This is a genomic window from Candidatus Eisenbacteria bacterium (genome assembly GCA_005893275.1).
Taxonomy (GTDB): domain Bacteria; phylum Eisenbacteria; class RBG-16-71-46; order SZUA-252; family SZUA-252; genus WS-7.
Map to the genome: position 1 here is coordinate 1 of VBOW01000038.1, position 41,645 is coordinate 41,645.

Consider the following 41,645-nt stretch of genomic DNA (forward strand, 5'->3'; position numbering starts at 1 on the left):
CTGGCGAGGCTCGCGCCATCGCTCGACTTGCCGTTCCAGCGAACTTCATTCACCCCTGGCGTGACGTTCTTCGAAATCGTCTGCACGAGGCGGCCAGCGACATTGAAGATCCGTACGTCAACCCGTCCGGCCGTCGCCGAGGAGAAGCGAATAGCCGTTTCAGGATTGAAGGGGTTCGGGAAGTTCCTGTCTAGCCGGTTCGCAACCGGAGGAGCACCCGACCCCGGACCCACGCCCGACAGGACCTTCGTATTGTCCTGGAGCGCATAGAGCGGACCGTAGGTGCCGATCTGGAAGCCGGCCAGGGTAGCCCAGTTGCCGTACTTGTTCGCGTCCGTCGGGCACGGCCAGCAGGAAGCCGTATCCGTGGCCGCACGCGCCCCGCGGCAGCTCGTCAGGAACTTGTAGAGCACCTGCGCGCGGGTGTCGACCAAGTTCTCGCCACCTTGGCGAATGAATTGGATCGAGAAGCCATAGCCCAGAGCCTTGTTCCTATCATGATCGCTGATTCCGTCCTTCTCGGTCATGTAGGAAACCGCGGCCACGTTCGTCACTGATGCGAACGTCGGATACGTCGCCGAGTTCTGAGCGCTGGGGCTCCCAATCTTGGTCAACGCGTCGAAACGGTTCGGCGCCGGGCAACCACCGTCCGCAACATAGGTGAAGGTGCCGGTACCGAGAGCAGGACCCGCGGCAGGATCCGCGAACAGGTCCTTGATGACCGGGAACTGGTTCACGTTCCCACCGTTCCACTGGTTCGCCGCCGCGGCGACGCCGAAGACGTCCGCCGCCAAGGCACCCTCGTTCGGATGCGGCACGCCACCCACCGCCAACAACGCGGTGAAGTAATCGTCGCCCGAAGCAAAGATGCAGCGGTCACCGCCACTGCTTGGCGTTTCCGTCACCCACCATTGATTGATCAGCCTCGAATCGGACTCCTCATCCACGACCGAGGTCGCGGTGTGCGAGGATTCGATCATGATCCGGTAGGAGTTGGTCAGCAGGTCCTTGATGTTGTACTCATCCATATTCGGAAAGTAATTGCTCAACCGGCCGGCGCGGGTTCCTGCGAACTCGTGCCCACCGATGTGACCGCCCTCTTCCAAGCCCTGCAGCGTACGGTAGCGGTCGGCCCGGACACCCAGCGCCCGCAGAGCCTGCACGGTCGCGTGGCTGCCGAAATTCCACCGCGTGTAGCTGCCGTCCAGATCGAGGAGCGGCGTATTGTTGCTGCTTGCCAACTGCGACCCCGGTGCCCCGAGTGCGTAGGTGCTCGGAAGCACGTCGAACTCGATGATGTCCGGAGCCACAATGGAGCCTCCGGGAAGGGTCGGGAGATTCTCGACCTCGCGGGCCAACGCGTCCGACGAGAACTGATACGAGGTTCCCCCGTTGAGATCGACGCCCTTCCAGTAGTACTGGATCCGCGATCCGCGCGGCATGAAGTTCAGCTGGCTATAGAGCGTCTTTCCATTCACGCTGAACCCGCCCGGAAGCGAGGTGCCGACCTTGTCGCGCGGCGGCCAGTTCATTCGGTACTCCTGGTCGACGACGGTCGTGTCGTTCCCCGCCACGGAGAGGTTGTTCACATCCAGCTCGCTGGAATCGAACGGGCTCCAGGTCTTCGTGGTCGGATCGAACAAGCGGTAGATGATTCGGGGCTTGTCAAAGGCCGCCACGAAGTTCGGGTTGGTGTGCGCGATGGTCAGACCAAAGTTCACACCCTTGTCGAACGCATGGTGCCAGTTGACGCCCATACCGTTCTTCCGCAGTCCCGTGACGACCCCGAGCGTGATCGAGTCGCCCAGCGGGCTGTTGAAGTTGTCGTGCACGGCTGCGGCCGTGCCGATGTCGCTGCCGCGAACGCCCGGCCAGCACTGACCCGCAGTCACTGTGGCCGCTGTGCAGCTCCCCGGGGAGGCGATTGTGCCGTCGATGAACATCGACTGCGCGACCGCCCCGACGAATACGCCGAAGATCGGCGCCGGGACGCCCGTCGTCAGCTCCAGACGGAAATTGTCGTAGAGAATCCCGTAGAGCACGTCGCCGCAGTTATTGTGATCGGCGGCGAAGAACGGGATGCACTGAATGTTGTAGCGGATCTGGACCGAGTCGGCCTGCGTCGCCGCCGCCAGCTCGTCCCCATCCGTCCCCCAGGACTGCCTCGCCCCGGTTACGACACCGCCGCCGGGTGAAGTGTTGTCCCAGTTGCCCCAGGATCCGCCCTTGAAAATGCGGAACTCGGAGTACTGGACGTAGCCCTGGAACCGCGGGAGGTCGAGGTACTCATCCCATAGCGCCAGAACCGAAGCAACACCCGCCGGGATTGGGAACGTACAGACCACGATCGAGTTGAACTGGTTCGGGACCGTGTGGAAGGTCGAAGCGTTGCCACCCTCGAAAATCAGGTCGCCGAAGGTGTTCTTCGGCGTGCAGAGATCGGGAGTCGGCAGGTTGTTGCCCGCCACGAGCTGCCAGAGCGTGCCCTGGCCGGGTCCAACGCGGGCCGAGATCACCGGAGCAGCCCCTGTACCCTTGATCACGACGCCGCCGCCCGGCGGCACGGTCGTATCGGGCACGTTCACCGAGGCCTCGTCCGTATACAGGGCGCCGTTGTCGCTTACCGAAACGTTGTCCACCATCTGCCCATGACCGTTCTTCCAGCTTCCGTCCTCGGTCGAGAAGAGACAGTCGGACTTGAATACGAGGTAAAGGGCGCGATGCTGAGCCTCGATCACGTACGAGGCACCCACCACCGGCGTCTCGGGCTGATCCCCGGCGCCGGTCACCACTACGGTCCCGCCGGTCGTGTTCCCGCCGGTCGCGTTGGTGACACCCGGGCTCTCCGAGCCCGTCCACGCAATCAGGAGCTTCACATTCCCGGCCGCCCCGTCCGCGATGACGTGGTCCAGGGTCGGCCGTGCGTTCCCCACCGGATCGCGAAGCCCATCGCCGCCGCCGATCAAATACGTGAAGTCGTAGTTCTTCTCGCAGTTGATGTCGTAGGTGAGGACAACGTTGTAATTCGCGGCGTGCGTGCCGGTGTCAAAGTAGATGAACTGGAAGGTCAAGTTCGGGTAGCCGAACTTGGAGGATATATAGTTCGCGTCGAACTTCCCGCACCAGAGCATCCTGGATCCGGCGAGAGCGGCCGGGCAGTTGGTGCCGGGGGTGCAGGTCCCGTTGTCCGAGACGTGCCACAGAATCTCGCTCAGCGACTGGTCGGCGGTGCCGTAGGGCCCCGTCGTGCCTGCCACGTAGCCATTCAGCGAGTCTGCCTGCGGGGTCGTACGCGGCGACCACGTTCCCAGCGTGCCAGGAACTCCGTTCTGACGGTCCGCGCACGCGCCCGGATAAAGGAACCACGTGGTCGTTGCCTGGGACTGCTTGATCAGGGTCCCGCTCAGCGTCCCCTGATAGTTCCCGCCGAGCCGCTGCTGAAAGATCCCGGCACGATTTTCGAGCGGAATCGGTTCAGACACCTTAGGCGGATTCTTCAGCGGGTCTACTGAAACCGCGGCCAGCGCGGGCAGCGCCCACAGGCCGAGTGCCACGAGACCCAGCATGGCAAATAGGGTTTTCCGCATTTTCACATCCTCCTTAGCGTTTCCTAACTAGGAGTCCAATATCGGGAGGACAGTTGCTGGAACTTCAGAACACGGGATTCGGTACAACGAGTTGAGCTCGGAGTTGAGTACTGAGGACACCCGCTCGATGGGACAGTGCTCGAGCATTTCGGAGCGTCCTCTTACCAACATTCACCTACCTCCTTTCCTCGTGTATTTGTATTAGGTGACCTGATTTATAGCTCTTAAAGCGAGTACGCGCTGTATCCTTACGGAGCCTTCTCACCCCCTTCGTGGCGTATTCGTTTGAGCAGGGTATGCCGTCTTAATCTCTTTTCAGACACAAACAAAGCTGGCCGCCCCCGTCAGGCAATCGATGAGGCGCATTCGATGTGGTTTCAGGTGCTTCAGACGGTAGCGGCCGTGTGAGAGCAAGTTATTTTGCTCCCGAGTACCCGCCTAGTATACCAAAAAACCCGCTAATGTCAAACGGATTTTTGACCTGGAGCGCTTGGAAGGGCCGAGAATTCGGCTATTCTGATGAAGGTCTGGCGCACGCCCTCTAGGATCCCGAGCCGCCGTTTCCGTGTCACGGGGTCCTCGGCCATGACCATCACGGCCTCGAAGAACCTGTCGATCGCTGGCCTTAGGCCGAGCAGGTGCCGGAGCACCGCGGGGTAGTCCGGCTCCGGGCCTTGCAGGTAGGTTTCCACGGCCTGACGTGCCATTTTGGTCTCTAGGTGTAGGTCTGCCTCTGCCTTATCGCTGAAGGCCTCCGCCCGCTCGGCGAGGGGTTGCCCGGAAACGGCGATTTCCTCCGGCGGGGCTGTGCGGAGGATGTTGGCCGCACGCCGGTATCCAATCATCAGTCCCTCGAAATCGTCCGTTTCCCGGATGGCCTCGATCGCCCTCGCGCGTTCCCAGACATCGAGCGCGTCTCCCGGCCGCACCGCGAGCACCGCGGCGGCCGTGTCGTGCGGGATTCCCCGCTCCTCGAGGGCGCTCGCGACCCGCTGGACCCAGAACTCGCTGAAATCCGCCTGGCCGGGCGGAATCCCGGCCCTGTCGTATACCCTGCCGAGCCACGCGGCCAGGGCGGCAACATCGAGCCTGATTCGCTTTTCGAAGAGGATTCGTACGATCCCGTTCCCGGCGCGACGGAGCCCGTAGGGATCCTGCGACCCGGAGACCAGGAGCCCGGCCCGAAAACCCCCGACGATCACGTCGAGACGGTCGGCGATCGCGACAATCGTGCCTTCGCTCGAGGAGGGGAGAGGGTCCGTGGGCCCCCGAGGCAGGATGTGCTCCCGGATGGCCCGGACAACCTCGGCGGGCTCCCCCTGGGCGGCCGCATACTCGGCTCCGACGATTCCCTCCAGGGTCGCAAACTCCTTCCCCGAGCGAATCATGTCGCTGGCGAGGTCCGCCTTGCAGAGGTAGGCGGCCCGGCCCACGGCCCCCCTGGCTTCCGGGGCGAGCTGACGGGCCAGCTCCTCCGCGAGCTGGACCAAGCGCTGGGCCCGGTCGAAGACCGAGCCGAGCTTCTCGTGCCACACGATCTGCTTCAGCTCTTGAACCTTGGCCTCGAGCCCGGCCTTACGGTCCTTCTGCCAGTAGAACCGCGCGTCCTCGAGGCGCGCCCTGAGAACGGTTTCGTTGCCGCGCCGGATCGATTCGGCTCCCTCGCCCCGGCCGTTCCGGATCGCGACAAAATGGGGGAGGAGCTTCCCGGATTCTCCCTCGACCGGGAAGTACCTCTGATGGGCCCGCATCGACGCGACGACGACCGGGGAGGGAAGCTCGAGGTAGCTCTCGTCGAAATGACCCAGGACCGCGTCCGGCCACTCGATCAGGTTCGTCACCTCCTCGATCAGCTCGGGATCGGTCATCGCTTTTCCTTGCTTCGCCGCGCTCGCCTTCGAGACGAGCGCTTCGACCTGCTCCCGACGCTCGCGGGGGTCCGCGATCACGCCGCGATCCCGGAGCGTTGCCAGGAAGCGATCCGCGCTCTTGATCTCGAACCAATCGGGAGCGAGGGTGCGGTGGCCCCGCGATCGGCGACCCGATTCGACCCCGAAGCATTGAAACGGGACGACCTCTCCGTCCCACAACGAAACGATCCAGCGAACCGGCCTCGCGAAGCGGCCGCTGCCGTTCCACTGCATGGTCCTTGGAAAGGTGAGACCGGAGATCCAGGCCTTGAGGAGCTCGGGCAGGACCTCGCGCGCCGACCTTCCGGCATCGTGCACCCGGGCGAGCAGGTACTCACCCTTCGCCGTCGACACCCGCTCGAGCGCTTCCACCGGGATGCCGGCGCTCTTCGCGAAGCCGCGCGCCGCGTTCGTGGGGTGCCCCGCGGCGTCGAAGGCGACGCGGACGGCGGGCCCGGTCAGCTCGCGGGTCTCCGCCTCCTGCCGCTCGCCGACCCCCTCGGCCAGGAGGGCGAGCCGGCGGGGCGTGCCGACCGCCTTCACGGACGCGAATCCGATCCTCGCCCCCTTGAGCCCATCGCGCGCGAGCGACTCGAGCTGCCGGAGCGCCGGCGTAATGAACCCGGCCGGAAGCTCCTCGCAGCCGATCTCGAGCAAGAGGGTCTTAGCCACGCGCCGCACCCGCGAGCTCGGCCGGCGCCGGCCGGTCGCGCAGGAGCGGATACCCCATTTCCTCCCGCTGTTTCAGAAATGCTCCCGCCGCGCGCCGCGCGAGCTTTCGGACCCGGGCGATCGTGCCCACCCGCTCGGTGACGGAGATGGCGCCCCGCGCCTCGAGGAGATTGAAAAGATGGGAGCATTTGATGACGTAGTCGTAGCCGGGGAGGACGAGCCCGGCCTCGAGGAGCCGCTCCGCCTCCCGTTCCATCTTCTCGAACTGCTCGAAAAGGAGCTCCGGGTTCGACTGCTCAAAGTTGAAGGTGGACCACTCCACCTCCCCTCTCAAGAAAAGCTCATCCCAACGGATATCCCTCGACCAGCGAAGGTCCATGATCCGGTCCACGCCCTGGAGGTAGCAGGCGATACGCTCGATGCCGTAGGTGATTTCCGCGGAGATCGGATCCAGGTCGTATCCTCCCGACTGCTGAAAGTAGGTGAACTGCGTTATCTCCTGGCCGTCGAGCCAGACCTCCCACCCTAACCCCCACGCGCCGAGCGTCGGCGACTCCCAGTCGTCTTCCACCAACCGGACATCGTGCCGCTCGAGGTCGATCCCGATATGGCGCAGGCTCTCGAGGTAGACGTCGAGCACGTCCGGCGGCGAAGGCTTCAGCACGACCTGGTACTGGTAAAACATCTGGAGCCGGTTGGGATTTTGGCCGTAGCGGCCGTCCTTGGGGCGCCGCGAGGGCTCGACGTAGGCCGCTTTCCAGGGCTCGGGGCCCAGCACACGGAAGAATGTCGCCGGGTTGAACGTGCCCGCGCCCACCTCGCTGCTGTAGGGCTGGACCAGCGCGCAGCCGTAGCCCGACCAGAATTGCTCGAGCCGGAGGAGCATTTCCTGAAACGAGGCGGGGGGTTCGATCTTTTGCTTTGGATTCATCACCGTATCGCGACCATGGCGCTCAGCCCCTGTATTGCCCGAGCGATTCCGCGACCCGGCTGGCGCGCAACCCGTCGAAGCGCTCGAGATGAGCCGAGAGGAACCGCTCCACGGCCTTCGCCACCTCGATCCCGGGGTAGCGTTCGGCGGCCCACCCCGCGAGGGCCGCGATCGGCTGCGCGCTGAGGCCGACCATCACCCGCCGCGCCCGTTCGGAGAGGCGGAAGCTGCCCTCGCCCCCCCCGCACGCGCCGCAGAGGAGCCCTCCGCGAATCGGGTGGAAGAGGCCCCCCTCCTCGAGGGGACGCCGGCACTCGAGGCATGCCGCAAGCTCGGGAGCGTACCCCAAGCGCTCGCAGGCCTGAATCTCAAACCCGCGCACGATCAGCTCGAGGCAGGCGGTCGGGGCCCAGCTCATGGTCCGCAGCGTCTCGCAGGCCAGGTCGAGAAGCTCCGGGTCCCCCGATTCGCCGTAGGCCGCGCGCTCCAGGAACTCGAGCACCTGAGTCGCGGCGGCGAAACGGTCCGGATCCTCCCAGAGCGCGGGGAGCACCTCGACGATGTCGGTCTTCGAGAGAAGCTGGAGATCGCGGGAGAGCTTCCGGTAGAGGACCGCGTTCACCCGCACGCCGGGCTCGAGCGAGGCGCCGAAGCGACTCCTCGACCCGCGCGCCCCCTTCGCCACGCACCGGAGGAGGCCGAACTCGCGCGTGAAGAGGGAGACGATGAGGCTCGTCTCCCCGAGCCGGAAGGAGCGCAGCACGAGCGCTTCCGATTGGACGATCGCCATGGCTAGTCCGCCGCCGGGCTCACGACGCCCCCGGAGACCACCATCTTGAGAGCCTGCTCCACCTTGAGCGTCGTCGGGATCAAGCTCTCTTGAGGATAGAAGAGAAGGAATCCCGACGTCGGATTGGGCGCGTGGGGCAGAAAGACGCCGACGAGCGGCTTTCCGTCCGGGTGGGTCACCCCGCTCGCGGGGGACGCGGTCACGAAGGCGATCGCGTAGCGGCCGGGCGTCGGGTACTCGATCAGCACGACGCGCTGGAAGGTGTCCCGCTTTTCTCCGAGAAGCGCTTCCCCCACCTGTTTCACCGTCGTATAGAAGCCGCGGAAGACCGGCAGGCGCATGACCATCGCTTCCAAGATGCTTCCGATCTGCCGCCCCAGGAAATTGCTCGCGAGGAACCCGACGATGAGGATGATCACCAGCACGGTGAGGAATCCGAGCCCCGGGACCCCGCCCGGCCGGATGTACCCGCCGCGCAAGGTCGTGCCGAGGAGGTGATCGACGAAGATGAAGAGCCTCCACACCACGTAGACCGTGATGACCGCCGGCGCGAGCACGAGGAGGCCCGTGAAGAAGGCATTGCGGACGCGGTCCCACATGGAAGGCTTGGTGCGCGATGAGCTCATGGGTTGGGAGGTTCGGGTCAAGGTTCGCCGCGTGCCGGTCCGGCCATCATAGCATCGGTCCGGCCTCGCGCAAGAGGCGCGACTCGACCGCGGTCATGCGGCGACGCGCCGCGGCGCCAGCGTGATCGTACCCGAGGAGGTGAAGGAGCCCATGAATCGCGAGGTGCGCGACCTCCCGCCTATAGGGTCTCCGGGCGGCCCTCGCCTGCGCGCGGGCGGTGTCGACCGAGATGTAGATCTCGCCCAGGAAGAGGGGGCGATCGCGATCTTCGAGGTCGCCGGGATCGGCGAGCGGAAAGGAAAGGACGTCGGTGGGACGGTCGGTTTCGAGGAAGTCGCGGTTCAAGGCTCGAATCCGGTCGTCGCCGGTCAGAACCAGCGAGACCGAGGCACGCGGAAAACCCAGGATCCGGAGCGCGCGCCGGAGGAGCGCTCTAAGAGTGGTCGATCTTAAGCCGTGATTTTTCTCCGTAGACGCGACGCTCGTCGCCGGAACGTCCCCGCTCCTCGGCGGGACGCCGCCGCTCCTCGGACGCGGGCGCGCCGGGGTAGTGGACCCGCGCGTGGAAGAGCGCGGTGAGGATCGGGATGAAGCCCTCGCGGATCTTCGCGAGGTCCTCGAACGTGATCGGGCTTTCATCGAGCTGGCCGTCCTCCACGCGGGCGTCGAGAATACGAGTCACCACGCCCCGGATGCGGCTCGGCGTCGGCTCGGTCAGGGAACGGGCCGCTGCTTCCACCGCGTCCGCGAGCATGAGCACCGCCGTCTCCTTCGAGCGCGGCTTGGGGCCAGGATAGCGGAAATCCCGCTCCTCCGCGTCGGGGTCGGCTTGCTTGGCCTTGTGGTAGAAGAAGCTCATCAGCGTCGTGCCGTGATGTTGCAGGATTGCGTTCTGGATCGCCGTCGGAAGCTTCTCCCGACGGGCGATCTCGGCTCCCTCGCGCACGTGCGCCTCGATGATGAGGCAGCTCATCGTGGGGGAGAGCTTCTCGTGCCGGCTCCGCGCGCTCGATTGGTTCTCCACGTAGTACTCGGCCTTGTCGATCTTGCCGATGTCGTGATAGTAGGCCGACACGCGCGCCAAGAGCGGGTTCCCGCCCACGGCCTCCGCGCCCGCCTCCGCCAAGCTTCCCACGACCAGGCTGTGGTGGTAGGTGCCGGGCGCCTCGAGCATGAGCTTTCTCAAGATGGGACGGTTCAGGTCCGCCAGCTCGAGCAGCGTGATGTCGGTCGTGACCGAGAAGACGGATTCCAGGAGCGGCAGGAGGAGCGTCACGAGGAGAACCGAACCGAACCCCGCCACCACCCCCCACGCCGCGCGGCGGAGGAGCACGTCCCACCGCGCGCCGTCGACGAGCCCCATCGCGCCGATGGCGAACGCGTAGGCAACCGCCACCACCAGCATCGGGAGGTAGAAATCGCGGCGACGCCGCACGCCGGCCGCGGTCGCGATCGCGGCGATCCCGGCGAGCGCGCTCCCAGTGAGGAACGGCAGGCCCAGGCCGTAGACCACCGCGACCAGGAGCGAGGCGACCAGGGTCGCCACGAAGGCAAGCTCCTGCCCGAAGAGGACCGCCACCGTGAGCGAGAGCACGGTGACCGGGATCAGCATCTCGTACCCGCGAATCTGGTTCACGACGACCCACCCGACCCCCATCACCGCCGCGGTGAGGATCGCGATCAGAAGGAGCGTCGCCGTGTCGTCGTAGACCGGTCGGTGATGGAGCTTCAGGTAGCCGAGGAATCCAAAGAGCAGGAAGGCGATCAGCGCCACGCGCCCCAGGAGCCCCGGAATCTCGCCCCTCCAGTCCACGATTCCCTGGACGCGCGCGCTCCACGCGCGGAGCGATTCGAGCTTCCGGATGTGATCGCGGGTCGCGATCTCGTGGCTCCCGATGATCTTCTCGTCCTTGCGCACCAGCCCGTCGTACTGATTCACCGCCTCCCGCGCCTCCGCCCGAAGCGCTTCCGTGGTCGAGGCCTCGTAGCGGAGATCCGGCTTGATGGCCGCGGACGCGAGCTCCTGGAGCGCCTGCGCGGCCTCGGGACGGCTCGGGAACGCGCGCTGGCCTTCGTTCCACGCCATGTCGCGGATCGAAGGGAGGTCGTAGAGGAGCACCCACGGCGCCGCCACGCGCACGCCCTTCCGGTCGATGCGCGCGACCGGGGAATCGGTCTCGGCGCGCGCGGGGTCGCGTTCGGACAGGAGCCCCGCCGCGTAGGCCAGATCGGCAATCCGGAGCGCCAGGGTCGCGATCCGCCCCCCGTCGGGCCCCGAGAGGACTCGCACCGCTTCGCGGGAAATGCCCATCGCGCGGAGCCGCTCGGCGAGGCGAGCGGAGGCTCCCCGGACGTCCGGGTTCGCGGTCCGAAGCGAATCGAGCAGGGTCTTGGCCCGCGTTTCTACGCTCCCGTCGGAGGAGAAAACGGGAGCGACCCCGCGGGCCGCCGCGATCTGCTCCTGGCGGAGCGCCTCCCTGGATTTGAGAAGGTAGAACTGGAACGGCGCGATGAGATCCCGCTTCGCCGGGAAGCCCTCGCGAAGGGTCATCACCTCGAACGAGGGCTCCCTGGGAAAAAGAAGGCACGCGAAGAGGAGAAAGCCCGCGAAGAGCGAGGTGCGCCGAAAACGCCGGCTGATGCGGCGGACCCGTTCGAGGAAACCCGGCGGCTCGCGCCGGTGCGGCTCGAGCACGCGGAGCTGGTCAGCGCCCACCGTTCCCCCGCTTGTTTTCGTTGCTCTTCTCGTGCTCGTCGAACGCGCGGATGATCTCGCGGACCAGGTGATGGCGGACGACGTCGCGCTCCGTCAAATAGATGAACTCGATGCCCGGCACCTCGTGGAGAATGGACTGGATCTCCACGAGGCCGGAGGCGTGCTCCACGCCGAGATCGATCTGGGTCACATCCCCGGTGATCACCGCCTTCGAGCCGTAGCCGAGGCGCGTCAGGAACATCTTCATCTGCCCGACGGTCGTGTTCTGGGCCTCGTCCAGGATCACGAACGCATTGTTGAGCGTGCGGCCGCGCATGTAGGCCAGCGGCGCCACCTCGATCACGCCGAGGTCCAGGAAGCGGCGAATCTTCTCGAAGGACAGGAGATCGTTCAGGGCGTCGTAGAGCGGCCGAAGATAGGGATCCACCTTCTCCTTCATGTCTCCCGGAAGGAATCCAAGGCTCTCCCCCGCCTCGACCGCGGGACGCACGAGGAGAATCCGCTCAACCTGCCGCGCCTTGAGCGCGTGCACCGCGGCGGCCACCGCGAGGTAGGTTTTCCCCGTGCCGGCCGGCCCGATCGCGAACACGATGTCGTGCTTCTGCAACGCCGCGACGTAACGCGCCTGCCCCAGCGTCTTCACCCGGAGCGTGCGCTTGTCGAACGAGAAGAGCACCGGGCGCTCGTAGATCTGGAGCGACTCCTTTCGCTCGAGAGCGTCGGAGACGCCGATGAAGTTGTGGACGTCGTGCTCCTCCAGGACGGCGCCCTTCCGAACCAGGTCCGCGAGCGCGCTCAGAATCGCGCTGACCTCGTCGACCGTCGCGGGCTCGCCGCGCACGGCCAGGGAGCCGTCGCGGTAGGTGAGCCGCACCGGATAGCTCCGTTCGACCAAGCGCAGGTTCGAGTCGTTTTTCCCGAAGAGGGCGAGCGGGTCCAGGTCCTGAATTCCCACCAACCGCGTCGTCTCTTTCACGTCGTCCTTCTCGTCCTTCTTCTTATCGTTCATCGTGGGATCGATAGCTCCTGTCCAGGATAGATGAGGTTGGGGTCGCGGATCCGCCCGCGATTCGCTTCGTAGAGATCGGGCCACCGCGCGCCGGATCCGTATACTTGGGGAGATGCGCTGATCCGCCAGAGCGACTCCCCGGGCCGGACGACGTGGGTTGCCGCGCCCGCTCGGCCCGGCGCCCTGCGTCCGGGCTTTCCGGGGGATGCGCCGCCCGGCGCCCCTCGCATCCGCGACTCGACCGCCGTGCCGAGGGCGAACAGCGAATCTCCCTCCTGGCGCAGCCTGAGCGAGCGCGACCGGGTCCCGTCCAGCTCCCCGCGAAGCTCGACCAGCTCTGCCTTGTAGATCGAGTCCTGCCGCGCCAGCTCCGCGCAGTACTCACGCCTTTGCTCGTCGTTCAATTTCTTGAATTCTTTCTCCGTGTAATAGTCCCCGAGGGAAGCGTCCGCCACCCGGAGAACGGGCTTTCCGCACCCCATCATCGATGCCGCCAGCGCCACGACCCATGCCGCCGCCGGGAGCCCCCGGAGCTTCAACGACGGCGCCCCGCCTTCAGCGAATCGAGCCGGGCTTGCGCCGCCTCGGCGCGCTCCGCGGCGGCTTCCCTCCGGGCGGCGAAGGCCTCCTCCTCCGCCCGCGCGCGGTCCGCATCCTCATGCAGGCGCTCGGTCTCGCCCCGCAAGCGATCGAGCTGATCGGTGGGCGTCGGGCACGGCACGGTCGCGTGGCCGCACCCCGCAAGCCCGAGACAGGTTGTGAACAGGAGAAAGATCGCCGCCACGGGTCGGCCCGGCCAAATCCGAGCCGTTGTGGAAACGGCCACGGAAGTGTGGGCCGCAGCGCCCGTGCGCCCGATCAGATCGCGGCCAAAGCGAGCTAAGTTATTGATATTTATCAAGTTTTATTGATCCGGACCGGGCGGACGCCCGGCTCCTCCCTCTTAACGTAGGAGCGTGCCCCGGGGAAGTCAAGCCCGGTGGATCTCCCTTTCCATATGGAAAAGCAGAAAGGGTACCAGGTCAGGATTCGATGCGGATTTTCAGCTCGCGGAGCTCCGCGGGGTCGATCGGGGCCGGCGCGCCGTCCATGAGCGAGGTGGCGCTCGCGGTTTTCGGGAACGCGATCGCGTCACGGATGGAATCTCCGCCGTGGAACAGGATGACGAGCCGGTCCAGCCCGAGCGCGATTCCACCGTGGGGCGGGGCGCCGTACTCGAACGCCTCGAGCAGGAAGCCGAACTTGAGGTGCGCCTCCTCGGATTTCATGCCGATCACCCGCATGACCGTCTCCTGGATGTCCTTGCGATGAATCCGCACGCTCCCGCTCGCGAGCTCGTTTCCGTTCGCGGCCAGATCGTAGAGCTGTGCGCGCACGCGCCCGGGATCGGATCCGAGATAGGCCAGGTCCTCCTCCAGCGGCATGGTGAAGATGTGGTGCGCGGGTCCCCACGAGGACCGGTTTTCGTCCCATTCGAACAGCGGGAACCGGTGCACCCACACGAACCGGAAATCCTGGCTGTCGAGCTTGTACGCGGCGTTTCCGATCTGCGTGCGGAGGAGCCCCAGGACGCGCTGCACGAGCGGACGCCGGCCCGACGCGATGAGAATGAGATCGCCGTCTTTGCCTCCGACCGCTTCGACGAGCTTCGAGGCGAGCGCCCCCCCGAAATGCTTCGCGACCCCCCCGTCGAGCGAGGCGCCTTTGACGCGCGCCCAGGCGAGCCCCGAGGCGCCCGCCTGCTTCGCGACCGCCTCGTAGCCGTCGATCTCGCGCCGGGACGCGCTCCCCCGTCCCGGCGGCACGAGCGCGAGGGTCGCGGTTTTCGGCGCGCCCTCCTTCGCGGAGCGGAAAACCTCGAAGGCGCTCGTTCCCGCGATCTCGGTGATGTCCTGGATCTCAAACGGAATGCGGAGATCCGGCTTGTCGCTCCCGAACCGCGACATGGCTTCCTCGTAGGTCATCCGGGGGAAGGGAGTCGGAAGCTCGCGGCCGAGATCGCGGGTGAAAATGGAGCGCAGCGTGCCCTCCACGACCTCGAACACGTCCTCCTCCGTCACGAAGCTCATCTCGAGATCGATCTGGGTAAACTCGGGCTGGCGATCGGCGCGAAGGTCTTCGTCGCGGAGGCAGCGCGCGATCTGGAAGTAGCGGTCGAAGCCGGCCACCATGAGGATCTGCTTGTAGAGCTGGGGCGATTGAGGGAGCGCGTAAAACTTGCCCGGGTGGAGCCGCGCCGGAACGACGTAGTCGCGCGCTCCCTCCGGCGTCGGTTTCACGAGGAGCGGCGTCTCGATTTCCAGAAAACCCTGGTCCGAGAGGTACTCCCGGACGCTCCGCACCATGTTGTGCCGGAAGACCATGTTGCCCTTGAGCGACTCCCGCCGCAGATCGAGGTAGCGGTACCGAAGCCTCAAGTCCTCCGACGCCGTCGCCGTTTCGTCGAGCGGAAAGGGCGGCGTGCGGCTCACGTTCAGGATCGCGACCTGGTCCGCCTCGACCTCCATCGCGCCGGTCGCAAGGTCCAGGTTCTCGCTCCCGGGGGGACGCCGCTCGGCCCTTCCCTCGACGAGGACGACGAACTCGCTCCCGATGGCCCGCGCCTTCTCGAGCATCGGCGGCTCGAGCTTCTCGGGACGGAACACCACCTGCGTGACGCCGTAGCGGTCCCTCAGGTCGAGGAAGAGGACGCCGCCGTGATCGCGCACGCGATCGGCCCACCCCATGAGCCGCACGCGCTGGCCGGCATGCTCGGGGCGCAGATCGCCGCAGCGATGCGTCCGCTTCCTCCCGCGCAGAGGCTCGATCATCGAGGGGACTCCACGAGGTCCTGCCGCCCGAGGAGCCAGCGTCGGAGATCCTCGACCGTGCGCTGTGTCCCCTCGTCCCTGCCCGCCGCCATGTTCCTCACCGCGTATCCGTCCGCCCCTTTCGGCACGAACACCGCCCAGCGCGCGCCGGTCTTCGAGGCCCATTTCATCTGCGAGTTGGCGCTCCGCCCCGTGACGTCCACCACCACGCGGAGCCCCTTCCGGGTTTCCGGCTCCTCGAGCTGCCCGCGGAGCGATCGCGCGAGCGCCTGGGCCTCGACCTGGGCTCCGGGCTCGAGCGCGATCACGCAGACATCCGGGCTCTGCGACGGAGGCGCAGCCCCTTCCCCGGCCGCGAGGAGGAGCCGCTCCATCCCGATCGAGAATCCGATCGCGGGCGTGTCGGGTCCGCCGAAATCCTTCACGAGCTGGTCATAGCGGCCGCCGCCACCGACCGCGTTTTGTGCGCCCAGGCCCGCCGCGTGGATCTCGAACACCGTCCGCGTGTAGTAGTCCAGCCCGCGTACGAGCCGCGGCTCGACCTCGTAGGGAATGCCGAGCCCCGTGAGCGCGCGCTTCACCGCTTCGAAGTGCTCCGCGCACTCCGCGCAAAGCGAATCGAGCACGCTCGGCGCGCCCGCGATGACGGGCGCGCAGGAGGGCACCTTGCAGTCCAGGATGCGCAGAGGATTCGTGTCGAGCCGCTCCTTGCAGTCGCCGCACAGACGATCGGCGTGCTTCTTGAAATACTGGCGGATCGCCTCGCGGTATCGCGGCCGGCAGACCGAATCGCCGAGCGAGTTCAGGAGCACCGTGGCCTTCTTGAGCCCCACGTCCCCCATGATCGCCCGGAAGAGATCGATCATCTCGGCGTCCGCTTCCGGCCGCGCCGAGCCCAGGAGCTCGGCGCCGATCTGCCAGAACTGGCGGTAGCGGCCCGCCTGGGGTCGCTCGTACCGGAACATCGGGCCCATGTAGTAGAGCCTCGCCGGAGATTCGGCGCGGAGCGCCGGGTTTTCGAGGTAGGCGCGCACGAGCGGGGCGGTGCCTTCCGGTCTCAGCGTGAGGGAGCGGCCCTTGCGGTCCTGGAAGGTGTAGAGCTCCTTCCGCACGATATCGGTGGATTCACCGACGCTCCGGACGAAGAGCTCGGTCGCCTCGAAGAGCGGTGTGCGGACCTCGCGGTAGCCGTAGAGCGCCATGGCCGCGCGCGTGCGCTCCTCGAGCCAGTGCCAGCGCTCGATCTCCCCTGGCAGGATATCGCGGGTGCCCCGCGGCACCTGAAACTTCATCGGTTCTCCCCTTCGGGCGCCGCGCCCGGCGCCGCCTCGCGCCGCTTGCGGATCGGATGGATCCGCACGTACTGCGTGAAGAGCACGGCGAGCGTCACCGCCGCGAAGTCGACCGCCCAATCTCGGATATCGCTGCTGCGGCCGGGCGTGAGCCTCTGATACAGCTCGTCCATCCCGCCCACGAGCCCGCCGAGGACGACCGTGCCCAGGGCCCAGAGCATTCCCCGCTGCCCGCCGACCGTGAAACGAAACGCCCGCCCGAGAAGAAGCCCGAAGAGAGAATACTCGGTCAGGTGCTCGAGCTTGTCCATGTACGGAAAGAACACCGGGATGTCGCGTCCGGGAATGGAGGACGCGCCGAAGATGAGCGCCATGTAGAGCAAGACGGGGAGCCAGTAGTAGAAAAAGAGCGACGCGCGCGTTCGCGTCGCCATGTCGCCCCCTTCGGCTCGGATCATGAGGAATCGCGGGAGACCCGCCCTTGCGGCGGACCCCCCGCGTGGAATCTACGGCCGGTCAAACCGGCTCACGCTCCAGATATTCGTGCCGCGCCGCTCGGTATCGTAGAAGCCGTTCGTGCCGTATCCGTCGATTCGATTGGACACGAAGAAAATCTTGATGCCGTCGCTGGAAAACCTCGGGTGGAATTCGTCGGCGATCCCTCGGGTGACGGGCCGCGCCGACGCGGGATCCGAAGCGTTGGCGTTGATGATCCAAAGGTCCCGATCCGTGCGACCGGGCGCCCGTTTGGCGAACACGATGTGTTGCCCGTCGGGCGACCAATCGGGCTCGGCCGCAGCGGAGTCCGGAAGCCATTGTGGGAAAGACGAGCTGCTGCTGTTGCCGGAAACGCTCAGCTTGTAGAGACCCAGGGATTTCCGCGCGTTGAGGGATTGATAGTTGGTGTACGACTCAACCACGATGGAATCTCCCGATCCTTTCCACCCTCCGTTCACATAAGCGGTCAAGACCTCCGTCTGGTTCGAATCGGCAAGCGGGAACGGCGGAAACGCGAAGTTGGAGACATCGCGCACCCAGGGCTTCGGCCTTCCGAAATTGAACGAGAGGCTGTCGGTGTGATAGAGGAGCATCGGGCCGCTCGGCGCGAATCTCGGTCCCCCCGGGAAGGCGTTCGTGTTCGAGTTCCAGCTCACGACCGGGAGCGCCGTCGTGGTGTCGCCCCCCGTAGGAGGGACCATCCAGATCGAGGGCCCGCCGTCGCTGCCGCGCCTGCGCGCCGAGAATACGACCCGCGATCCGTCCGACTGGGCCGTCGGCGAGGTCACCTGCCAGAAATCCTGCGTGATCTGCTCCGGCGCGCCCAGCGGCATGGCGAGCGCCCAGACATCCGACTCGCCGGTCGAAGAGTTGCGAACCTCCGCGTAATAGATCCTTCCCCCCGCCGGAGGCGCCACGTCGAACTTGACCGCGACCGAGCGCGTCCAGCGCTCGAACTCGTTGTCGACGTATACCTGGAACGTGCGCGTTTTGAAGAAATCCACGTTGTTCAGATCGTCGTGCGCCTGGATCGAGACGGTCACCGGATAGACGCCGATCGAATCAGGCGGCGTCCAGTGAACGGTCTGACTCGTGGAGTCGGCCAGGATGCCCGCGGCCGCGGTCCAGTGATACCGCACGGCGTAGCCGCGCGGATTCGTCACGATGGCGGTGAGCGCGTTCAAAATCCCCCGAACGGCCGGCTCGTGATCGGTGCTCAGGTTCGCGATCACGGGCGTGAAGGCGCCCTCGACGTTGAGGGTCTTGTCTTTGGAGCAGCCGGTGAGGATCAGAAGGACAAGGATCCCCACCCGGAGCCCACGATTGCGATTCATGGAAGGGAAATGCTCCTTTCTGGGGGACACGGCGGTAGCGCGAAACCCTATCAGGTACCGGTGGCTTCCGTCAACCCGGCGGCTGTGGGGAGTAGGGCTCGGCGCGAAGGAAATGAGCCTCCGCGTCGCGCAACATCGCGAGAAACTCCTCCGGAGTTTCGCTCCGCCGGAGCGAGTCCCGGACCGTTTCTTCCTTGAGGAGGCGGGAGACGTTGGCCAGCGCCTTCACGTGGGGACCCCGAAGGCTCTCGGGAGAGACGAGGAGAATGAACAGGGTCGCCGGCTCGCCGTCCATCGAATCGAAATCGACCCCGAGCCGGGACACGCCGCACGCGGCGACGAGCTGATCCAAGAGCCGCGTCTTTCCGTGCGGGATCGCGACGCCGTTTCCGATCCCGGTCGACATCATGGACTCTCGCTGGAGCACCTTGCTCAGGATCTCACCCTTCGTGTCCACGCGGTGCGCGGACTCAAGGAGCTGCACCAGCTCCTTGATGCACGATTCCTTGTCGCGGGCCTTGAGCGAGAGCGAGATCGCGTCTTCGTTCAGCAATTCGGACAGATGCATTCGGCTCTCCGGCTGGTCCGAGACTCGGCTCGGAGACGAAACGGGCGGGCGGCTCACATGCTCCAGGGAGCCGCCACGTTATCCGCCGTGCTCCGGAAGCGTCAAGCGGAAAACGCCTTGGCGAGCCTCTCGAACCGGAGCTCCTCACCGCGCCCCTTCACGCTGATGTGAACGGCGTCGCCCGGATGAAACTCGCCCTTCAGCAATCCCGCGGCGAGCGGGTTCTGAATGCGGCGCTCGATCAAGCGACGGAGCGGACGCGCGCCGAAAACCGGGTCGTATCCTTCGCGCGCCAGGAAATCGAGCACCTCGTCGTCCGCCTCGAGGGAAATCTCTTTCTCCTTGAGGCGCCGCTCCACCTTGCCCAGCTCGAGCTTGACGATCTGCCGGAGCGACTCTCTCGAGAGCGGCTCGAAGATCAGGATCTCGTCGATTCGGTTCAGGAGCTCCGGACGGAAATGTCCCCGGAGGGCCGCCATGAGGCGGTTCCGCATGGCCTCGCCCGACTCCCCGCCCGACTCGAGGATGAGATCGCTTCCGATATTGCTCGTCATCGCGATCAGCGTGTTCCTGAAATCGACGGTCCTTCCCTGCCCGTCCGTGAGCCGCCCGTCCTCCAGGATCTGAAGCAGGATCTGGGCGACATCGGGATGCGCCTTCTCGATTTCATCGAGGAGGACCACCGAATAGGGGCGCCGGCGCACCGCTTCCGTGAGCTGACCCCCTTCCTCGAAGCCGACGTACCCCGGCGGGGAGCCGATGAGGCGGGCGACGGAGTGCTTCTCCATGTATTCCGACATGTCGATCCGAACCATCGCGCGCTCGTCGTCGAAGAGAAATTCCGCCAGCGCGCGCACCAGCTCCGTTTTTCCCACACCGGTCGGGCCGAGGAAGAGAAACGAGCCGAGCGGGCGGTTGGGGTCCTGGAGCCCCGCCCGGGCGCGCCGGACCGCGTCCGACACGGCTCGAACCGCCTCGTCTTGGCCCACGACCCGCTGCGTGAGGCGCTCCTCCATGTGCAGCAGCTTCGCCAGCTCCCCCTCGAGGAGCCGTTGCACCGGAATGCCGCTCCACCGCGCGACCACCTCGGCGATGTCCTCCGCGTCCACCTCCTCTTTCAGGATCTTGAGGTCCTTCTGGAGGGTGGCGAGATCGGTGCTCAGCTTCTGAAGCTCCTTCTCGAGGCCGGCGATCGATCCGTAACGGATTTCCGCGACGCGTCCGAGATCCCCCGCGCGCTCCGCCCGCTGCTCCTCGATCTTCAGGCTCTCGATCCGCTCCTTCGTTTGCCGGATCTTCCCGATCAGGTCGCGCTCCTTCTCCCAGTGCGCGCGGAGCCGCCCCAGCTCCTTCTCGGACCGGGCGATCTCCTCCTCGATCTCGCGCCGGCGCTCCTTCGAGACCGGGTCGCGCTCCCGCTCGAGCGCTCGGAGCTCGATCTCGAGCTGGCGTTTCCTCCGCTCGAGGACGTCGATCTCGGCCGGCATGCTGTCGATCTCGATCCGGAGCCGCGAGGCCGCTTCGTCGATCAGATCGATCGCCTTGTCGGGAAGCTGGCGCTCGGTCAGATACCGGTGCGAGAGCGTCGCCGCGGCTATGAGCGCGGCGTCCTGGATTTTCACGCCGTGGTGGACTTCGTAGCGCTCCTTCAGGCCCCGGAGGATCGCGATCGTGTCCTCGACCGAGGGCTCGCCGACGAGGATCGGCTGGAAACGCCTCTCGAGCGCGGCGTCCTTCTCGATCCGCTTCCGATACTCGTCGATCGTGGTCGCGCCGATGCAGTGAAGCTCCCCGCGGGCGAGCGCGGGCTTCAGGAGGTTCGAGGCGTCCAGCGCGCCCTCCGCGGCCCCCGCGCCCACCAGCGTGTGCAGCTCGTCGATGAAGAGGATCACCTGGCCCTCGGCGCGCGTGACCTCCTTCAAGACCGCTTTGAGCCGCTCCTCGAACTGCCCGCGGTACTGCGCGCCGGCGAGGAGAGCCCCCAGATCGAGCGCGACCACGCGGCGGTCCTTGAGCCCCTCCGGCACGTCGCCGCTCACGATCCTCTGCGCGAGCCCCTCGACGATCGCGGTCTTTCCCACGCCGGGCTCGCCGATCAGCACGGGATTGTTCTTCGTGCGCCTCGAGAGCACCTGGATCACGCGCCGGATCTCCTCGTCGCGCCCGATCACCGGATCGAGCTTTCCCTTGCGCGCGAGATCGGTCAGATCGCGGGCGTACTTCGCGAGCGCCTGGTATTTCTCCTCGGGATTGGGATCGACGACCTGTTCTCCGCCGCGGACGCTCAGGAGCGCGTGGTAGATCGCCTCGCGCGTGGCTCCGGCTTCGCGGAGGATGCGCCCCGCCTCCTGGGACACGGCGGGATCGACCATCGCGAGGAGGAGATGCTCGGTGCTGACGTACTGGTCCTGGAGCCGCTCCGCTTCGGTCTCGGCGTTCTCGATGATTTGCCGGAGCGCCGCGGAGACGACGACCTGCCTTGCCCCCGACACCTTGGGGAGCTGCTTGAATCGTGCCTCGAGCGCCCGCTGAAGGCGGTCGAGCGGAATCTTGGCGGTCTCGAGGATCGGACGGACCGCGCCGTCTTTCTGTTCGAGCAGCTCGGCCAGGAGGTGCTCGGGCTCGATCTCGGGATGGCCCGCTCGGTCGGCGCGCTCTTGCGCCGCGGCGAGAGCTTCCTGGCTCTTGGTTGTTAGACGGTCGAAGCGCATGGCTCACCTTTCCGTTGGCTCCCCACCCGCGGCGTCGCGCGACCGCGCGGCGCCCTCCCGAGTATACAGCCACGGCAGCCTTGATCGGACCGCCCTCCCCGCATACAGTCGGAAACGCGATGCCCCAGGCTCCTTCCTACCAGCAGCCCGATCTTGTCACGGTCTGGGACAAGGTTTCGGAGCGCTACCGGAACATCGATCTCGCGGCGCCGGACCACCGGGCCAACATGGAACGGTTCCTCGAACGCGTCGGCCCGCCCGCGGGTCGCTCCTTCTGCGAAGTCGGCTCCGGCTCCGGTACGACGAGCGCGGCTCTCGCCCAGAGGGGCGCGCGGGTCACGCTGGTCGACATCTCGCCGAGATCGCTCGCGTTCGCGCGGGGGCATTTCCAAGGGCTGGGGCTTCGGGGGCACTACGCGATCCAAGACGGGCTTCACCTCGGATTTCGCGACGGCGCCTTCGACGTCGTCTGGAACGGGGGCGTGATCGAGCACTTCACCGACGAGGGGAAGGTGGCGCTGATCCGCGAGATGTATCGGATCACGCGGCCCGGCGGCCTTCTTCTCATCGTGGTTCCGAACGCGCGTGATCTGCCGTTTCGCCTCGGGAAATGGATCGCGGAACGGCGCGGGAAGTGGATCTTCGGCTACGAGGACGACCTCTCGGAGGCGCGCTTCAGGAGGCTGGCGGAGCGCGCCGGGCTCCCGCGGGTCGAATTCTCCGCGCACAACCCCATTGTCGGGTGGTGGTTTTTACCCTACGGGCGCTGGCTCACGGATCGGCTGGGGCTCAACACGACGCGGTGGCATGCCAAGCAGACGAGGTTTGGCCACGCGCTCTCCCTGGCGGCGAGGAAACCGTAGGCCGCCGCCCGCGCCCTCGGACGCAAGGCGTCCCTCAGCCCTTCTGCGCGAGGCGCTCGCGCGCCAGCCGGGCCTCGTCGCTCCTCGGATACCTCTGGATCACCATCCCGTAGTAGCGCTTCGCCTGATCCATATCCTTGAGTCGGGCGTAGGCGATCCCGGTCTTGAGCAGCGCCGCGGGGACCTTGTCCCCCCGGGGATATTTCTCGGCGATTTTCTTGAACGCCTCGATCGCGCCCTGGAAATCTCCGAGGGCGTACGCGCACTCCCCGATCCAGTACTGCGCGTTGTCGGAAACTTCCGTGTCGGGATAGCGGCGCAGGTATTCCGTGAAGGCCTCCTTCGCGAGGCCGTAGCGCCCCGAAGCGAGGTCCGAGTACGCGGCCTGGTACGCCTCCTCCGGGTCCATGCCCCCCGCCGTGGAATCGCGCGTGGAGCGCCCGCCGGTGGCGACGCGTACGCTGTCCGATGAGGAAATCCTCTGTTTCACGTTCTCGACCTTCTGCGCGAGCTGCGTGAAGCGCACTCCGGATTCCTCGAGCTTTCCCTGGAGCATGTCCATTCTCTGGTTCAGCTCGGAGAGGCGCGTGTCGGAGCTCGCCCGGGTCGCCTGAACCCCCTCGCGCGTGCTCTCCACCTTTTGTTCGAGCGCGGCGAGGCGGCGCTGCATCTGCGCCTGGGTCGTGAGAAGGCTGTCGAGCGAGCTGGAGGTCGAGCGATAGTAGCCCGAGGGCGCGCAGCCGGCCGCCGCGATCGCCGCAGCCACCGCGCCCGCGATTAGGTATCGAGGGCGCACCGTCATTTGGGAACGATATGAGCGCGGCGATTCTTGGCCCAGGCCGACTCCTCATGGCCGGGGTCGAAGGGGCGCTCCTTTCCGTACGAGATCGTCGTGAGCCGGTTGCCCGATACGCCGTAGCTCATGAGGTACTCCTTGGCGGCGCGGGCCCGTTTCTCCCCGAGCGCCAGGTTGTACTCGACCGAGCCGCGCTCGTCGCAATGCCCTTCGATCACGACGTTCGTCCTGGAGTTCTTCTCGAGGTACTTGCCGTCTCGCTCGAGCGCCGACTTGGCGTCCTGACGGAGCGAGTAGTCGTCGAAATCGAAAAAAGCATCCTCGATCGAGAGCCTTTCGCCCGTTTCGCCCGAAGGGGGAGGCGGTGGGGTCGTCTCGGAAGGAGGCGGAGGGGTCGTTTCGGTGGGCGGGGGCTCGATCTGCCCCTGCGAGCTGACTTTCTTCCTTGAGGCGCAGCCCGGTGCCAGGGCGAGCACGATCAGGAGCCCAAGCGACGTAGCGGAGGCGATCCGTGGCGTTAGGCGCATAAAGTGTCTCCCATCCGGTTCAGGTGGTTGGACGGCAACGACTTCCGGAACTTTTTCGAACCTAGCACAGCCCCCCGGGGAGCGTCAACCCGAACCGCCCCGGGCGGACGCCCCGGCCTCCCCGACACCCTAGCTCCGGGTCGCGATCCGGGCTTTCGGCCTCGGACCCCAGGAAGGATTGAAGCTTTCCCCCTCGTTCGTAAGCCGCAGGATGTCGCTCCCGTCGGCGTTCATCATGAATATCTGCCGTTTTCCCTCCCGGCTTGAGCTGAAAACGATCTTTCGGCCGTCGGGGGACCAGTGCGGGTTTTCGTTATGCCCGGCGTTCGAGGTGACCTGGATCGGATTCGCGCCGTTCGCGTCCATGACGATGACGTCGAAGATGCCGTCGTGGCGCGCGGCGTAGCAGATCTTGTCCCCCTTGGGGGACCATTGGGGCGAGTCGTTGTAGCTCCCCTCGATCGTGACGAGCCTTTGGTTCAATCCGTCCACGTCCATCACGAAGACTTGCGGCGAGCCGGTGCGGTTGGAGGTGAAGACGATCTCGCGTCCCGTGGGGCTGAAGGAGGGGGAGGTGTCGATCACGGCGTTTCGCGTGAGACGCTTCGCGGTCTGCGCATCGCGGCTGATGAGATAGATTTCCGCGTTGCCGTCCCGCGAGAGCGTGCAGGCGATCCACTTCCCGTCCGGGGAATAGCTCGGAGCGGTGTTGAGGCCGGGGCGCGTCGAGAACGGGTAGGACGCGCCCTTGGTCAAATCGAACAGGTAGAGATCCGGGTTGCCGCGGCGGAACGTGGTGAACGCGAGCTCGCTCCCCCACGGCGCCCACACGGGGGAGAGCGCCAGGCTGTTGTCGTGCGTCACCTGCCGGCGATTCTCGCCGTCATAGTCCATCACCCAGATTTCCTTCACGCGTCCATCCTGTTTCACGTACGCGATCTTCGTTTCGGCGATCCCACGCTCTCCGGTCAGCGCCTCGAGCACGTCGTCCGCGAATACGTGCATCGTCTGGCGGAGGGTCCCCTCCGTGAACGGGTAGGTCCGATCCAGGGCCACGTCGCCGGTGCCCACGTCGATCGCCTGCCCGTGGAACTGGAGGAACCCGCCTCCGCCTCCGACGTCCACACCGCCCTCGACCCGGACCGTTCCGGCCAGGGAGGGATCGGCGGCGGGCTTGCCCTCCATCGGTTCGACGTCGGCGACCGTGAAGACCCCAGAGAGCTCGAAGTCATTCCTCGCGACCGCGCGTCCCTGGTTGGGCGCCTGGCCCACGGGGCCGTAGCCGCGGAATCGGGCGAGGAGAAGAGGCGATTTCATCGTGCCCCTCGCCTGGACGCCGATTCTCACCTGGGTCTGGGCGCGCAGGAGTCGGGCCGAGAGCAGGGTTCCCGTGAGCAGAAACGCCGCGACACCCAGAACAAGAACGGCTCGCGGGCGGAGCGCGGCGGTTCGGGTCGGGGCCCCGCGCGGCCTACTGGGCGAATTCGAATCCAAAGTGGACTCCTAGGTATTGGTCCATGTACCCCGCCGGCAGGGGCGGGAGCGGTGTCGCGCTCAGGAGCGCGCGCAGAGCCGTTTGGTCGAAGAAGGCGTATCCGGACGAATTTTCGATTTGGGTGAGCGAGACCTGGCCGTCACGCCCGATCCGAAAATAGACGACGGTGCGGACCGGCCGCCCGGCGTCCATGCCTTGAGGCGGTACCCAGCGCGAGCCGATCTTGTTCCGGAGGGCGGCGAGGTAGTAGGCGAAGCGAAAGTCCCCCTCGGTCTGGACGCTGGTGGCGCGCGAGGAATCGGGGGAGTACCACCGCGGCACGAGATCCACCGCCGGCGAGGGCGTGACCTCGCGCGGCGAGGGTTTTGGCTCCTCCTTGGGTCCCTTCTTCGGGGGTATGCGCTCCTGCTTGATCACGACCTGCGCCCCGGGCTGGTAGCGCTTCATGAGGGCGGGCTTGGGGCGCGCCTTGGGCGCCTCCTCGGCGGACGCCTCGGGCGCCGGGAAGCTCCGGAGCGGGGTGATGCGGATCAAGCGCGACCGGGATTGGGGCCCGGTCGTGCCCGCGATCGCGTACTCCTTCCCGGGAGCGATCTTGATCCAGAGGAGGCTCAGGAGCGCGAGGTGAATCCCGCAGCCGAACGCGAGAAACCAAAAGCAGGCTCTCCCGCCCGGCGGCGCGGCGCCCCGCCTGAGGACCGACGGCCGATCACGGAACCGCATCGATAGGGCATCCTCGCGTTATGGCTCCTGCTCCAGCTCGAGTGCTTCGTGCAGCGACCGGACCGCCCGCTCGGCATCGGCCTGGCGGACCACACAGGTGATCGTGATCGACGAGGTGCTGATCACGTCGATGTTCACGCCGGCCGCGGCGAGCGCGGCGAAGACCCGCCCCGCGGTGCCCGGGGAGGTCGCGAGCCCTTCGCCCACGACCGACAGCATCGCCACGTCGGGGTCGTAGAGGAAGGAGCGAGCGCCGATCTTCTTCCGGACCTCTTCGAGCACGGGACGCACGGCGTTCACATCATGGGAGCCCACGGTGAAGGTCACGTCGTTTCGTCCGTCCGATCCGCTGGCCTGCACGATCATCCGGACGTTGACGCCCTGGCCGCCGACCGCCTGGAAGATTTCGGACGCGATGCCGGGCCGGTCGGGAACGCCGACCAAAACGATCTTCGCCACATCGGCATCGTGCGCGATGCCACGGATCACAACGTGTTCCATCGAATCCCCCCTCACGACTCGGGATCCTTCGTTCCAGTTGAAGCTCGACCGGACGTGAAGCGGCACGTCGAACCGGCGCGCGATCTCGACCGAGCGGTTGTGCAGCACCTTGGCGCCAAGGGAGGCCAGCTCCAGCATCTCGTCATAGGAGAGCCGGGCGATCTTGCGCGCCCCGGGAACGACCCGCGGGTCTGCCGTATATACCCCGTCCACGTCGGTATAGATCTCGCATTCCGAGGCTTGGAGGGCCGCGGCGAGCGCGACCGCGGTCGTATCCGACCCACCTCGCCCGAGGGTGGTGACCTCGCGGTCCTTGCTCACACCCTGGAACCCCGCCACGATCACCACCCTGCCGCGTTTCAGCTCCTCGCGAATCCGGTCCGCCCGGACCTCGAGAATTTTCGCGCGCGTGTGGGACGTGTCGGTCACGATGCCGCTCTGGGAGCCGGTGAACGAGACCGCCTCCTGGCCGCGGTCGTTCACAGCCATGGACACGAGCGCCATCGAGATCCGCTCCCCCGCGGTCAGGAGCATGTCCATCTCGCGGGGATGGGAGCGGGCCGAGACCTTGCGCGAGAGATCGATCAGATCGTCGGTGGCATCCCCCATCGCGGATACGACCACGACCAATTCCGCGCCTCCGCGGCGCGTCCGCACGATGCGCTCCGCAACGTGGTGGATCCGCTCCGGCGACCCGACGGAGGTCCCACCGTACTTTTGAACCAGCAGCGGCATGAATTTCGGAGATTCGCCCCTAGAGATGGGTCCGAGCAACGGCGCCCTTCGTCGCGATGCGCCCCGGAGCCGCGCGCGCCTTCACGCGGTGGCGGGCGAAGGCGCGAACCATCGCCCGGCCGATGCGCGCACCGAGCCGCGGCGCGTGAAACGCCAGGAGGGTCGGACCGCTTCCGCTGATCGTGACGCCGTATGCCCCGGCGCGGCACCCCGCCTCCACCACTCGATCAAACCCGGGAATCAGCCGCGCGCGGTAGGGCACATGGTACACGTCCCGGAGCGCTTCGGCCAAGAGTTCGAAGCGGCGGGTCGAGAGGGCGTGCGTCAGGGCCATCGCGCGGGCCGTGTTGCCCGCGGCGAAGGGCAGCGGCAACGAGGAGGGAAGGAGCGCGCGGGCCTTCTCGGTGCTCACATGGAGCGCGGGGATGACGAGCGTGAGCGCGAGGTCGCGGGGGACGCGAAGGTGGAGCGCCTCCACGCTCCCGTCGAGACGGGGCATGGAGAGCGTGAGCCCGCCGAAAATCGCCGGGGCCACGTTGTCGGGGTGCCCCTCGAGGCGGATCGCCTCGCGGAAAATCTCGTCGCGCGCGTAGGGCCCGCCCAGCCAGTGATTCGCCAGGGTCAACCCGGCGACGATCGCCGCGGCGCTCGAGCCCAGGCCGCGCGCGAGCGGGATCTCGGAGCGGATCGTGAGGGCGACCGTCGGGACCGGCTCCCGCGCGATCCGAAAGAGGTGCCGGAACGCGCCGAGCACCTTGTCGTGCTGCGGATCGATCGCGAGATCGCTGCCTTCTCCCAGGCGGCGGATCGAGAACCCGGAGGGGATCCTCGCGGCCGAGACCCTCATGGGGAGCCTGAGCGCCAAGCCAAGGCAGTCGAACCCGGGCCCTAGGTTCGAGGTCGAGGCCGGCGCCACGGCGCTCCAGCGCGTCGGCCGGGCCGGCGCGCGCTTCTTCTTGCGCGGACGATCGCCCTCCTGCGTCGCGAGCGTCGGGATCACTCGAGGATGATCCTCCGAAGCACGCCGGGGTCGTCCTCGACTTTCTCGACCGCCCTCGAAACCGAGACCGCCCGCTCCGGATCCTTGAGCCCATGCCCGGTGACGGTGCACACGATCGTGCGGAGCCCCCGGAGCCGTCCCTGCGCGCCCAGCTTCAGGACCCCCGCGACGCTCGCGGCCGAGGCGGGCTCGACGAAGATCCCCTCCACCTCGGCGAGGGCCCTGTACGCGCCCAGGATCTCGTCGTCGGTCACCATCTCGATAAGGCCCCCCGAGCGGTCGCGCGCGTCCAGCGCGCCCTTCCACGAGGCGGGGTTTCCGATCTTGATCGCGGTCGCGATCGTCTCAGGCGCCTCCACCCGGGCGCCGCGCACGATCGGGGCCGCGCCCTCAGCCTGAAATCCGAGCATCTTGGGCCGCTCCCCGGCCGAGGCCGGGCCGCCGGACGCCCCCGACGCGGCCGCCTGCTCCTCGTACCCCCTCCAGGTGGCGGTGATGTTCCCCGCGTTTCCGACCGGAAGGGCGTGGGCGTCGGGCACGCGGCCTCCGAGCGCCTGCACCACCTCGTAGGCCACGGTTTTCTGTCCCTGGATGCGGTCCGGGTTGATGGAGTTGACCACCACCACGCTGCCCTCCTCGGACATGGCGCGCACCAGCTCCAGCGCGCGGTCGAAATTCCCGCGGATCGCGAGCACGCGCGCCCCGTAGATCATTGCCTGCGCCAGCTTCCCCAGCGCGATCTGCCCCTCCGGGATCACGACCACGCAGCGAAGCCCGCCGCGCGCGGCGTACGCCGCCGCCGACGCGGAGGTGTTGCCGGTCGAGGCGCAGAGCACCGCGCGGGCGCCCCGCGCCTTCGCGCGCGAGACCGCGACCGTCATTCCGCGGTCCTTGAAGGAGCCCGTCGGATTCTGCCCCTCGATCTTCACGTGAAGATCGACGTCCGCGCCGGCCCGGCGCGAAAGCCCCGGCGCGGGGACGAGCGGCGTCCCCCCTTCGAGGAGCGTGATCACCGCGTCCTCGGGGATCTCCGGCAGAATGCCGCGGAATTCCCGCACGACCCCGCGCCACGGCGCCGCCGGTTCCCGGGTCCCCCCCCGTCCTGCGCTCATAGGTCGAAAATCCGCACGGCGCGGGGGGTCTTCCGCATGGACGGAAGGTTTGCGATCCCCCTCACCGCCTCGCGCACGTCGCGATCCCCCGCCTCGTGCGTGAGCATCGTGATCGAAGCCTCGCCCCGGAATCCCTCCGCCTGAAACATCTGCGCCACGCTGACGTTCGATCCTCCGAGGCACGCGGCCACCTGGGCCAGCACGCCGGGTCGATCCTCCACGATCAGGCGGAGGTAGTACTTCGTTCGGACGGCATCGAGCGGGACCCGCTCCCCAGGCTCGGGCTTCGCCGCGCCCGCGAGGAACCTCACCCCGGCCACGAACTCGCGCGCGGCGACCAAGACGTCTCCAAGCACCGCCTGCGCGGTCGGGAGAGCGCCCGCGCCCTTTCCATAGAAAAGCATCGACCCGGTGGCCTCACCCTGCAGGTAGATCCCGTTGAACTCATCGCGCACGTCGGCGAGGAGATACCGCTTGGGGATGAAGGCGGGGTGCACGCGGAGATCGAGCCCTTCGGAGTCTCGGAGCGCGATCCCGAGAAGCTTCACCGTGTAGCCGAAGCGATCCGCCTGGCGAAGATCCTCCAGCTCCATCCCGATGATGCCTTCGGTCGGGATCGAGCCGTGCGCGACGTCCATCCGAAACGCGCGGCGCACGAGGATCGCGAGCTTCTGCGCGGTGTCCGCGCCGGAAAGGTCGAGGGTGGGGTCGGCTTCGGCGAAGCCGAGCGTCTGCGCCGCGGCGAGGGCTTCCGCGAAGTCGCGCCCGTCGCGCTCCATCGTGGATAGGATGAAGTTCGTCGTCCCGTTCAGGATCGCGACCAGGAGCCGGAAGTGCTCGGTGCGGAGCCCGTGCTCGAGCGCCTGGAGCACCGGAATGCCGCCGCCCGCCGACGCCTCGTAACGGATCGTCGCCTTCGAATCGGCCGCGAGCCGCTCCAGCTCCTCCCCGTGGAGCGCGAGGAGGTGCTTGTTCGCCGTGACCACCGGGATGCCGCGCTTGAGCGCCGCGCGCACCGGCCCGAGCATCGCTTCCCCGCCGACCAGCTCGATCAGGAGATCCACGTCTTCCGCATTTGCGACGGCGAGCGGGTCGGTCCCGACGTGAGCCCCGGAGAGGTCGCATTCACGCCGCTTCCCCGGATCGCGCACGGCGACGCGGGTGACGCGAAGGGTCGCGCCCACGGAGTCCCGGACCAGACGTTCGCGCTGATGAAGGAGCGTGAGGAAGCCTTGGCCAACGACCCCGCATCCCAAAAGGCCGATGCGAACCACGGAGGGGGGCATAGACCTCGGAGGCTACCGAAGGGGTGTGGGGCTGTCAAACCGCGCGGGCGCTCCCGTCGAGAGGGAGACCGCGCGGCCGGCCCGGAGCCGCGTTACGCCGAGAGCCGGCGCAGCTCGTCGTCGCGGCGCGAGATGGACCAGCGCTCGCGGAATGCCTTGAGCGAGAAGGAAGGATCGACCCGCTTCACTTCGCGGGCGGCGCGGGCGAGCCTGCGACGCGCGTCCTTGCTGTGCGTCTTCCGCCACTCCACGTAGCTGTCCAGAAGCTCGTCCCAGGAGCCTGTCCTGTGCGATTTTTCGAAGTGCTCCTGGGTGTCGTGCTCGATGTGATACATCTCCCCCGAGCTGAGCTCGCTCATGAGATGCAGGTACTCACCGCTCATCCACACCATGACCTTGGTGTAGGCCTCGAAGTTCCGCGAGAGCTTGTCCATCACCTCGGCGATGGCGGCGCCGCGCCCGAAGAGCCGCTCCGCGTAGGCCGAGGCGAATTGATAGTAGGATTTCCCGCGTCCGGTGAGGCGGCTCTGAGCGTCCTCCTGTGGTTCCGGCACGTCTCCGACCAGCGACGACTCGCCGAAAATGCCGAGCGAGACGTAGAGGAAATCCGCGTTCGCCTTGTACACGCGATAGCGCAGCCTCTGATCCTTCGTCTCCTGCACGCGCGCGAAGACGTCCGCATCGCGTGTCGAGATGAAGTTCGATTGCAACAGGTCGTGCTGCCCCGTCACGACGCCCGCGAGGAGCGATGCGGTATAGACGTTCACGTCCTCGTCATATTCCTTGAGGTCGGAGGGCATCTCCGAATCGATCCGCGAAAGGAGGAAGTTATTGATAAAAAAGTAGCCGACATCCTCCCGGGGAGGATTCGCGATCGCCGCCAGGTCCGTAGCCAACTTGATGTAGGATTTGTTGCTCACCGTTTCGCTCTCCGTACCCCTGTGCCCCACGGCGCGGGTCCACTTGTGCGTTTTGCACGATCCATGCCATCGAGGCCGCGTATTTGGGCCGTCCCGAAGGGAACCCTCCAAACCATACAATCAGTTTGCCGCTAGCGAGTTGGGGCGCCTCACGTTTCGGAATCCGGGCCGCCCAATTCCAAGCCGGTGGATCACAGATGTTGCGGAAGCAGCATGTAGAGGAAACTTCGCATCACGACGGTGAAATACACCGCAAATAATGTAACCACAGCACCATGGATCCATTTCACCTTTTTACGATAGCGCCAGAGGAAGACGCACCCGAGCGTGGGAACCAAGGTCTTGTAGAGCCAGAAGATGTATGGGGAGTGCTCGAGCAGGAAGGCCATGATCCGGTTGGCCTCCACCATGAATCGTGCATTCAGCAAGTAGACGGTCTGGGCCGCGTCGATGAAGTTGAGGGCTCCGACCAGCCAGAGGAGCCAGAAGAGGCGTTGCTCGGCTCGCGCCGCGGCGCGCCGATCCCTGCGCCGGCGCTGAAGGCCGCGCCGGTCCGATCCCTCGAACTTCGCCATCGCTCCTCCTCGAATCCGATCGCGGGGGATGAAGCGCTGGGGCAAGTATCGGCAAATGGGAGATGAACTTGCGCCCGATTTGACAGGCCTCAAACCCGATGCTAGTCTGCGTCCCATTCCACTTGGGAGGCCCGGGTTTCCATGGAAGTCCTGATCGGCAGCGACGCTATCCAGAGCCGGGTCCGCGAGATCGGAAAGCAGATCGCGCGCGACCACCCAGAGGGCGCCCCGCTTTTGATCGGGGTGCTCCGCGGGTGCGTCATCTTCATGGCCGACCTCATGAAAAGCCTTCCGATTCCCCACGAGATCGACTTCATCAGCATCTCCAGCTACGAGCATTCGTCCTTGTCCTCGGGGACGCCACGGCTCGTGAAGGACATCGGGCGCGACATCGCGGGCCGCGACGTGATCATCGTCGAGGACATCGTGGACACCGGCTACACGCTGGAATTCCTGCGCCGGACGTTTCTCGCGCGGAACCCGGCCTCCCTCAAGACCGTGGCGCTCCTCGACAAGAGACCGCGTCGCGAGTGCCCGGTGCCTATCGACTACATTGGATTTGAGATCCCGGATCGCTTCGTGGTGGGCTACGGCCTCGATTTCGCGGAGCGTTTCCGGCACCTTCCCTACATCGCCGCGCTCTCCCCCGAGGAGCTTACGCCCCGGCCGGCCGTCCGCTCCCTGGGAGCGGCGTAGCATGGTTTCGCATTCCCAGCGCCGGGGAATCCTGATCGGAATCGCGGGCGGAACCGGCGCCGGCAAGACCCTCGTCGCGCAATCAATCGCCCAGGACCTGGGAAGCGAATCGGTCCTGCTCCTGGAGCAGGACTCCTATTACAAAGACCTCCACCACATTCCGCTCGGGGAACGCGAGAATCGGAACTTCGACCACCCTGACGCTTTCGATCGCGATCTCTTGCGCACCCACTTGGAGAAGCTTCTCGCGGGAGGCGAGGCGGACATGCCGGTCTACGACATGCGCACCCACACGCGCGTGAGCCAGCCGCTCCGGATCCAGGGACGCCGCATCATCATGCTCGACGGCCTGCTGGTGCTCGAGGATCCCGGGCTCCGCCACTTGATGGACATCAAGATCTACGTCGATGCCGACCCCGACATTCGATTCATCCGCCGCCTGAAGCGCGATCTCACCGAGCGCGGCCGCACGCTGGATCAGGTGATCCGCCAATACGAATCCAGCGTGCGCCCGATGCACCTGCAGTTCGTCGAGCCCTCGAAGCGCTACGCCGACCTCGTGATCCCCGAGGGGGGCTACAACTTCGTCGCGATCGACCTCATCAAGACCAAGATCCGCTCCCTCCTCGCCGAGACGGCATGACGACGAGCGGTGATCCCGCGCCGCCCGTCGGCGCCGAGACCTAGACCGTGATGAGCTGGATTCCCCTGGTCAACTTTCCCCTCGAGTGGGCCGCCCTCGCGCTCTTGGTCGCGGGGGCGATCTACTGGGAGCGCGGCGCGCTGAGCGGGGTCGGGATCGAGGGCTGCGTGCTGGCGGCGATGCTCGGGCTCTGCTTGGGATACGAGTGGAGCGGAAGATACGACATCGCGGCCGCGGCGGCGGCCGGGGGGGCTGCAGCCTTCGCCCTGGTCGCCGGCGCGCTCCTCCTCTCCTTTCGCGCCGATCCCATCGTCGGAAGCCTCTGCCTGAGCCTCGTACCGGCCTGCGCCCTGGGGCTTCTCTCCCGCGCGGGCCCGCTACGCCTCATGACGGAGGCACCTCCCCCGGGGCTGATCGGCGGCACGCCCTTCGCGGGCACCTACGCCGAGGATTTGATCGCCAACCCCTGGCTTCTCGCCTCCCCCCTCGTGCTCGCACTCGCGGCATTCATGTTACTGAAGACGCCGTACGGTCTCAGGCTGCGCGCGTATTCCGAGACGCCCGCCCTCGCGCGGCGAGGACCCGGACGGGTCGTGTGGGTGCGCCTGTCGGGAGCCGCGCTCGGCGCGCTCTGGGCTGTGCCCGCCGCCGCAATCCTGCTCCGCGCGCATCCCGCCTCCCCCCCGTTCGGGTTGGGGTTGATCGCGCTCGCGTGCGTGCTCGCCGGACGGTGGGGATTCGTGCCGGGGATCCTGATGGCGGCGGGGCCCGCCCTCTTGCGCACGCTTCGCCCTTATGCTCCGGCCGGGGCGCCGGGTGGGATCGCTCTGGATGCCGCGCCGTTCGTGCTGGCGCTCGTGTACGTGATCCTCTTCTCCCGCCGCGCGCTCCGGGCATCGGCGTCACCGCAATCGCGTCTGGATCCGGACGTCTTGTGACGCGGGCCCCGGCCCTCGATCCCGAGGAGGCGCTCCAGGTCATCCGCCGCCGCACCACCCTCGTGCCGAAGGTGGCGCTCGTGCTCGGGAGCGGCCTCGGCATCCTGGCCGAGGGGGTCGCCTGGGAGGCAACGCTCTCGACGGAGGAGATCCCCGGCCTTCCGCGCTCCACCGTCGCGGGGCACTCGAGCCGTCTTCTCTTCGGGCGCTGGTCGGGACGCGCGGTCGTGGTCGCGCAAGGGCGGGCGCACCTCTACGAGGGGTACACCGCCGAGGAGGTCACCCGCGCGGTGAGGCTCTTCGCCACGCTCGGCGCACGATCTCTCGTGCTGACCAATGCGGCGGGAGGCATCGCGTCTCGGATGACGCCCGGAACCCTGATGCTGGTCGAAGATCACGTCAATCTCCAATGGCGGGCGCCCGGCCGCGTTGCCGGGCGCGCGGCTCCTGGGGCCACAGGCGGAGCGCGGGCCAAGCCGGGCCCGGGCCCGACCGCCCCGCCGAACCAGCGCGGGCTCACGTCGCGCCCGGTCTACTCGCGGGATCTCCTCGCCAAGGCGGCGCGCGCCGCGGTGAACGCGGGCGTGCGCGCCGAGCGCGGGATCTTGGGCGTGACCCTCGGGCCCTCCTACGAAACGCCCGCCGAGATCGCGATGCTCGAGCGGATGGGCGCGGACGCCGTCTGCATGTCCACGGCGGCCGAGGTCGCCGCCGCGAACGAGATCGCGTTGCCGGTCGCGTGCATCTCGTGCGTCACCAACTGGGCGGCCGGAAAAAGCCCCGTTCGATTGAAGCACGAGGACGTCACGGCCGGCGTCGCCGCCGCGGCGCCCGCGCTCCGCTCCGTCATCGAGCGGCTCATCCTCTCGCTGGCGTAGCGGGTGGGGCCACTCCTCCACGCGTGGGATGCCTGGCTCCTCTGCCTGGTGCTCGCAGGGGTCGTCCCCTTCCACGGGCTTCTCGCCTACGGGCGATTGAAGTCGGGGCCCGACCCGATCCCGACCCAGGCCAAGCTCCGCCTCTACGCCACGATCGTCGTCATGGAGTGGGCCCTCGTCGCGCTGACCTTGGCCGTCCTCGGCCACCACGGGCTCACGCTCGGCGATCTGGGACAGCGAATCGCGAATCCCAGGCTCACGCTCCTCGCGACCTTGCTCGGTCTTCTGGGGCTCGGCGCGATCACCGCCCTGAACGTCCGGCAGATCCGCGGCGCCCCGCCTGAAGAGCTCAAGCGCGCGGTCGGGCGCGCGCGCAAGTTCGTGCCGGTTGGACCCGCGGAGGTCGCCGCGTTCACATTCGTCGCGCTGACGGCGGGGATCTGCGAGGAGATTCTCTACCGGGGGTGGCTCGTGAGCTTCCTGGGAGCGGCGTTCGGCTCGATCTGGACCGGCCTCATCGTCGCGGCGTTTCTATTCGGGCTCGGCCACGCGTATCAGGGGAGACAGGGGATTCTGGCGACGGGGGTCCTGGGGCTCTTCTTCGGGGGGATGTTCGTGGCCGCCAAGAGCCTCGTGCCGGGGCAGGTGCTCCACGCCGCGATCGACCTCGTGAACGGGGTTCTGGCGGGCGGTCTCGTGAGGAGGCTCGGGGCGATGTCGGGCGGTCCGGGAGGGGCGCCGGGGCCCGTCGACCCGACCCCGCCGCCTACCGCAACGTGACCTTCGTGATCCGGTCCCCGGGCATGAGCCGCTCCACAACCTCCATCCCCTGCGTGACCTTCCCGAACGCGGTGTAGCGGGCTTCGAGCCGCGGCTGCGGCGAGAGGGTGATGAACCATTGACTCCCGCCGGTGTCCTTTCCCGAGAGCGCCATCCCCACGGTTCCGGCTTCATATGGGCGGTCGTTGTACTCGCACGGAATCATGTAGCCCGGTCCGCCCCACCCGTCCCCCCTCGGGCAGCCATCCTGGACGACGAAGTTCGGGACCACGCGGTGAAACGCCATTCCGTCGAAGAATTTCGCCCGCGCCAGCTTCACGAAGTTCTCGACGGTCCCGGGCGCGCGGGCGCGGTCGAACGCGATCGTGATGAGGCCCCGCTCCGTGTGAAGGAGCGCCGTGCGCGGAGCCGGGCTGGCACTCGCCGCAAGGAGGAGCGGGTTCTTCACGAGGCCGATCGAATCGGGCGGGAGCCCGAGCGCCAGGCACACGGTCTCCCGGATCCGGCGCTCCGGATCGCGGCGCATCCGGGCGAGCGCTGCCAGAGCGTCCCTCGTCTTGATCGCGGCGAGCGCCGAGGCGGCCGACGCGCGAACATCCGCGTCTTCGGTCGTGCCGATGCGGGTCAGGAGCGAGGCGATCGCCGGAACGGACGCGCTGTCGCCGAGCTGGCCGAGCGCATCCGCCGAGGAGCTGACCACGGTGAAGTCGCGCGCGGTGAGGAGCGCCCGCAGCGCGGGAAGGTCCTGCGCCGAATCGGCCTTTCTCTGCGCGAGGCCCGCCGCCGCGCCCGCGGCTTGAGGCGCGTCGGTCGAGTCGCGCGAGCGGGCGAGGAGCGTCTGGAGCGCCATGGGCCCGGGAACCTTTCCGAGCGCCTCCATCAATCCGGCGCGCATGAAGCCGGGAAGCAGATCGAGATTCTGGGCGATCGTGGGGATCGCGGGCTCGCCTTGGATCTTGAGAAGGGCGATCGCGGCGCCTTGAACGACACCGGTCGCGGAATCGGAGAGCGCGCGGGTGAGCGAGGGGACGGAGGCGGAATCTCCGAGCGCGCCGAGCGTGAGCGCGGCCTCCCAGCGGACCTGCGCGATCGGATCCGCGAGGAGGCCCCGGACCGCGCCGGCTTGACTCCTCGCGCCCAGGACGCCGAGCGCGTGCGCCGCGTCCACGCGCACACGCCACGCGCTGTCGCGTAGGAGCGGTGCCAGAAGGCCCGCCGCGGATGAGTCCGCCACGTCCCCGAGGGCGCGGGCGGCGGTCATGCGCACGATCTCAACCTTGTCGCGAAGGAGCGTACGCAGCTCGGCCGCCCCGGCTCGATCGCCGATCCGGCCCAGCGCGTAGGCCACGCGCCATCGCATCTCGGGATGGGCGTCCCCGGCGCGGGCCGAGAGCGGCGAGGTGAGCGTGTGGTCGCGGATGCGCGCGGCCGCGAGAGCGGCGGTCCAACGCTCCGGCTCGAGTCTCGCGCTCAGCGCGCGCGATATCGTCGGGACGCTCCCGTGAGCCCCGATCATGCCGAGCGCGGCGACCATCGCCTTGCGCGCGCCCAGATCGGGTTCACGCTCCCAGCGGAGCGCGAGGGCGGGTGCGGCGGTTGAATCTCCCATGAGCCCCAACGAGAACGCGGCCTGTCGCCGCACGGTCGCGGACCCGTCGTGGAGCGCCTCGATCAGCGCGGAGACGCTCGCGCGCTCCTGAATGAGCCCCAGCGCGCGCGCGGCGGCCGCGCGGGCGGCGAGGGAGCGGTCGTGAAGGAGCGCCCGGGCAAGGCCTGTCGTGTCGCGGTCGGCCGTGCGTTGCTCGATCCACGCGCCCCGCGCGCGGGCCGGGGGAGCCTGCGCTCTTGCGGCGGGCGTGAGAGCCCAGACCAGGAAGACCCCGCCCGCCGCCACAGCAGCCACCGCCTGGCTCACCCCACCGCGCATCGATCCTCCTCGAGCAATGCCAGCGCGGCATCCAGGACATCGCGCGGCTCCAGCGATTCGAGCGTTCCATCCGCGGCCCGCACGCTGCGCACGCAGCGCCCGACAGGCCGCCATTCGTCGGGGTCGGTCCATCCGTAAATCCCGACCGAGGGACAGCCTGTAGCGCCCGCGAGATGGACAGGCCCGGTGTCGTTTCCAACATAAAGCGCCGCGCGCGCGAACCGCGCCGCCAGCATCGGGATGGATTCGCTCCGCACGACGGGAAGGGTCATCCGGAGCGCCGACGTCACCGCTTCCACCGTGCCTCGGTCCTGGGGCCCTTCGACCCACCAGACCGAATGCCCGCGGCCCACCAGCTCGCGCGCCACCGCGGCGAATCGCGCGGCTGGCCAACGGTTGTGGTGCTTTCCCGCGCCGGGATGGAGATAGACGGCGGCCTCGGGCGCGCGAGCGAGGAGGGTAGGATCGGGGATGTAGTAGGGAGGGTCGGGACGCACGCCCGCGCCGACGGCGTGGGCGAGCGCGAGGCTCACCTCGGATTGGTGAGGGGGGGGTGCGCCGCCCGCGCCGCCCGCAGCCCGCGCCCCGCCGCCGGGGTACGGCACGGCACGCGTCAGGCCCGCGCGGTCGCGCTCGCGATACCACGCGGGATCGAAGCCCACGCGGTCGCCAGCCCCCGACCAGCGCACGAGCATCGCCGCGCTGCGGGAATAAGAAACCGTGGTGAAGTAGACCGCAAGGTCAGGCCGGGGACCCGGCCATCCGCGCAGCCCGGCCCGCGCGACGCCAAAAAAATTTCGCGTGTCGACCACGCGGATCTCATCGGCCCAGGGCTGGCCCAAGACGGCATCGGCGTTCTGCCGGCCGACGATCAAGACGATGTGTGCGTCGCGAAACCGTTCCCGGATCGAGCGAATCGCGGGGACGTTCAGCAGCAGATCACCGAGCTGATTCTGGGGGCGGAAGAGATGGATCCGGGTCGAGGCCGAAGGGGTCGGCTCGGCCGCGGAGGGCATGCTCAAACCATCTTGGGCGGCTCGCCGCCCTTCAACCTCAACTTTTCAAGCTCGATCACCTTCACGAGACGGTCATGGCACCCGACGGGCATGATCTGCGGCCTTCCGTCGTTTTCGTGCTTGTAGAGCTTGATCGTCATGGTGAGGGTGTCGAATTCGGCGCGGCAGTCGGAGCAGGAACCGATGTGTTTTCGCATTTCCGTAATCAGGTCCGCTTTCATGTCCGCATCCAGGTAGTCCGATATCGAGTCGAGGACCTCCTTGCACGTCAGCATCAGTGGGCTCCCATGACACGTTTCGGTTTGGCGTTTTCGCTGAAATAACCGGCCAGCCGGTTTCTCACCTTGAGACGCGCCCGGTGGAGCCGCGATTTCACGGCCGCCACGGAGAGATCCAGAATGTCCGCCACCTCCGCATTGGACAGCTCCTCAATGTCGCGCAGAACGAACACCTGGCGAAATTCTGGAGGGAGCGCCTCGATCGCGTCATCCATCACCTGCTGGAGCTCCCGGTTGAGAAGCTGCTCCGCGGGTCCGGGAGTCCAGTCCGCGATGTTGACCGGAGTCTCGCGCTCGTCCGCGTCTTCGATGGACACCGTGGGAAGCTGCTTCTTCCGCAACCGCATCAACGCGGAGTTCGCTGTGATGCGGTAAATCCACGTAGAGAAGGTCGACGCGCCCTGGAACGATTTGATGCCACGGTACGCGCGAAGGAACGTATCTTGTAGGACATCCTCCGCGTCCTCGGGATTGCGTACCATCTTCAGCGCCAAACTGTAGACCTTCGATTCATAGCGGGAAATCAGCTCCCCAAAGGCCCTCTCGTCGTCCTCTTTGGATCTGCGGACGAGTTCCTCATCAGTAGGAGCGGGCAATCTCGTTCCTCGCCTTCTATTGGATTCTACGTGTTGGGAGCCGGTTCGGGCAAAAGTGCTTCTAGATAAGGCTATGGGGGCGACGCTGCGGTGTCAAGCAGTGCAGGCTACACGATCGCTAACTTCAGACGACGCTTAGGCGATCCACCTCGGCCGAGGCGCCCGCGGCGCGCCGCTCGCGCGGACGTTCGATTCCGTGGCGCCGCATTTTCGACCGCAGGCTCCCCCGGCCGATCTTGAGGAGCCGCGCCGCCTCCACCACATTGCCGTCCGCACGGTCGAGCGCGGCCTGGATCACCGCTCGCTCGACCGCCGGGAGCGACACGCCCTGCGGTGGGATCGAGATATTGAAGCCGGAGAGATCGTCCGGCGACGTCCCCCCTCCGGTATGGGGCACGGCCAACTCCGCCGGCCCGATTTCATCCGTGCGCGCGAGAAGAACGGCGCGCTCGATCACGTTCGAAAGCTCCCGCACGTTGCCCGGCCAAGCGTACGCCGAAATTTCGCGCTCGGCCTCGGCCGAGAGCCGTGCCGAGCGTCCCAGCTTCCGAGCCACACGCTCCACGAAAAGCCGCGCTAGGAGCACCGGGTCCCCTTCCCGCACGCGCAGGGGAGGAATCTCGATGGGCACAACGTTCAAGCGATAGTAGAGATCCTCCCGGAAGCGCCCCTGTTTCACCTCGGCGATCAGCTCCCGGTTCGTGGCGGCCAATATCCGGACGTCTACCGGAATGTCCCGCGTGCCTCCCACCCTTCTCACGATCTTCGAGTCCAGGAACTTGAGGAGCTTCGCCTGAAGGGTGAGGGGCAGCTCCCCGATCTCGTCGAGGAAGACGGATCCCCCCTCGGCGGCCTCGAAAAGGCCCACACGGATCTGTGTCGCGTCGGTGAATGCGCCCTTCTCGTGGCCGAACAGCTCCGATTCAAGAAGCTCGCGCGGGATTGCGGCGCAGTTCACGTCCATGAATGGCCCCTGCTTCCGGGGGCTCTCGCCATGAATCGCCCGCGCGAAAAGCTCTTTTCCCACTCCGGATTCACCCAGGATGAGAACCGACGTGGCGCTCGATTCGGCAACGCGGCGGGCGAGATCGATCGACTCCTGGATCGCGAGGCTTTGTCCGACGATGCGGTCGAATCGGAATTCCTGCTCGATGCGGGCGTGCTCGCGCTGTTGCCGCACCTGCTGGGCGACGGAGCGGCCCGCCGCGCTGAGGAGGCTGTCGAGCTGGGTGAGGTTGACCGGCTTGAGGAAGATGTTCCGGACGCCGAGCTCGAGCGTCTCGGTCGCCTGCTGGCTGTCCCGATCCGCGAGCACCACGAGCTGGAGCTTGGGCCAGTGTTCTTTGAGCTGGCGGATCGCCGCCCGCTTTTGTTCCAGGGCTTGGGTGATCGCGGCCGGGAGGCCGGCCGCGGTCGGTCCAAAGTCCACGAGCGCGATCTCGCAGGAATCTGTCCCCCCGCGGGCGAGATGCTGGAGCACATGGTCCGCGACCCGGACGGTGCATTCCCTGCCGGTGATGTGCTCGACCAGGGAATCGCGTTCGCTTCCCGGCGGCATGATGACGGCGACGTTCAGATTCATATGCTTAGGGCTCCCCCGAGCTCTTTACGGGGCCTTGAGTTGGAGCACTTCGACCCCCACCAAGATGGTTATCGGCGGGTCGGGGGAAGATGGTTAGCGGGAAGTGAGGAGTGGGGGGCCAAAGGGGGCGGAGTGGCGGCCGCGGGGGCCGGAGCGGCGGCCGCGAGAATTGGGTGGATATATATCTTGAAGATATATATCATTAAGATATGTCGGCCCGGGTCCGCTCCACCCCATACGCGATTCTCGGCATGCTGAGCTTGGCGCCGATGTCGGGCTACGACATTCGGAAGGAAGCGGCCTCGAGCATCGGCTACTTCTGG

General features: G+C 67.0%; 37 protein-coding genes. 6 read left to right on the plus strand and 31 right to left on the minus strand.

Annotation, left to right across the window (positions count from 1 at the left end):
* The 16 genes from E6K76_08245 to clpB all read right to left on the minus strand — a co-directional run.
* Window positions 1-3,587: hypothetical protein (locus E6K76_08245; GenBank protein ID TMQ58243.1), on the minus strand; the 3,587-nt coding region annotated here is incomplete at its 3' end.
* A 464-nt stretch (window positions 3,588-4,051) separates the two neighbouring features.
* On the minus strand, window positions 4,052-6,220 hold the full coding sequence (locus E6K76_08250; protein ID TMQ58244.1) for a glycine--tRNA ligase subunit beta: 2,169 nt from the start codon (window positions 6,218-6,220) through the stop codon (window positions 4,052-4,054).
* Entirely contained in the window at window positions 6,162-7,100 is a 939-nt protein-coding gene (locus E6K76_08255; protein TMQ58245.1) for a glycine--tRNA ligase subunit alpha, read from the minus strand. The genes E6K76_08250 and E6K76_08255 overlap by 59 nt, the downstream gene beginning before the upstream one ends.
* Window positions 7,101-7,122: 22 nt before the next feature.
* A complete protein-coding gene (gene recO / locus E6K76_08260) occupies window positions 7,123-7,890 on the minus strand; it encodes a DNA repair protein RecO (GenBank protein TMQ58246.1) in 768 nt (255 codons plus the stop codon).
* A gap of 2 nt (window positions 7,891-7,892) precedes the next feature.
* Window positions 7,893-8,516, minus strand: a complete 624-nt coding sequence (locus tag E6K76_08265; GenBank protein ID TMQ58247.1) for a DUF502 domain-containing protein — start codon at window positions 8,514-8,516, stop codon at window positions 7,893-7,895.
* Window positions 8,517-8,562: 46 nt separating this feature from the next.
* Complete coding sequence (gene ybeY, locus E6K76_08270; GenBank protein TMQ58248.1) at window positions 8,563-9,156, minus strand: rRNA maturation RNase YbeY; 594 nt, start codon at window positions 9,154-9,156, stop codon at window positions 8,563-8,565.
* Window positions 8,951-11,233 carry an HDIG domain-containing protein gene (locus E6K76_08275; protein ID TMQ58249.1) on the minus strand — a complete coding sequence of 761 codons (2,283 nt, stop codon included), beginning with the start codon at window positions 11,231-11,233 and terminating at the stop codon, window positions 8,951-8,953. Before E6K76_08275 ends, ybeY begins: the two co-directional genes overlap by 206 nt.
* Window positions 11,223-12,242 carry a PhoH family protein gene (locus E6K76_08280; GenBank protein TMQ58250.1) on the minus strand — a complete coding sequence of 340 codons (1,020 nt, stop codon included), beginning with the start codon at window positions 12,240-12,242 and terminating at the stop codon, window positions 11,223-11,225. Before E6K76_08280 ends, E6K76_08275 begins: the two co-directional genes overlap by 11 nt.
* On the minus strand, window positions 12,239-12,727 hold the full coding sequence (locus E6K76_08285) for a LysM peptidoglycan-binding domain-containing protein (protein TMQ58279.1): 489 nt from the start codon (window positions 12,725-12,727) through the stop codon (window positions 12,239-12,241). The genes E6K76_08280 and E6K76_08285 overlap by 4 nt, the downstream gene beginning before the upstream one ends.
* Window positions 12,728-12,777: 50 nt before the next feature.
* A complete protein-coding gene (locus tag E6K76_08290; protein TMQ58251.1) occupies window positions 12,778-13,026 on the minus strand; it encodes a hypothetical protein in 249 nt (82 codons plus the stop codon).
* Between the two features lie 238 nt (window positions 13,027-13,264).
* A complete protein-coding gene (gene aspS, locus E6K76_08295; GenBank protein TMQ58252.1) occupies window positions 13,265-15,052 on the minus strand; it encodes an aspartate--tRNA ligase in 1,788 nt (595 codons plus the stop codon).
* Entirely contained in the window at window positions 15,049-16,344 is a 1,296-nt protein-coding gene (locus E6K76_08300) for a histidine--tRNA ligase (GenBank protein ID TMQ58253.1), read from the minus strand. The genes aspS and E6K76_08300 overlap by 4 nt, the downstream gene beginning before the upstream one ends.
* On the minus strand, window positions 16,341-16,802 hold the full coding sequence (locus tag E6K76_08305) for a hypothetical protein (GenBank protein ID TMQ58254.1): 462 nt from the start codon (window positions 16,800-16,802) through the stop codon (window positions 16,341-16,343). The genes E6K76_08300 and E6K76_08305 overlap by 4 nt, the downstream gene beginning before the upstream one ends.
* Window positions 16,803-16,850: 48 nt before the next feature.
* Window positions 16,851-18,176 carry a hypothetical protein gene (locus tag E6K76_08310; protein TMQ58255.1) on the minus strand — a complete coding sequence of 442 codons (1,326 nt, stop codon included), beginning with the start codon at window positions 18,174-18,176 and terminating at the stop codon, window positions 16,851-16,853.
* 70 nt (window positions 18,177-18,246) lie between these two features.
* On the minus strand, window positions 18,247-18,744 hold the full coding sequence (locus E6K76_08315; GenBank protein TMQ58256.1) for a PTS sugar transporter subunit IIA: 498 nt from the start codon (window positions 18,742-18,744) through the stop codon (window positions 18,247-18,249).
* Between the two features lie 101 nt (window positions 18,745-18,845).
* A complete protein-coding gene (gene clpB, locus E6K76_08320) occupies window positions 18,846-21,455 on the minus strand; it encodes an ATP-dependent chaperone ClpB (protein ID TMQ58257.1) in 2,610 nt (869 codons plus the stop codon).
* Window positions 21,456-21,574: 119 nt separating this feature from the next.
* On the opposite strand from clpB, the gene E6K76_08325 reads away from it, so the two are divergent.
* The gene (locus E6K76_08325; GenBank protein ID TMQ58258.1) at window positions 21,575-22,318 is read left to right on the plus strand and encodes a methyltransferase domain-containing protein; all 744 of its coding nucleotides are present in this window, start codon (window positions 21,575-21,577) and stop codon (window positions 22,316-22,318) included.
* 34 nt (window positions 22,319-22,352) lie between these two features.
* Here the strand turns inward: E6K76_08325 and ybgF are convergent, their stop codons facing one another.
* The 10 genes from ybgF to E6K76_08375 form a co-directional block, all read right to left on the minus strand.
* Window positions 22,353-23,120 (minus strand): tol-pal system protein YbgF, encoded by a 768-nt coding sequence (gene ybgF / locus E6K76_08330; GenBank protein ID TMQ58259.1) that lies wholly within the window; start codon window positions 23,118-23,120, stop codon window positions 22,353-22,355.
* Window positions 23,117-23,641, minus strand: coding sequence for a peptidoglycan-associated lipoprotein Pal (pal, locus tag E6K76_08335; protein ID TMQ58260.1), 525 nt, complete (start codon window positions 23,639-23,641; stop codon window positions 23,117-23,119). Before pal ends, ybgF begins: the two co-directional genes overlap by 4 nt.
* Before the next feature lie 129 nt (window positions 23,642-23,770).
* Entirely contained in the window at window positions 23,771-25,135 is a 1,365-nt protein-coding gene (gene tolB / locus E6K76_08340; protein TMQ58261.1) for a Tol-Pal system beta propeller repeat protein TolB, read from the minus strand.
* The gene (locus E6K76_08345) at window positions 25,113-25,859 is read right to left on the minus strand and encodes a TonB family protein (protein TMQ58262.1); all 747 of its coding nucleotides are present in this window, start codon (window positions 25,857-25,859) and stop codon (window positions 25,113-25,115) included. The genes tolB and E6K76_08345 overlap by 23 nt, the downstream gene beginning before the upstream one ends.
* Window positions 25,860-25,877: 18 nt before the next feature.
* The gene (locus tag E6K76_08350; protein ID TMQ58263.1) at window positions 25,878-27,095 is read right to left on the minus strand and encodes an aspartate kinase; all 1,218 of its coding nucleotides are present in this window, start codon (window positions 27,093-27,095) and stop codon (window positions 25,878-25,880) included.
* A 19-nt stretch (window positions 27,096-27,114) separates the two neighbouring features.
* The gene (thrB, locus tag E6K76_08355; GenBank protein ID TMQ58264.1) at window positions 27,115-28,206 is read right to left on the minus strand and encodes a homoserine kinase; all 1,092 of its coding nucleotides are present in this window, start codon (window positions 28,204-28,206) and stop codon (window positions 27,115-27,117) included.
* A complete protein-coding gene (locus E6K76_08360; GenBank protein ID TMQ58265.1) occupies window positions 28,092-29,207 on the minus strand; it encodes a threonine synthase in 1,116 nt (371 codons plus the stop codon). Before E6K76_08360 ends, thrB begins: the two co-directional genes overlap by 115 nt.
* Window positions 29,204-30,493, minus strand: a complete 1,290-nt coding sequence (locus E6K76_08365) for a homoserine dehydrogenase (GenBank protein TMQ58266.1) — start codon at window positions 30,491-30,493, stop codon at window positions 29,204-29,206. Before E6K76_08365 ends, E6K76_08360 begins: the two co-directional genes overlap by 4 nt.
* A gap of 92 nt (window positions 30,494-30,585) precedes the next feature.
* On the minus strand, window positions 30,586-31,413 hold the full coding sequence (locus E6K76_08370; protein TMQ58267.1) for a hypothetical protein: 828 nt from the start codon (window positions 31,411-31,413) through the stop codon (window positions 30,586-30,588).
* A 191-nt stretch (window positions 31,414-31,604) separates the two neighbouring features.
* Complete coding sequence (locus E6K76_08375; GenBank protein TMQ58268.1) at window positions 31,605-31,988, minus strand: hypothetical protein; 384 nt, start codon at window positions 31,986-31,988, stop codon at window positions 31,605-31,607.
* A 141-nt stretch (window positions 31,989-32,129) separates the two neighbouring features.
* On the opposite strand from E6K76_08375, the gene hpt reads away from it, so the two are divergent.
* Genes hpt through E6K76_08400 form a run of 5 tightly spaced genes read left to right on the plus strand, consistent with a single transcriptional unit; the run spans window position 32,130 to window position 35,923 of the window.
* Window positions 32,130-32,684: a hypoxanthine phosphoribosyltransferase gene (hpt, locus tag E6K76_08380; GenBank protein ID TMQ58269.1), complete on the plus strand. Its 555-nt coding sequence runs from the start codon at window positions 32,130-32,132 to the stop codon at window positions 32,682-32,684.
* 1 nt (window position 32,685) lies between these two features.
* Complete coding sequence (locus tag E6K76_08385; GenBank protein TMQ58270.1) at window positions 32,686-33,327, plus strand: uridine kinase; 642 nt, start codon at window positions 32,686-32,688, stop codon at window positions 33,325-33,327.
* Between the two features lie 50 nt (window positions 33,328-33,377).
* A complete protein-coding gene (locus tag E6K76_08390; GenBank protein TMQ58271.1) occupies window positions 33,378-34,265 on the plus strand; it encodes a hypothetical protein in 888 nt (295 codons plus the stop codon).
* A complete protein-coding gene (locus E6K76_08395) occupies window positions 34,040-35,143 on the plus strand; it encodes a purine-nucleoside phosphorylase (protein TMQ58272.1) in 1,104 nt (367 codons plus the stop codon). The genes E6K76_08390 and E6K76_08395 overlap by 226 nt, the downstream gene beginning before the upstream one ends.
* Window positions 35,144-35,146: 3 nt before the next feature.
* A complete protein-coding gene (locus E6K76_08400) occupies window positions 35,147-35,923 on the plus strand; it encodes a CPBP family intramembrane metalloprotease (protein TMQ58273.1) in 777 nt (258 codons plus the stop codon).
* On the opposite strand, the gene E6K76_08405 is transcribed toward E6K76_08400, so the two are convergent.
* The 5 genes from E6K76_08405 to E6K76_08425 form a co-directional block, all read right to left on the minus strand.
* Window positions 35,910-37,982, minus strand: a complete 2,073-nt coding sequence (locus E6K76_08405) for a hypothetical protein (GenBank protein ID TMQ58274.1) — start codon at window positions 37,980-37,982, stop codon at window positions 35,910-35,912. The two genes, E6K76_08400 and E6K76_08405, sit on opposite strands and share 14 nt — an antisense overlap.
* A complete protein-coding gene (locus tag E6K76_08410) occupies window positions 37,835-38,866 on the minus strand; it encodes a glycosyltransferase family 9 protein (protein ID TMQ58275.1) in 1,032 nt (343 codons plus the stop codon). The genes E6K76_08405 and E6K76_08410 overlap by 148 nt, the downstream gene beginning before the upstream one ends.
* Before the next feature lie 2 nt (window positions 38,867-38,868).
* The gene (locus E6K76_08415) at window positions 38,869-39,141 is read right to left on the minus strand and encodes a hypothetical protein (GenBank protein ID TMQ58276.1); all 273 of its coding nucleotides are present in this window, start codon (window positions 39,139-39,141) and stop codon (window positions 38,869-38,871) included.
* Window positions 39,141-39,740 carry a sigma-70 family RNA polymerase sigma factor gene (locus tag E6K76_08420; GenBank protein ID TMQ58277.1) on the minus strand — a complete coding sequence of 200 codons (600 nt, stop codon included), beginning with the start codon at window positions 39,738-39,740 and terminating at the stop codon, window positions 39,141-39,143. The genes E6K76_08415 and E6K76_08420 overlap by 1 nt, the downstream gene beginning before the upstream one ends.
* 124 nt (window positions 39,741-39,864) lie before the next feature.
* The gene (locus E6K76_08425) at window positions 39,865-41,322 is read right to left on the minus strand and encodes a sigma-54-dependent Fis family transcriptional regulator (GenBank protein ID TMQ58278.1); all 1,458 of its coding nucleotides are present in this window, start codon (window positions 41,320-41,322) and stop codon (window positions 39,865-39,867) included.
* Between the last annotated feature and the right edge of the window lie 323 nt (window positions 41,323-41,645).

Excerpts from the sequence above, each read along its gene's own strand:
- E6K76_08255 (TMQ58245.1), bottom strand. The coding sequence starts at position 7,100 with ATGAATCCAAAGCAAAAGATCGAACCCCCCGCCTCGTTTCAGGAAATG.
- recO (TMQ58246.1), bottom strand. The coding sequence starts at position 7,890 with ATGGCGATCGTCCAATCGGAAGCGCTCGTGCTGCGCTCCTTCCGGCTC.
- E6K76_08265 (TMQ58247.1), bottom strand. The coding sequence starts at position 8,516 with ATGAGCTCATCGCGCACCAAGCCTTCCATGTGGGACCGCGTCCGCAAT.
- ybeY (TMQ58248.1), bottom strand. The coding sequence starts at position 9,156 with ATGAAAGCCCGATCACGTTCGAGGACCTCGCGAAGATCCGCGAGGGCT.
- E6K76_08280 (TMQ58250.1), bottom strand. The coding sequence starts at position 12,242 with ATGAACGATAAGAAGAAGGACGAGAAGGACGACGTGAAAGAGACGACG.
- E6K76_08285 (TMQ58279.1), bottom strand. The coding sequence starts at position 12,727 with ATGATGGGGTGCGGAAAGCCCGTTCTCCGGGTGGCGGACGCTTCCCTC.
- aspS (TMQ58252.1), bottom strand. The coding sequence starts at position 15,052 with ATGATCGAGCCTCTGCGCGGGAGGAAGCGGACGCATCGCTGCGGCGAT.
- E6K76_08300 (TMQ58253.1), bottom strand. The coding sequence starts at position 16,344 with ATGAAGTTTCAGGTGCCGCGGGGCACCCGCGATATCCTGCCAGGGGAG.
- E6K76_08305 (TMQ58254.1), bottom strand. The coding sequence starts at position 16,802 with ATGATCCGAGCCGAAGGGGGCGACATGGCGACGCGAACGCGCGCGTCG.
- E6K76_08310 (TMQ58255.1), bottom strand. The coding sequence starts at position 18,176 with ATGAATCGCAATCGTGGGCTCCGGGTGGGGATCCTTGTCCTTCTGATC.
- E6K76_08315 (TMQ58256.1), bottom strand. The coding sequence starts at position 18,744 with ATGCATCTGTCCGAATTGCTGAACGAAGACGCGATCTCGCTCTCGCTC.
- clpB (TMQ58257.1), bottom strand. The coding sequence starts at position 21,455 with ATGCGCTTCGACCGTCTAACAACCAAGAGCCAGGAAGCTCTCGCCGCG.
- E6K76_08325 (TMQ58258.1), top strand. The coding sequence starts at position 21,575 with ATGCCCCAGGCTCCTTCCTACCAGCAGCCCGATCTTGTCACGGTCTGG.
- ybgF (TMQ58259.1), bottom strand. The coding sequence starts at position 23,120 with ATGACGGTGCGCCCTCGATACCTAATCGCGGGCGCGGTGGCTGCGGCG.
- pal (TMQ58260.1), bottom strand. The coding sequence starts at position 23,641 with ATGCGCCTAACGCCACGGATCGCCTCCGCTACGTCGCTTGGGCTCCTG.
- E6K76_08345 (TMQ58262.1), bottom strand. The coding sequence starts at position 25,859 with ATGCGGTTCCGTGATCGGCCGTCGGTCCTCAGGCGGGGCGCCGCGCCG.
- E6K76_08350 (TMQ58263.1), bottom strand. The coding sequence starts at position 27,095 with ATGCCGCTGCTGGTTCAAAAGTACGGTGGGACCTCCGTCGGGTCGCCG.
- E6K76_08360 (TMQ58265.1), bottom strand. The coding sequence starts at position 29,207 with ATGAGCGCAGGACGGGGGGGGACCCGGGAACCGGCGGCGCCGTGGCGC.
- E6K76_08365 (TMQ58266.1), bottom strand. The coding sequence starts at position 30,493 with ATGCCCCCCTCCGTGGTTCGCATCGGCCTTTTGGGATGCGGGGTCGTT.
- E6K76_08375 (TMQ58268.1), bottom strand. The coding sequence starts at position 31,988 with ATGGCGAAGTTCGAGGGATCGGACCGGCGCGGCCTTCAGCGCCGGCGC.
- hpt (TMQ58269.1), top strand. The coding sequence starts at position 32,130 with ATGGAAGTCCTGATCGGCAGCGACGCTATCCAGAGCCGGGTCCGCGAG.
- E6K76_08385 (TMQ58270.1), top strand. The coding sequence starts at position 32,686 with ATGGTTTCGCATTCCCAGCGCCGGGGAATCCTGATCGGAATCGCGGGC.
- E6K76_08390 (TMQ58271.1), top strand. The coding sequence starts at position 33,378 with ATGAGCTGGATTCCCCTGGTCAACTTTCCCCTCGAGTGGGCCGCCCTC.
- E6K76_08405 (TMQ58274.1), bottom strand. The coding sequence starts at position 37,982 with ATGGACCGACCCCGACGAATGGCGGCCTGTCGGGCGCTGCGTGCGCAG.
- E6K76_08410 (TMQ58275.1), bottom strand. The coding sequence starts at position 38,866 with ATGCCCTCCGCGGCCGAGCCGACCCCTTCGGCCTCGACCCGGATCCAT.
- E6K76_08415 (TMQ58276.1), bottom strand. The coding sequence starts at position 39,141 with ATGCTGACGTGCAAGGAGGTCCTCGACTCGATATCGGACTACCTGGAT.
- E6K76_08425 (TMQ58278.1), bottom strand. The coding sequence starts at position 41,322 with ATGAATCTGAACGTCGCCGTCATCATGCCGCCGGGAAGCGAACGCGAT.